Raw genomic sequence first — 54,079 nt, 5'->3', positions numbered from 1 at the left:
GGATGCGCCTGGCGAACTCTATGCCCTTCTCTCGGCTCGGCTTGGCGACTACCCGCCCGACACGCCGCTCCATCGCGGTGATCCAAGGGGTCTGACGCCGGAGCAACGCGCCGAGAACCTAGCCCAGTTTCTCGCCCGCGACCCCAATCGGATCGCCGTCCTCGTCTCTTGGCTTGCCCGAGAAGGGCTCGACGGAGCGGCGGTGCTGAAGGGCGACGAAGCGGCGCTGGCGGAGGGTCGACGGATCGATGCGTGGCTTGCCGGCTGGGTCCCGCACCGCCCCTTCGATCCCGTTCTGGGCGATAGCGAGGTCGGTCCGCCGCGCGCCCGCTGGTTTGCGAGCGACCGCGCGGGTGCGGATCTCGTGTTCAGCTTCGTCTCCGATCTGGCACGGCTCAACGCCGCGGCCATCGCTGCAGCTGATCCGTTGTTCTCTTGGGCGGTTGTAGAGGATGCGCTCGAGGCTGCGGCCACCGCCGACCCGGTCGACAACCCCCATGGGGAGCCGAGTGACCGGCGTTACCACCTCTGTCTTGTCAGGGACACTCACGACGGCTCGATGCCGATTGTCCTCGACGTACCGCTCGCGATGCTCTGCCTGGTGCATGGGCGCATGTCGCCGCTCGGCCTACCGGTACCGGCGGAGTTCCCGATCGGGCTGCATGCGATCCGGTCGGGCGCCTATGCTTGACAGCCTTCTTCGCGAGCGATCGCAAGCTGCAAGAGCTGCTCGGGGTGGAAGGCGGCTTGTCCGCTTCCAAAGAGCAGCGGCATCGAAGCGGCCGTAATTGCCTCCTCGCCCAAAAATATTACACCAAACAGGGCGGTCGAAATTGTGTTGTCGAGATTTTCCGGGTGCGCCTATCAATCCAAATCAAAAAAACAAGTAGCTCGCCTTATCATGATTAACGTTCAGAGCGGGCGAATGTTGGCGCTTCGATGGCCTTCAAACAGCAGAACGCGCCCGATTTTGCCAGCTCGTTCAGGGCGCACCGGTCGAGCGTGGGTGTCCGCACATCTCAAATTGATGATGTGGGCGCTAACAGCTACTGGAATAGAGCCTTTGACCGATCTTTTGCTTCGGTATTTAGCTGCCCCGATCCAGCGCACCACCCAGTGCTCTCGCCCTCGGCGCAAGGCCGGGGGCTGCTCCAACTTGACTATACGCCAAGTCAGACGTCTACCATCGCGCTTGGCTGAAGACATGAGTGTGGCCCCCGATGACTTCTGATACGAGGGTCAGTCAGTTGCGCTCTTTCCTTTGACGGACTTTGATCTTCATCAAACCACGCGAGGTCCATAGCGCGTGAACCATGTCCTCCCTATCAGGCGTCGCCTATCAGCCTGTTCAGTGGGGCGGTGGGGCCCACGTACCCCGAGACTGGGAGGCGCGCCGGCTGGATGAGGCGGGCAGCAACCAGACCGCCAAGCGATCGAACGGCTGCTTACAGGCAACGCGCCAGCTGCCATGAATGGAGAGGTTGGGTCGGTAGCTGGCCGTCCGCTCGGGGTGGAAAGCTTCCGGTCTGCTCATCGATTGGCAGCCCGGGAAGCTGCCGTCGCCCCAGCCATGGTCGTGTTTGGAAGGGGCTCAGGCTTTCGCGACGACGGGAAGCCGGAAGGGCGCTCCGAGTCGATTAAATGCGTTCATCGCCGCGATGGCGATCGTGAGGTCCACGAGATCCTTTGCCGTGAAAGCCGCGCTCGCGGCCGCATAGGCTTCGTCGGAAGCGTGCGTCTCGCTGACCAGTGTGACTTCCTCCGCCCACGCGAGCGCAGCTCGGTATTGGTCGGAGAACAGGTGGGGCACCTCGGCCCAGACTGGAACCAGGGCGACCTTCTCGAACGGCATCGTCTTGAGGAGATCACGGGAATGTAGGTCGATGCAATGCGCGCAGCCATTGATCTGCGACACGCGCAAGAAGACGAGGTGGATCAGTTCGTGGGGAAGGTCGGTGCCCGTGGTGATGTAGTGGTGGATGCCGAAGAACGCCCTCGCGCCCTCCGGCGCCACCTCAGTCCAGACTAGCCGCTTGTTCTGACTCATGACGGATCCCGGTGCTCGGAACGCCGGAGATCGACGTTCGAAGCTACGACGAGCTGGCCCGCAAAGATGTGACATGCCACGCCACATTCCTGCTCGACAGGCGGACACGTGGCTCGTTCACGCTCGGACGTCCGCTTCGAAGCAGTCTCTCCGAGGCATCCGCCGACCGGATTGGGGCGACCGCGGAAAGTCCCTTTGCGAGGGATCGGTCAACCTCCGCATCCCGCCCTCAGCGACATCTCCGCAGCCGCCGCTCCGAGGATTTTGAAAGCGGCCACTTCGAGGCCCGCTCAGCGGGGCTATCGCGCGTGAGGGATCGTCACGGCTAGGCAGTTTGGGTTAAAGCAGCATCCGGTTGGGCGTCCGATAGAAGGCGCCTGGGAGTTTGTAGGGAGCCAACTTGGCCGACGACGCCACGCTGCGCCGACTGCTCGCTGGTATCGCCCGGGGAGAGGCAAATCGGCTGGCCGAACTCTACGATCTCACGAGCCCGAAACTTTACGGCCTGATCCTGCGTATCCAGCGTGACCGTGGCTTGGCCGAGGACGTGCTTCAGGACGTCTACATGCGCATCTGGCAGGCCGCGGGCAGCTACAAGCCCGAGGCCGGGCCGCCGCTGCCGTGGCTCTGCACCGTCGCCCGCAATCGCGCCATCGACAGCGTACGGCGGAAGGTCGAGCATCAGGGCCCGGAATTGGATACCGGCGAGGATTGGGTGGCGCGGCTGATCGATCCGCACGATGGGGCGGCAGATTTCATGGACCGGAGCGCCCTCCTGGCCTGCCTCGGCCGTCTCGACCCCAAGCACCGGGACTGCGTCGTGCTGGCCTATTGCGAAGGGCAATCTCGGGAGGATTTGGCGCGGCACTTCGACCGGCCGGTCAACACCATCAAGACTTGGCTGCACCGGTCACTCGCAGGCCTCAAGTCCTGCCTGGAGGCTGTCTCGTGAGCGGCAGCGGCCAGCCCGGCATGGACCCGACGTCCGAGCATGACATGCGCGCGGCCGAGTACGCCCTCGGGACACTCGACGCGCGGGAGCGGGCGGCGCTGGAGCGCGAGGCGAGCCAAGACCCCGGCACGGCCAGCCGCATCCGCGAGTGGGAGCGGCGCCTGGCGCCGCTGATGGAGGCCGTGCCGCCCGTGGCGCCGCCGCCGCGGGTCCGCGAAGCGCTGCTGCGCGCGCTGCCAGACGCGACCGACGTAGCGCGAGGTGAGCTTCGCCACCTGCGGCGGCAGGTGAGGCGCTGGCGGATCGCCGCGGCAGGGTCAGGCCTGCTCGCCGCGGGCCTCGCGCTGTTCGTGGCAGTCGGGCCGTCACGAACCCCGGCGGGAGGGCGCTATCTGGCTGTCGTGCAGGGAGGCGGGGCGCTGCCGGCGCTGATCGTGCGTGTCGACACGCAGACCGGCCTCGCAGAAGTCAGGCCCGTCGGTGCCGACGCGCCCGCCGGGCGGAGTCTGGAATTGTGGTACGTCGGCGCAGGAGGGGCAAAGCCACTCGGCCTCGTCGGAGCGGCGCCAAGTCAGGTGAGGCTACCGCAGGACACCGCACCGGACGGGGTAATCGCGGTCTCGGTCGAGCCGCCCGGAGGCTCACCGAGCGGCCAACCCACGGGTCCGGTGATCTACACCGGCAAGCTCATCGCCGAATGACCGGGCGCGGCGGGCACGCCTGCCGGCGCTCGCGTGATCTGAAAGGCCACGCGCTGTCGAGGCCCGCAGCCCTCACGGGCCGCGGGCACTGCGCGTTACGGCATCAGCACGGCGTTGATGACGTGGATGACGCCGTTCGACTGCATGACGTTCGGGATGGTCACCGTCGCGGTGTTGCCCTTCTGGTCGGTGACGAGAACCTTCTTGCCCTGCACCTCGACGGCGAGTGGTTCGCCCTCGACGGTGGTCAGCACGCCCTGTCCACCCCCCTTCTTGGCCAGCGCCATCAGGTCCTTGGCGGTGTAGACACCCGGGACCACGTGGTAGGTCAGGATCTTCGTCAGCGTCGCCTTGTTCTGCGGCTGCACGAGGCTTTCCACCGTGCCCGGCGGCAGCTTGGCGAAGGCGGCGTTGGTCGGCGCGAACACCGTGAACGGGCCCGGGCCGTTCAGCGTATCGACGAGGCCCGCGGCCTTCACGGCAGCGACGAGGGTGGTGTGATCCTTCGAATTGACCGCGTTCTCGACGATGGTCTTCTGGGCGTACATCGGCGCGCCGCCGACCATCGGGTTCTTGGCGTAGGCCGCGCCGCTGGCTCCGAGGCTGAGCGCGAGGGTCAGGGCGAGCGCCTGGGCCGTGCGGCGGCCGGTGTTCTGAGTGAGCATCGTGTTTCCTTCAGTCCGAACCCCGATGAACGGGGCAGCGTGGGCCCTTACGAGGCCATCGGAGAGAAAGTTTCGCGGGATGAATGCAAACGGCCGGGAGGCGATCGCCTCTGCTCCCATCCCGTCTGAACGAACCTGAAATCGCCACAGACGGCGATTTTCAGCATCCAGGGTGACGATGGTGGCGCCGGAGCCGGGCCGGAACGCCTGCGTCAGGAGCCCGTCGAAGGACAGGGCCGAGGTCGAGCGGTCGACGGTTCCGAGCGCCGCGGCGGTCTGGGTGCCCGCGGCCGTGGCGGTGATCAGGACCGAGGTGATCGTGGTGATGGCGCCCAGCACCTCGGCGCCGGCCGGGCCCCAGAACCACGCGTAGCCGAGCGCGCCGGGCACCGGGTCGACCGAGGCCGCGATCGACCCGGTGGCGCCGGTGGTCGCGACCGTGGCGGCGGCCGAGCGGGCCGCAGCACCGCCGCCGAACACGTCGGTCGAGCCGTCCGCGTTGGTCCGGGTGATGGTCGACTGGATGCCGTCGGCGACGGTGCCGTTGATCACGCCGTCGAGCGCCAGCGCCACGGCGATCACCGACCAGGTCTGGGCGGCGAGCGCGCCGCCGGTGGCCGCGCCGGACAGAGTCGGGGTCGGCGTGGTGCCGAGCGCGAGCGAGGTGTTGCCGCCGAGCAGCATCGCCTCCTCGCCGAGCATCAGGCTCTGGAGCCCGGTACGGGCGGCGATGGCGCGCACGTCGTCGAAGCCCTGCGCGGCGTACTGGGCCTCGAACTCGACATGCGACTCGATGCCGATGCCCTTGTAGCTGGCGGTGTAGTCGGCGGTAGCGACGACCTGCACGCCGCCGCGGTTGCCGCCGAGACGTCGATGCGCATCCCGGAGACGTTGATGTCGGTGATCGCCCGCCACGCGGCCTGGATGCCGCCCTTGCCCGAGACGCGCGGGATCGCGTTTCGCAGGGGCGTGAGCACCGGGTAGAGCGACTTCGCGCCGAGTTCGAGGTCGTAGCAGGTCAGGCCGGAGGTGGGCGAGCTGGCCTGCGCGAAGGTCGACTTCTGCAGATCGATCCCGAGCTGCGCCAGGATCGGGTCGGTGAGCGGCTTGGCCTGCGCCTCCTTGAGGAGGGCGAGGACGTCGACGTGCTGGGTCATGGGGCGTGATCCTGTGCGGATGCACGGCCGCGCCGGCGCTGACCCGTCCCCGGGGCGCGGGACATCGGACGTAGAGGGGGCATGGGCCCTGCGGCCCGTCGGGGGACGCGCGCGATCCGTCCCCGGACCGACGGCGCGTCGAGAGTGGTCGATGTGCGGTGTGTCGGACGGTACGCGTCAGACTGACGGTTTCGACACCGACGGTCTGCCTGGGTGGAATTCTGCCGGTCCCCTTTCGGGCGGCCGTGTCTATCGACGGATCGCAACTCCGTGATCATGCGAGCGATACGCACATGGTTGCAGCATATTATATACAATACGAGTCCGGACCTTCATTCCTCGCCACCGGGTGGTGTCGGGGGCGCCTAGGCCTCAAATGCAACCGCTTTTTTCGACAGAAAAGATCCACCCTCGGAACGCGTTCCGCCAGTGGCGCGAAATGGTCTGTGAACAGCTGGTCCCGGTGGAGTTGAAGACCGTCGACGAGGCCCAGTTCAAGGGCAGCATAGCCGCTACGAATATCGGCGCCGTGCCGATTTCACACTTCGCACACACGGCCATGCGCAGCGAAACGACGGCCGACGCGGCCCGGCGCGACGACCGGTCCGATCGGGCCTACGCGGTCCTGATGCTCTCCGGCCGGGCTATCGCCCGACAGGGCGACCAGGAGGCGGAATGTCGGATGGGCGACCTTTTCGTCCTCGACGCACGCCCGGCCGTCGTCCAGACGGAGACGAGCAGTACCCTGATCCTGGATCTGCCGCGCGATCGTCTGGAAACCGCACTGGGCCCGTCCCGGCTGTTCAGCGCCCTCAGGGTCGGCGCGGACCACGCCTCCACGACCTTGGCGCGGACGTACATCCAGGATTTGGTTGCGGTCGCCGATCGGCTCGGCCCCGACGCGGCCGCCCGCTTGGCGTCGATCGGGATCGACCTAATCGTAGCCAGCCTCGCCGAACGGATGGCGCAGGAGGTACCGCGTTCCATACACGGCAACGTCACGGTCCAGCGTGCCAAGGCCTATGTTGAGACCCATCTGGGCGATCCGAGTTTGGATCCACCACAGCTCGCCGCCGCAATGGGGCTGTCGCTACGCCGGCTGCAGGAGCTGTTCCACGAGCGCGGCCGGCACATCTCCGACTACATCTGGGAACGCCGCTTGGAGGTGGCAGCCAAGCGCCTGACCGACCCGGCCTGTGCACACCTGTCCGTCGGCATGCTGGCCTACGCCTGTGGCTTCAGCAGCCAGGCGCATTTCGCCCGCCGCTTCAAGGATCGCTACGACGTGAGCCCCCGTGAATACCGGCAGGCGCACACGCAGGACCTGCGGTCGGTTGCGACCGCTCTCGGGCTGTCGCCCTAGCGGCTGAGTGACGGAAGCGGGTCGCTATCGGACTGTCTGCTCGGTGTGGAAGGGAGATGGGCCGCTTCGGAGCTGCGGATACATCGGAGCAGACATGGCCGGTGAAGCCGCTCAGGCCGCTCGATGCAGGGACGAGGGTTCGCTCTCAGGCGTTTGCTGAAACGCTGTAAAAGTGAGGGCATGAAATACATCCACTCCCACCTCTGGCCAGGGGTGCCGTTGGCCCTCGTTTCGGCCGTCTTGTTCGGTGCCTCCGCTCCGTTCGCGAAGCTTCTGCTCGGCACCGTCTCGCCGCAACTGCTTGCTGGGCTTCTCTACCTCGGCGCGGGCATCGGCCTGGCAATCGTGCATGTCAGCCGAGCTACCTTTGGCGTTCCAGCCCAGGAAGCTCCGCTCCGCCGGCATGATCTGCCGTGGCTGGCAGCAGTCGTGCTGTTCGGTGGGTTGGCCGGGCCGCTTCTGCTGATGCTGGGTCTGTCGCACACCTCTGCCGCGTCTGGCTCGCTGTTGCTCAACCTCGAAGGCTTGGCGACTATGCTCATCGCGTGGGTGGTGTTCCGGGAGAACGTTGATCGCCGTCTGATACTGGGTGCGTTCGCCATCCTCGTGGGCGCGGTCGTGTTGTCGTGGAACGGTGAGGGTGTGCGCCTCGATGCGGGCGCGGCGTTGATCGCCGCCGCCTGTCTGGCCTGGGGCATCGACAACAACCTGACCCGCAAGCTCTCCTCGTCCGATCCGGTTGTCACGGCCACGATTAAGGGGGTGGTTGCGGGCAGCGTCAACGTGGCTCTGGCGCTGATGTTGGGCGCGGCAATGCCATCCTTGGCAATGATCGGCGCAGCGGCGGTGGTCGGCTTCCTCGGTGTCGGGGTGAGCCTCGTCCTATTCATGCTGGCCTTGCGCCACCTCGGTGCAGCGCGCACTGGGGCCTACTTCTCACTTGCGCCTTTCATCGGCGCGGTGATTGCCGTCGGGCTGCTAGGCGAGCCGGTGACGGTGCAGCTCGTCGTGGCCGGCGCGCTGATGGGTATGGGTCTGTGGCTGCACCTCGCAGAGCGCCACGAGCACGCGCACCTCCATGAGACGATGGAGCACGAGCATGCCCACGTCCACGATGAGCACCACCAGCATCATCACGATGGGCCGGTGACGGAGCCACACTCCCATTGGCACCGCCATGAGCCGCTACGGCACACCCATCCTCACTACCCCGACCTCCACCATCAGCACGGTCATGTTTGATGGGGCTGGAAGCGGCTGCTTTCGGGATGCGGCGATAGCCGCCGTCGTGGCTGGGTCGGGTCGCGATCGGTCGCAAGTGATCGTACGCAGGCACCGGATCTGAGCGCCTCAGCGGGCGAGCGCGAGCTGCTGCGGGTTCTGGTGCGAGACCTTGATCAGCCGACCCGCGCGCGCCTCCGCGCTCATCTTGGCTGGGTGGTCGCGGATCGCGTCCACGGACGGAATGTCAGATGAACCGGAATCACCCGCGCTGCCCTTCGTGACCGCGCGGCCCACGAGATGGCGCGGCACGGGTTGATCTCCCACCATCTTCGCGAGTGCCGCGATCTGCGGCAGCACCTCGTCGGTCAGCGTCTTCTGCAGTGCGTCGCGCTGGCCGGTCATCTTGGCGAGTTCGACCCGAACCGCTTCGACCGCATCGCTGCCCTTGGTCGGGTCGGCGCCGGCACCCTTCTCGGCCGACTCACAGGTTGCCCCGAGGCCCCAGGCGTCGTCATGCATGCGCTGATCCGCTCCTGGTGCGCCCGGCTGTTACGCGCCCCGATCTTGGCGAGCGCCCGTCCGGCGGGGCTATCGGGCGCGACCGCCTTCACCAGCGCATCGTAGGCGGCGTCCGAGAGCGGGCCAGCGGCCAGCGCCATCGCGGCGTCGGTCGGCGCATCGTCCATCAGGTCCGCGATCTCAGCCGCCACCAGGGCCTGCAGGAGGGGCACGCCCTGCGTGGCCCCGGCCTCCATCTGCCGGGGCAGGGACGCGTCGCCGTCGGCGTAAACCACGTCGAGCACCGCCGACCCGCGTCGAGCCGCGCGGCGTGCGTCGCGCGAACTCGGTGTACCCGTCGCGCCGGCTCGTCAGCCCCGCCCGCACCTGCACCGGAACGTCAGGCGCCGGCGAGCCTTGGGGGATCGCGCGATCGGGGGAGGCCGCGAAGCGGGGGAACCAGGGACCTGCATGCGGCTTGGCTCGGCATGCCCGGAAAGACGCCCGCCAAGAAGAAGCCGCCGAAGGTCGTGGTCGACGGGAAGCCGCCCCGCAAAGTGGGGCTGCCGACGCAACTGGCCGCGATCCAGACGCGGTACCGCAGCGCGCTGCTCGACGCGGCCGACCTGCCCTACGCCGAGCAGGGCGACCGCATCCGATCCGCGTTGGCGACGCTCCTTGCCGAGAAGGCCGCTCTCGGCGTGACGGACGGCGAGGACGCTGCGGAAGGGGAGTAGGCCTACCGCCCCATGCCGCGCGCGGGGGAAGCCCGGGCCGTCGGAATCCGGGCCCGGTCAGCGCGTCGGCGCAGGCGTCGCCCCGGCTTCCCAGCCTAGGGGCGGGATCCGGAGCGGGAGCGCTCGCACAGCGACGTGTCTCGGGAACGGTGCGGAAGAGTCCGCGCATTGGGAGAGGGCGGCCTGGTCCCGCTCGCCCCGCCGCCGCGCGATGATCTCGGGCGGCCGGCCCCGCTCGCGGAAGGCTCGACGGCCCGCGGCAGGTCGCCCGCATTGGCTAACGCACGAAGCTGGATCGCGCGGTTCGGCCGGCCGACGTGAAGACGGCCGAGGCCGCCCGATGCCCGGCCGCCGCTACATCGACGGCCGCGCCGGCTCGTCGAGCACCACCCCGAGATTGCCTGCCGAGCGCCAGACCACGCGCGCGCTGATGCGCTCCTCGGTCTGCGGGATCTCGAGCATGAAGGTCTCGGGGAGACCGAAGACGCTGTTCACGCGGAGCTGCGCTCCGCCCGGCGATCGATCCAGGACCCTGCAGCCCACTGGCCGGCCGAAATTCGGCACGATGCGCCCGGTCAGATCCGTCTCGGCTCTCGGGCGGGCGCGTCTCTCGATGGGCATTTCAGGGCACTCAACTCTCTAATCCGCCCCAGATTATCGCCCCTGTCTCTGCTGAAAGTCTTGAATCGCACATTTGGCGACGGGTCGCACTTCACGCGTGCCGCGGCCTGCCTTCCGGGGCCTCCCCGCGCGAGCGGCGAAGGGACGGCATGGGCGCGCTCATGGTCGTGCTACCAGCGACCCGCTGTCGGCTCATCCAGGGCAGGCTTGTCGTCCGGAACGAGGCGCCGCAGGGGGGCATCGGACCAGTTCTGGCCCGGCTGCGGCATAGCCCAAGCCAGGGCCGCGATGGCGGCAAGGCTGAAGCCGGCACAGAGCAGCGCCGCCGCGATATGACGGCCCGGCGCGTGCTGACGCCACGCGCGTTCCACCAGCACGTAACCGGCGCTCCAGGTCAGAACGACCAGCAGCGGGAAGAGGCCGAGCAGCATCGAATTCATCGGCGGCCCCTCCTAGCGACTGGCTATCTGGGCGACGATGCCGAAACCGAGCCCGTCCGGCCTCGGCTGTGCGTGCTCAGTTTCGCCGCGGGGGTCTGCATCGATCGCGGATGCTTGGCGCGCGGGCGAGCTTTCCCACGCCTTCACGGTGCTCGCTGTCCCGAGGAAGGCGAGCCCGAGGCAGCCGACCCCGAGGAGCCTCATGCCGCGACGAGGCTTCTGATCCGCGCGTTCATGAGCCAGAACGTCGTGCACGGCGGCACGCCTGGCGGCACAGTCATTGAGCATGATGTCCTCCGTCCTCCGCGAGATATCGCGGGCTTGGACTGAGGGATAAGAGTCGCGATTTACGGGGCGATGTCGTGTTTGTTGCGGACGAAATCTTGGCTACTCGAGTTCCACACCGTCACGGTCCGTCGCGCGAGCGGTCTCGAGCGGGGGAGCGGTGTGGCGGCCCGAGCTCGGCGCGCCCGTCCAGCGTGTGGAGGTGATCGGGCCGAGGCTGCGCAGCCTCGCGCCAGAAGAAGTCGGCCTGGTCGCGATCGAGGCACCCATCCGGCGCGCCCGCGCGCTCGGATGTCTCGGTCGCGACCCGCGCGATGGCGGCCCGATCGCTCAGGACGACGTCGCGCGGGCCGCGCGCGAGGTCGTCCGGGTGAGACAGGTCGCGCAGCACGTCGGCCGGGACCCGGCACGGAACGACTCGGCCGCCGAGCAATCCGAGGCGGACGTGATCGAGCGTCTCCGGATCGATGGGAGACACGCGCCTCGCGGCTGCGGGACCGACGCAGCCTGACCGAGGGCGGCTCAGACGGTGATGTCCACCACGCGCTCCTGCAAAGCGGGCAGCTCGCGGCCGTCCGCCGGCGCTCGGGAGTCGGTGGACGCCGGCACCGGCATCGTGACGGTATGCAGCCCCGCCCTGTGCGCGATGGCGGCTTCGGCACGCGCCGACTGGATCATCTCCGTCGCCTTCACGGGGCCGACGGCGTTGATCGAGGTGGTGATGGTCATGGCTCCGACCTCCTCACCGAGGATCAGAGCACACGATCCGTGATCGAACGATTTCGGCGATCCGTTCAACTCGACGCATCGCCGCCGGTCCGCGTCGCGCGGACCTCACCCTTCCGCCCTGTCGCCCTGACCCTGCTTGGCCCCGCCATTCGGGTCCGTGCTGTCCTCGCCACTCCCGGAGCCGCTCCCGTGACCCTGCGGGGTGAGGCGCGGGCGATCAGGGGTGAGATCCTCGGGCTTCGTGCCTTTCGCTTCGTCGGGCATGGGCGTCCTCCTTCCCGGCGAACCCCAGGCGCGACCGAAAGTTTCGGCGGCAGGCCTGGGTCCGGCTGTCCGGCCGTGCCGTGCGCGTCGGCGAGCACAGCGTCAGCCCGGGTTCGCGCTCGGGCCGGACCGCGCCCTCCAGGGTCACGCCGACACGCCGCCGGCCGTCGGCTGCAGGACATCGCGCGAGGCGCCGCCCGGGCGGAGCGCCATCAGCCCTATGCTGGCCGATACGACCGCGAGCATGAGCAGCAGGAGCAGGGCTTCTCGCAGCTCGGGCCCGTGCCCCTCGGTGTGACGGAGCGCGAACGCGCCGGCGGCGAGAACCGCGATCAGCGCGACCGGGACGACGAGTATCACGGGCATCGGGCGCTCCTGGCGAGCACACAACGTTCGCTCAAACCAGAAGTTGCTGCGCGGGGCGCCTGCCGAGGCTCGAGCTGTGCGCTCCGGCGGGTCCGGCCTCAGTGGCCCGAGCGGCGGATCAGGCTCTTGAGGCGCTGATCGGCGGTGTCGAGGCGATCGGCGATCCCCCGCCGGATGCACTTGCCGACGGAATCGCCGGCGTAGAACCCGACCGTCTGGTCCTGGTTGCGGCAGGACTGGACCGGCGGCCACGCCACCACCCCCGCCACGACCAGGAGCACGACGAGGCTGTCGACGACGAGCCAGCCCTTCCAGCCGAGCCGGAAGCCGCGCCGCCGCTCGGGCGCCCGGCTCCGGCGCTGGGGGCGGTTCGCGCCGTCCGGGCCGACCCGCGCCATGCGGGCGCGGAACTGGGCCTCCTCGACGGCGTCGGAGGCGCGGGTTGACGAGGCCGGCAGGAGCGGGCGGGTGGACATGGCGGCCTCACGGAGGTCGGTTCGGGGCGGATCGGGGGCGCGGCGCGGAAGGGTCTGCGGCGGTCGCTCAGTTGATGAGCCGCTTCAGGAGCGCGAGGTTGTCCTGGATCGACAGGACGTTGCCGAGCATCTCGGTGCGGGCGCAGGCCCCGGCCCCGACGAGCCCCAGCCAGCCCGCCGCCGGACGGGCGCTGCAATCCGCGAAGCTGCCGTACAGGAACAGCCCGGCCGGCACCGCGAGGAGGGCGAGCTTCGTCAGCGAGAAGAACCGCCCGAGGCCCCCGCGCGGACGCCGGGCGTCGCGGTCGTCGTCCCAGTCCCGGTCGTCCGGCTCCCAGCCGTAGCGGTCCGCCCGATACGCCGCCGCGTCGATGTCCCGGTCCCGGCGATACATGGCGTTCCGTGCTCGGTCTGATCCAGTCGGACCGAAGGTGCCACGCTTTCGTGAAGCTCAACCTAAGAGCAATGTTTAAGTTCTTCCGAACCGGTCCCGCCCAGGTCAGGCGGCGAGCGCCCGCTTCACGGTGGCGCGGAGATCCGCCAGGGAGAAGGGCTTGGTCAGCACGTCGGTGACGATGGCGTCGAGCCCGCGCGCGCGCTCGCGCTGGTCGGCGAAGCCGGTCATGAGCAGGATGGTCAGGTCGGGGAAGTCGCGCTTGGCGGCGAGGGCCAGCGCGATGCCGTCCATGAGCGGCATGCGGATGTCGGTGAGCATCAGATCGAAGCCGCCGTCGGCCTCGTTGAGGCGGTCGAGTCCGTCGCTGCCGTCGTTGGCCGTGACGACCGCGTGCCCGTCGATCTCGAGCCCCCGCTTGAGGAAGCCCCGGACGGTCTCTTCGTCATCCACCAGGAGGATGCGCGCCATGTGGTCCCGTAACCGTCCCCGAAATCCGCGCGCGACCCGTCGCGACGGCGCGCGCGCCCAAACGCCGACAGACACAGACGAATTCCCCGTCTGTCAAGTCGTCGCAGGCCGAATTGTCCTTCGGGTCGCGGCGCGCGGCGAAAATGCCGCGCTGCGGGAGCGGTCAAGCGTCGAACAGGTCCGGGTCGCCGTCGCCGTAATCGACCACGCCCACGAAGGGCAGCTGGCGGAAGGCGTGGGCGGCGTCCATCCCGTAGCCGACGACGAACACGTCGGGACAGGTGAAGCCGACGAAATCCGCGTCGATCGTCACGGCGCGCTTGCCGGGCTTCTCCAGCAGCACCGCGGTGAGGACCCGCCGGGCGCCGCGGGCCATCAGCAGGTCCTTGGCGAAGACGACGGTCCGGCCCGATTCCAGGATGTCGTCCACGAGCAGCACGTCCCGCCCGCGCACCTCGCTCTGCACGTCGCGCAGGATCTCGACCTGCCCGCTGGAGACGGTCCCGGTGCGGTAGCTCGACAGGTGCACGAACTCGACCTGCGGGGCGAGCCCGACCCGGTGCAGCGACCGGAGCAGGTCGGCCGCGAACATGAAGCTGCCCTTGAGCACTGCCACGACGAGGAGGTTCTCGGGCCGCGCGGCGAGGATCTCCCGGGCGAGCTCGTCGTTGCGCTTGGCGATGGCCGCCTCGTCGAACAGGGTCCGGACGCGCCGTTCAGGGATGCTCATCTCTCGTGTCCCGAAGCCCGTTGGCGCGGCGGGATCCGACGCCGCGCTCGAAGACGGTCTTAGCGTCCCGGGCGCGCGCGGGGAACTCCGGATCCGCCAAGACGGTCCCGCGCCGTTGCGGCAGGCGGCCGAGAGCCGCCGTCGACGCGGCTCAGGCTTCGGCCGCCTGCCGGAACGGGCGGAGCAGGCGGGTGAGCCCGCGCCGGCGCGCCGGCCGGGCCGGACGCCGCGCCCCGGCCAAGTCCACCTCCGGCCCCGGCTGCGCTTCGATCCCGTCCGCCTCGTCCCCGTCGTCGGGCTCGACGTGACGGACCTCCTCCAGGACATCCGTCACGATGCGCGGGATGGGCCGCGCGTGCTCCTCCAGGAGCAGCGAGGCGGTCCAGAGGCGGCTCGCATTCGCGAGGGGCAGCTTTCCCTGCGTCAGACGCTCCATCAGCATCCGGTCCGCGAGCGAGGCCGCGAGGGCGCTCACGATCTCGAGCTGATCCTGCTGTGTCGTGCTCTTCATGGCAGTCTTCACGCTAACGATAATAGTCTTCTCCCAGCCATGACTGTATGCGAGCAAATTTGGCGATTCTATAACATGCGCGGGCGCTGAAGTGGCCGCCTGTGTACAGGCCGGCTCCCGCGCGAGGACCGGTCCGGTCGACTCCGATCGGGTCGGGGTGTGGGTCCGGGCCGGCCCAGATCCGGCGCGGCGCCGTCCGCGCACAAGCAAAAGGGGCTGGCGATCCGCCAACCCCTCGCGCTGTCGAGCTGAATGGATGGTACCACCGCCCCGGCTCGAACGGGGGACCCCCAGATCCACAATCTGGTGCTCTAACCAACTGAGCTACGGCGGCACTGGCGCGGGGTGTATCGTGGGCCGCGGCAGTTTTCAAGGCGATGTGTGCACGGGATTTCGACTTCGTGGATAGCGCCGTCCGGGTCCCCCGCGCCGGGGCCGGTCGCGCCCCCGCCACACCGCCCGTTTGCAACGGGATCGGACCCGGCTGTAACTGCGACGGCGGGGTCGACGCGGCGGCGGCGCCGATCGGACGGACCGGAGGCGAGGGGCGGACCGTGAGCGCGCGACAGCCAGCGGCCGCCGCCGGCGGGAACAGGGCGCCCGGCAACGGATCGGCCGACGTGCCGGCCCGATCGGCCGCCGGGCCGGGCCGGCGGCCGCGCCGGCGCTGGGCGGGGGCTGGCCTCGTCCAGGCCCCCGGACGGCTCCGCAGCCTTGTCCGCCGGAGCGAGGGCGGCCTCGTCGCCCTCGCGACCCTGGTGGGCTGCGTCGCCGGCGTGGCGGTCTCGGCCATGACCTGGATCACCCAGACCCTGCGCGAGCTGCTCTACCAGCTGCCCGCGGGCGCGCGCCTCAGCGCCGTCGACGCCGTGTCGCCGGCGCTCCTGCTCGTGGGCCCGTGCCTCGGCGGCGCCGTCCTCGGCCTGCTGATCGTCGTCGCCAACTACGTCCGCGGCCCGCGCAGGCGCCCGGCCATCGATCCCATCGAGGCCAACGCCCTGCACGGCGGCCGCATGTCCCTGCGCGACAGCCTCTACCTCGCCCTCCAGAACGTCATCTCGAACGGGTCCGGCGCCTCGGTGGGACTCGAAGCCGGCTACACACAGATCGCCTCCGGCCTCGCCTCGCGGCTAGGCATCGCCTTCGAGGTGCGGCGCAGCGACCTGCGCACCCTGGTGGGCTGCGGCGCGGCCGGGGCGATCGCGGCCGGCTTCGGGGCGCCGCTCGCCGGCGCGTTCTACGCCTTCGAGCTGATCATCGGCACCTACTCGATCGCCACGCTGACGCCCGTGGTCGTCGCGGCGCTCTGCGGCAACCTGATCTCGCGCGCCCTGATCGAGGCGCAGCCGCTCGTCGATCTCGGCGACATGCAGGCGGTCACGACCTCGCACGTCACCAGCCTGGAGATCCTGCCGAGCCTCGCCCTCGGGCTGTTCTGCGCGGGCCTCGGCATCCTGATCATGCGCGGCGTCACCCTGGTCGAGCGCCTCGTCCAGGCGTCCGGCGTGCCGCGGGTGGCGGCGCCCGCCTTCGGCGGCCTGTGCGTCGGCGCGCTGGCGCTGCTGGCGACGCCGCAGGTGCTGTCGGGCGGCCACGGCGCCCTGCACATGCACTTCGCCGCCGAGGGGCAGGGGCACGGCATCGCGGTCCTGGCCGCGCTGTTCGCCGCCAAGGCCACGGCCTCGGCGATCTCGATCGGCTCGGGCTTCCGCGGCGGCCTGTTCTTCGCGTCCCTGTTCCTCGGGGCCATCGCCGGCAAGCTGTTCGCCGCCCTTGCCCCGGTGCTGGTGCCGCCGCTGGCGGATTTCGGCCTGACGCCGCTCGCCTACGCGGTGATCGGCATGAGCGCCCTCGCGGTGGCGGTCATCGGCGGCCCGCTCACCATGACGTTCCTGGCGCTGGAGGTCACCGGCAGCCTGCCGATCACCGGCGTCGTCCTGGCGGCTGTGATCGCGTCCTCCCTCACCGTGCGCAAGACCTTCGGCTACTCCTTCGCCACCTGGCGCTTCCACCTGCGCGGCGAGAGCATCCGCAGCCCCCACGACGTCGGCTGGATCCGCTCGCTGACCGTCGGCCGGCTGATGCGCCGCAATCCCGGCACCGTGGCGCTGGACACGCCGCTGCCCACCTTCCTGCGCGCCCATCCCCTCGGCTCGCCCTCCCGGGTGATCGCCGTGGACGGGGGCGGGCGCTACGCCGGCATCCTGAACGTGCCCGAGGCGCACGCGGCCGTCCGGGATGCCGGCGCCGACGCGCAGCCGGTCCTCGCCGACCTGCTCCTGCACGCGGACGATTTCCTCACGCCGGGCATGAACGCCAAGGACGCCGCCGCCGCCTTCGACAGGACCGAGAGCGAGGCGCTCGCGGTCGTCGAGAGCGCCGAGAGCCGGAAGGTGCTGGGCCTGCTCACCGAGAGCCACACGCTCAAGCGCTACAGCGAGGAGCTCGACCGCCAGCGCCGGGCGATGGCGGGTGAAACCGACTGATTGTCAGGCTGTGGTGTTGACCCGGTGCCGGCGCGGACCAATCACCTGACGCCGGCGACCCGGGCTCCGCACGGGGCCGCCCTCGAGACGCGTGGAGGATTCATGGCCACTCCGGAGAACAGCCAGCAGCGCCGCTACCGCATCGCGGTGATCCCCGGCGACGGCATCGGCAAGGAGGTGGTGCCGGAGGGCGTGCGCGTGCTGGAGCAGGCCGCCAAGCGGCACGGCTTCAGCCTCCAGCTCGACTGGTTCGATTTCGCCAGCTGCGACTACTACGAGCGGCACGGCCGGATGATGCCGGAGGACTGGAAGGCGCGGATCGAGACCCACGACGCGATCTTTTTCGGCGCCGTCGGCATGCCGGAGCGGGTGCCCGACCACGTCTCCCTCTGGGGCTCGCTGATCCTGTTCCGGCGGGAATTCGACCAGTACGCCAACCTGCGTCCGGTGCGGCTGATGCCGGGGGTGAAGTGCCCGCTCGCCGACCGGGAGCCCGGCGACATCGACTTCTGGGTGGTCCGGGAGAACACCGAGGGCGAGTACTCGAACGCGGGCGGCCGGATGTTCGCCGGCACGGAGCGGGAATTCGCCCTGCAGGAGACGATCATGACCCGCCACGGGACCGACCGGATCCTCAGGTTCGCCTTCGAGCTGGCCCAGAAGCGCCCGAAGAAGCACCTGACCTCGGCCACGAAGTCGAACGGCATCTCGATCACCATGCCGTACTGGGACGAGCGGGTGAGGGCGGTGGCCGGGGCCTATCCGGACGTGCGGTGGGACCAGTACCACATCGACATCCTGACCGCGCATTTCGTCCTCAACCCGGACCGGTTCGACGTGGTGGTCGCCTCCAACCTGTTCGGCGACATCCTGTCGGATCTGGGGCCGGCCTGCACGGGCACGATCGGCATCGCGCCGTCCGGCAACATCAACCCGGAGCGGGTGCATCCTTCCGTGTTCGAGCCGGTCCACGGCTCGGCGCCGGACATCGCCGGGCAGGGGATCGCCAACCCGATCGGCCAGATCTGGTCGGGGGCGATGATGCTGGAGCATCTCGGCGAGCACGCGGCGGCGGCCGAGATCGTCAGCGGGATCGAGCGGGTGCTGTCCGAGCGGACGCTGCGCACCCGCGACCTCGGCGGCAACGCCGACACGGAGGCCTGCGGCAGGGCGGTGGCGCAGGCGCTGGGGTAGGGCAATCACCCCGGGCCCCCTTCCACGCCCTCATCCTGAGGTGCCCGCGCCGGCGGACCTCGGAGGAGCATTCCAGGGATCGCGAGACCTCTGGACGGCTCCTTCGAGGGCTACGCTGCGCTCCGCCGCCTCAGGTTGCGGTGCGTGGTCGGGAGACCCGTAGCGGACCGTGGCGTCAGCGCGGGCGGCGGCGCACGCTCACGACGTTGCTCGCCGGCTCGGCCTTGGCGGTCTCTGCCGGCAGTGTGTCGAGGGCGGTCCGGACGATGGTTTTGGCGTCGAGGCCTGCCTCTGCGTACATCTTCTCCGGGCTGTCGTGGTCCTGGTAGGCGTCCGGCAGCGTCATGGTCCGCACCCGCACGCCGCCCGCGTCCAGCGCGCCGCGCTCGGCCAGCAGGTGCAGCACCATCGCGCCGAACCCGCCCCGCGAGCCCTCCTCCACCGTGATCAGCACCTCGTGGTCGCGCGCCAGATCCAGGATCAGCGCCTCGTCCAGCGGCTTGGCGAACCGCGCGTCCGCCACCGTCACCGCCACGCCCTGCTCGGCCAGCGCGTCCGCCGCCTTCAAGGCCTCCGCCAGGCGCGTGCCGAGCGACAGGAGCGCCACCCGCGCCTCCGCGTCCCGGCGCACCACCCGGCCCTTGCCGATCGCCAGGACCTCGCCCCGCTCCGGAAGCTCGACGCCCACCCCTCGCCGCGCGGGTAGCGCAGCGCGATCGGGCCCGTGTCGTGGGCGTGGGCGGTCGCCACCATGTGCACCAGCTCGGCCTCGTCGGCCGCCGCCATCACGGTCATGTTCGGCAGGCAGCACAGGTACGCCAGGTCGAACGCGCCCGCGTGCGTCGCCCCGTCCGCGCCGACCAGGCCCGCCCGGTCCAGGCAGAACCGCACGGGCAGGTTCTGCAGCGCCACGTCGTGCACCACCTGGTCGTAGGCCCGCTGCAGGAAGGTCGAGTAGATCGCCACGAACGGCCGGTAGCCCTCGGTCGCCAGGCCGCCCGCGAACGTCACCGCGTGCTGCTCGGCGATGCCCACGTCGAAGGTCTTGTCCGGGTGCGCCTTGCCGAACAGGTCGATGCCGGTCCCGCCCGGCATGGCGGCGGTGATCGCCACGACCTTGTCGTCGGCGTCGGCCGCCTTGATCAGGCTCTCGCCGAACACCCGCGTGTAGGCCGGCGCGTTCGGCTTGGCCTTGGCCTGGATCCCTGAGACCACGTCGAACTTGACCACGCCGTGGTAGCGGTCGGCCGAGGCCTCGGCCGGCGCGTAGCCCTTGCCCTTCTGGGTGACGACGTGGAGCAGGATCGGGCCGTGCTCGGCGTCGCGGACGTTCTTGAGCACCGGCAGCAGGTGGTCGAGGTTGTGCCCGTCGACGGGGCCGACGTAGTGGAAGCCCATCTCCTCGAACATGGTGCCGCCGCCGACCACCAGCGAGCGGGCGTACTCCTCGGCCGCGGCGGCGCGCTGGTAGAGCGCCTTGGGCAGGAGCTTGCCGAGCTGCTTGGCGGTCTCGCGCAGGGACTGGTAGGCGCCGCCCGACGCCAGCCTTGCGAGGTAGGCCGACATGGCACCGACGGGGGGCGCGATCGACATGTCGTTGTCGTTGAGGATGACGATCAGGCGCGAGTGCAGGGCGCCGGCGTTGTTGAGGGCCTCGTAGGCCATGCCGGCCGACATCGAGCCGTCGCCGATCACCGCGATGGCGTTGCGGCGCTTCTGCGCGCCGCCCTTCTGCTTGGCGGTGGCGTTGTCGAGGTCGCGGGCGACCGCCATGCCCAGCGCGGCCGAGATCGAGGTCGAGGAGTGGGCGGCGCCGAAGGGATCGTAGACGCTCTCGCTCCGCTTGGTGAAGCCCGACAGGCCGCCGCCCTGGCGCAGCGTGCGGATCCGGTCGCGGCGCTCGGTGAGGATCTTGTGCGGGTAGCACTGGTGGCCGACGTCCCAGACGATGCGGTCGTCGGGGGTGTCGAACACGTGGTGCAGCGCCACCGTCAGCTCGACCACGCCCAGCCCCGAGCCGAGATGGCCGCCGGTGATCGAGACCGCGTCGATCATCTCGGCGCGCACCGCGTCCGCCACCGCCTGAAGCTCCGACTCCGGAAGACGCCGAAGCGCCGATGGAGACGGAACGCGGTCGAGAAGTGCATTCTGCTCGGGGGTAATCGCCACGGCATCAACCTCTAACGGATGGGATCGGTTCGACCGCCGAGCCTCAGGACATGTCGAGTGGGGCGACGCCCTCGGGCCGCCCGTCGGAGCCCAGCGTGATCCGCTGGATCCGCGCCTCGGCCCGCTTCAGCAGCGCCTCGCAATGCTTCTTCAGCACCTCGCCGCGCTCGTAGATCGCGACCGATTCGTCGAGCGGCACGTCGCCGCGCTCGAGCCGGCGCACGATTTCCTCGAGCTGTTCCAGCGCCTTCTCGAAGGGCAGGTCGCCGGCGGCGGGGGCCACCTCGGGTCTGCTCGCACTCATCCCAGATACTTCCTTTGGGGGTGGTTGTACGGCGCGATCCCCAATGCCCACAACCCAGGGGGACCGTCCGCCGGCCGGGTCCTGACCGTTTTGGACGCGGGCGGCGGCGTTTGCGCCACACTTGGCGTCCGACGGTTCACGCCAGCGCGAGGGTGAACGGCGTGCCCTCGAAGGCGTCGGCGCCGCGACCGATGCGCGCGATCGCCGCGACCATGCGGCCGTCGCGGTCGAGCATCCGGTCGGCGATCGCCACGAACAGGGGGTTGGGCGTGGCCGAGGGCGAGGCGGCCCGCAGGGCGTCGGCGATCGCCGCCTCGTCGCGCTCCGGCGCCAGCGCGCAGGCCGCGATGTAGGCCGCCGCCGTCGAGCGGCTGATCCCGGCGTAGCAGTGGATCACCAGCGGCTTCTCCCGCGGCCAGGTCCGGACGAAGTCGAGGACCCGGGCCACGTGTTCTTCAGCCGGCAAAACGTGTCCGTCGCGCGCCGCCGCGATGTCGCTGACCCCGATGACGGCGTGGTTCTCGGCGTCGATCACGGCCGGCCGCTCCAGCGGCGTGCCGACATTGATCAGCGTGAGCACGTGGCTCGCGCCGGTGGCGGCGACGGTCTCGGGCAGGCGCGAGAGCGGACAGACGTGGAGGGTCGGCATGGTGGGGCGCCAGTGACCTGCGATCGTGACGGATCGAGGGCGGAGATCCGTCAGGGCGGAGACAGGGCGGTGAAGCGCGCGAGGAACCGCGCCTCGGCCTCGGCGGTCGGCCACGGCTCGGCCAGGGCCGGCACCGGGGCGGGCAGGGCGACCGAGGGGCCGAAATAGCGCTCGGCCTCCTCGCGGGCGAAGCCCGCGAGGCGCACCGCCTCGACGTGGGCGGCGATCCGGTCGGCCCGCTTCACGAGGCCGGCGAGCGCGGCCGACGGGGCGGCGAGGCCGAAGCGGCGGCGCACCGCGTCGAGCAGGCGCAGCTCGACGCCGCGATAGGCGTCGCCGATGGCGGCCTTGAGCGGCGAGATGATGTCGCCGACCACGTATTCCGGCGCGTCGTGCAGGAGCAGCTCGAGCCCGTCCCGGTCGGTGCAGCCGGGATCGAGGTGGCGGCCCACGGCCTCGACCAGCAGGCTGTGCTGGGCCACCGAGAAGACGTGCGGCCCGCGGGTCTGGCCGTTCCAGCGCGCGACCCGGGCGAGGCCGTGGGCGATGTCGGCGATCTCGATGTCCCCGGGCGCCGGGTCGAGGAGGTCGAGGCGCCGGCCGGAGAGCATGCGCTGCCACGCGCGCGGCGGCGCGCTCACCGGATCCGGCCCAGTTCGGCGCAGGGCCCGTGCCGGTGGCAGCCGACGAGGTGGTCGTTGACCATGCCCACCGCCTGCATGAAGGCGTGCACGATCGTCGGCCCGCAGAAGGAGAAGCCCTCCGCCTTCAGGGCCTTCCCGATCGCCCGGGAGACCGGCGTCTCGGTGGCGATCTCCGCGCGGGTCCGGGCGGTGCCCTGGACCGGCCGGCCGTCGACGAAGTCCCACAGGAAGCGCGCGAAGCCGGGGCCGCGCTCCTCGATCCGCAGCCAGGCCCGGGCGCCCGCGACGGTGCCCTGGATCTTGGCGCGGTTGCGGATGATGCGGGTGTCGGCCATCAGCCGCGCGACGTCCGCCTCGGTGAAGCGGGCGATCCGCTCCGGATCGAACCCGGCGAAGGCGTCGCGGAACCCGTCCCGGCGGCGCAGGATGGTGATCCACGACAGGCCGGCCTGGAAGCCGTCGAGGATCAGCTTCTCGTAGAGGGCGCGGCCGTCATGCTCGGGCACGCCCCACTCGGTGTCGTGATAGGCGACGTAGAGCGGGTCGAGGCCGGCCCACCAGCAGCGCGGGCAGCCGTCGGGATGATCGATGAGGCTGGTCTCGGACATGCGGCGACGGTAACGAGAACAGGAGCGGAACGCCACCGCCGGGGCGGGCACCGGCTTCCGCGGCCGCTTCGGCGCGCCGGGACGAGCCGCTGCCCCCGCTCCGAGCCCGTGCGCCGCCTCGCGGTCCTACTCGGCCGCGCTCGTCGCCGCGTCCGGCATGGCGAAGGTCGCGCAGGCCGGGCGCTCCAGCGTCACGGGGCGGTCGCCCGCGCGCGGGGTCTCGCCGGCGGCCAGCGCGTCGCCCAGGCGGTCGAGGCGGATCGTGGCGAGGCCGCGGTTCCCGGCCGCGCTGCCCGCGGTGCCGAGCACCTTGCCGCCCGCCGTGATCTCGGTGCCGGGCGCGGGCGCCGCGTCCGGGTAGGCTGCGGCCAGGATGCGGGTCCGGGCCGTGCCCCGGTGCTGCATCCGCGAGACCACCTCCTGGCCGACATAGCAGCCCTTGCGGAAGTCGACGCCGCCGAGCTGATCCATCAGCGCCTCGTGCGGGAAGGCGTCGCCGAAGGCGAAGTCGCGCCCGCCCTCGGGCACGCCGAGGGCGATCCGGTGCGCGTGGTAGTCGGCCTCGGCGGCGTCCGCCGAGAAGGCGCCCGCGGCGGCGTAGAGGCGGGCGCCGAGATCGACGGCGCGGGTATCGGCCACGGCCTCCGCGGCGGGCGGGGTGGCGCCGGCCCAGGCCGCCGCGACCGCGACGGTCGGGTCGGCCGCGATGGTCGCCTGCGCGCGCAGGCGGTAGAGCGTCAGGCGCTTGGCGAGGTCCGCGGCCCTGTCGGCCAGCACGTCGAACCGGAAGCCGTCCGGGATCCGCGAGATCAGGAAATCGAACAGGATCTTGCCCTGCGGCGTCAGCAGGGCGCCGAGGCGCGCCTCACCGGGCCGGAGCGTCTCGACGTTGCAGGTCAGGACGCCCTGGAGCAGCGTCGTGGCGTCCGGCCCGGTGACGGTGACCAGGGCGCGATCCGGCAGCAGGGCGACGGGCATGGGCGGCGATTCCTCGGGGAGCGGGCGGTCCGGCAGGCCGGACCGCGGATCCGGGACGTAGTCGCTGACCGCCCGCGCCTCAACCGTCCGCGCTCACGCGCGCGATGCGGCTCAATGCTGGAGCGTCGTGGTGAAGGCCCCCCCGCGGATGCGCTCGGGGAAGCCCTCCGCGTAGCGGGCCGTGGCCTCCTCGCCGTACGTCGTCACCAGTTCCTGAAAGGCCGCGAACAGGGCGGCTTGAGCCATGCAGTCACCGTCGAGTCCATCGAGGCAGCCTTCCGCGAACGCTTCCGAGACGTAACTCAGCGCGACGCGTTTCTCCTCGACATCGACCTCGATGGGGGCGGTGTGAGAGCTGTGCTGCATGGCCCGATACTTCCATTGCGCCGGACACGGGGCCCGGCGGACACAATGGATGATAAGCAGGTCCCGGCGGCTCGGCCAGCCGAGAATTTCGGATCGGTTAACACGGACGCTCAAATCCGGTGTTTCGCCGGCATCGGCGCCCCGTGTGTTGCGCCTGCATCACCCCCCGAAACGCCCGGCCAGGGCGTGCGACAGCCGGTCGCCCTCGGCGACGTACCGGGCGGCCGCCTCGTGGGCCGCGGGCGTGCAAACCCGGTAGGTCAGCGCGTAGCCGCGGTAGCCCCGGTTGTAGGCACCGGCCAGCCGGTCGCGGCGGGCCGGGGTCACGCCCTCGGAGTCGATCAGCGCCTTCATGCGGGCCGGCCAGTCGGCCGCGTCCGGGGCCGCGCAGAGGTTCCGCAGGAACGCCAGGGCACCGATGATCTCGGACATGCGCAGCAGGTCGCGGTCGTAGGGCGCCGGCACGTCCGCGGGGGCGGTCGCGTCCTTGGACGCGTCCTTGGGCGCCTCCTTCGCGGCCTCCCTGGCGGGCGCGCCGCTCCGGCCGGAGCGCTGCTGCGCCTGGGCCGGCGCGGCGACCGGACCGGCCAGGAGCGCCAGCAAGTACGGGAGCGCCAGCAGGCACAGGAGGGTCGCGGGGCGCCTCACGCCGTCGCCTCCCCGCCCCGCATCCCCGCGCTCCCGTCTTCGCCCCGGGCCGCCACCCGCGCGAAGGCCTCGCGCAGGGTGTCGGCCAGGCCGGGCGTGGTCGGGAGGGTCGCCACCTCCGCGAGCGTCGCCCACCGGGTGCCCAGGGCCTCGGGCCCGGCCACGGGCTCGCCGCCGCGCCACAGGGCGGCGTGCGGGTGGACGACGTAGTGATGCCGGGCCCGGCCGGCCTCGTCCCGGACGATGATCTCGGTGGGCGAGAGCACGCCGACCACCTCCGCCGGCAGGCCGACCTCCTCGGACAGCTCCCGCAGGGCCGCCTCGGCCAGGGATTCGCCCGCCTCCACGAGGCCGCCCGGCAGGGTCCAGACGCCGCGCATCGGCTCGTTGGCCCGCGCCGCCAGCAGGACCCGGTCGCCGCGGATCACCGCGATCGACGCGCCCACGAAGGGCCGGGCCGGGAACAGGCGGCTGTCGGGATCCGGTGCGCCCGCGGTCACGGCTTGCCCCCGTCGGTTGCCACGACGGCCACCCGGCCGTCGGCGAGGCCGACGAGCAGCCGCGCCGTCGCGCCCGCGCCGAGGACGACGATGCCGGTCTCGGCGGGGGCGGGCAGGGGCACGCGCGCCCGCTCGTGCAGGCCGCCCCTGGCCGCCACGAAGGCGATCTCCGGCCGGCCCGCCACCGGCAGGACGAGCTCGGGGCTGCCGCCGGCCGGATCGGTCACGGCGAGATCCGAATCGCCGTCGCCGGCCGCGTAGCCCGCGGCCTCGCCGGCGGGCTCGATCGCGTCGGGGCGCAGCGTCCAGAGCTGGAGCCTGCCCCTGGCGCTGACCGTCGCGGCCTGGGGGGCGCCGGACCCGGAGAAGTCCGCGATGCCGGCGATCTTCAGCGGCGGTCCCGGCTGGGCGGGCGTGCGGGCAGCGACGGCCCAGGCCGCGCCCGGATCGCCGGCGGGCCGGTCGATCAGCGCGAGGCCGCCGGTATCCGCGCCGGACAGCGTCGCCGCCAGCAGCGCCGGGCGGCCTCCGAGGCGCAGCAGGCGCGGCCGCAGGGGCGCGAACACGGCCTCGCCCCCCGCCGGCACCGTCGCGGTCGCCACGGGAACGGGCTTCGGATCGGTGCTCACCGCCATCGGCTGGCGCTCGCGGATCGTCAGGACCGCGGCGGCCGCGCCGCCGTCGGGGGCGCGGGTGCGCCCGGTGAGGTAGGCGCTCAGGGGGCCCGAGAGGGCGCGGCGCGAGCCCGGCAGGGCCCCGCGCGGCGTCTCGGCGGCGGTCAATCCCTCGACTGCATCCCTGCCGATCGGCCGCACGGTGACGGTGCCCTCCGCCAGGGCGAGCACGGCGCCGCCGTCGTCGCCCCAGACCACGGCGATCGGCGCGCTCTCCTCGTCGCCGGCCTGCTGGGCGCCGGTCTGCGCGCCGGTCTGCGCGCCGGACTTGCCGCCGGTGATCGGCAGCAGCCCGGAGGTCGCGACCGAGACCGCGGCCTCGCTGCGCGAGCCGCGCAGCGCCCGCACCTTGAAGGGCAGGTCGAGGATCCGGATCCCGGGCTCGGCCCGGGCGACCGCGACCGGCGCGACGCACGCGAGCAGGCTGAGGGCGAGCGCGCGCCGCCCGCGGCGCGCCGCCGGGTTCCGGCGCGCGGACGCCGCGCCCGAGGAAGCGTCCGATCTGGTCAAACGTGCTGGCCGCCGTTGATGTGGAGTTCGGCCCCGTTCACGTAGGACGAGGCCTCGGTGCACAGGAAGTAGATCGCCTTGGCGACCTCGTCCGGCGTGCCGAGCCGGCGCTGCGGGATCTGCTCGACGAGCTTCTCGGTGCCGGGCGACAGGATCGACGTGTCGATCTCGCCCGGCGAGATCGCGTTCACCCGCACGCCGAGCGGCCCGAAATCGGCGGCCATCTCGCGGGTCAGGCCCGCCAAAGCCGCCTTGGAGGTGCCGTAGGCTGCCCCCGCGAAGGGGTGGACGCGCGAGCCGGCGATCGACGTCACGTTGACGACCGAGCCCTTCGCCCGGGCCAGTTCCTCGCGCAGGCCCCGGGCCAGCAGGATCGTGGCGAAGAGGTTGACCTGGAACACCCGCTGCCACGTGTCGAACTCGGTGGCCAGCGCGCCGAGGCGCTCGCCCTCCGGCCCCTTCGGCGAGATGCCGGCATTGTTGACCAGCGCGTGCAGCACCCCGCCCTCGGCGGCGAGCCGGCCCCGCACCTCCTCGACGGCGCGGACCGTGTCCTGCGCGTCGGCGAGGTCGACCTGCAGGTGGTCCTCGGGCCCCATCTCCCAGGGGCAGTTCTCCGGGAAGGCGTGGCGCGAGCAGGTGATCACCCGCCAGCCCGCGGCCGAGAAGCGCTTGACGGTGGCGTGGCCGATGCCCCGGCTCGCGCCCGTGAGCAGCATGATGCGCCGGCGTTCGTTGACGGGGAGGGCCAAAGCCGTAAGCCTCGCTGGCGTTCAGGGATCGCGGCCCGGTCGGGCGCGGTGCGTGCCGGTGAGCCCCAATGGTCTAGGCGCACGGAGACCGGAAATCCAGAGCGGGCCGCGCGTCGGTGCCGGAGCACGGAGGGGAAACGCATGACCACCGGTCAGACCAGCGCGGAGCGCATGCCGGAGATCCCGGACGGCAGCCTGTCCCCGGCGCAGGCCGAAGCGGCGGCCGCGTTCCGGGCCGAGCGCGGCGTCCCGGTCTTCGGACCGTTCGTGCCGCTCCTGCGCAGCCCCGAGCTGATGCTCTGCGCGAGCCGGATGGGCCAGTACCTGCGCTACGGCAGCGTCCTGCCGCTGCGCATCAGCGAGTTCGCGATCCTGGTGGTCGCGCGGGAGTGGAGCCAGCCGGTCGAGTGGGCGATCCACCACCCGATCGCCCTGAAGGCCGGGGTCGCCCCCGAGACCGCGCAGGCGCTGGCCGAGGGGCGCCGCCCCGACACGATGAGCGCCGACGAGGCCCTGGCCTACGCGTTCTCGACCGAGCTGACGCGCAACCGCGCGGTGAGCGACGCGACCTACGCGGCCCTGGTCGCGCGCTTCGGCGAGCAGGGGGCGATCGATCTGACCGGCATCAACGGCTACTACGCGCTGCTCGCCATGACGATGAACGTCGCCCGCACGGCCCCGCCGGAGGGCGGCCCCGCGGCCCCGCCGCTGCCGCCACTGGTGGGGTAGGGCGCGCCGCGGCCGTGGTGCGGGGGCCGGGGCCTGGTCCCGCGCCGCTTGTGGCGCCGGCCGCTTCGGTCTAACCGTCCTCCCCCGTGCGGGTGCCCGACGTGCCGCCCGCCCATTCCCGAAAACCCGGCCGGACGAGAGCCATGGTCGCCCATACCCGCGCCGATTCGGCGCCCAAGCCCACCGACCCGGCGCTCGCCGGCGCCCGGATCCTCGTGGTCGAGGCGCGCTACTACGACGCGATCGCCGACGAACTCCTCGCCGGCGCCCTGGCGGCGATCGAGGCCGCCGACGCCCGGGCCACCGTGGTGACCGTGCCGGGAGCCCTGGAGATCCCCGCCGCCGCGGCGATCCTGCTCGACACGGGGGCCTACGACGCCGTGGTGGCGCTGGGCTGCGTCATCCGCGGCGAGACCGGCCACTACGACATCGTCGCCGGCGAGAGCGCCCGGGCGCTCATGGACCTGTCGGTGCAGCGCCGGGTGCCTCTGGGCAACGGCATCCTCACGGTCGAGACCGAGGCGCAGGCCCTCGCCCGCGCCCGGGTCGCCGAGATGAACAAGGGCGGCGGTGCCGCCGAGGCGGCGCTCGGCGTGCTCGCCCTGAAGCGTATGGCCGACGGCGCGCGCCCGCGATGACGGATACACCCATGACCGGGACCCCCGACACCCATCCGGAGACCGGCACCGACACTGCCGGCGCTCCCGCCAAGATCAGCCCGCGCAGCGGCGCGCGCCTCGCCGTCGTGCAGGCGCTCTACGAGATGGACATCTCCGGCAAGGGCGTGCTCGACGCCCTCGCCGAGTTCGAGGCCTTCTGGATCGGCCAGGAGGTCGACGGGATCGCCCATCCCCCGGCCGAGACCGCCTTCTTCCGCGACCTGCTGCGCGGCACGGTCGAGGAGCAGCGCGCCATCGACCCGAAGCTCGACCAGGCCCTCGCCCAGGGCTGGCCGCTGCGGCGCATCGAGATCGTGCTCCGGGCGATCCTGCGGGCGGGCGCCTACGAGCTGATGTTCCGCCGCGACGTGCCGGCGGCCGCGGCGATCTCGGAATACGTCGACGTGGCCCACAGCTTCTACACGGCCGATGAGCCGGGCCTCGTCAACGCCGTCCTCGACCGGGTCGCCCGCGAGGTCCGGCCGGGCGAGGTCGGGGCCCCGAAGGCCTCCGGCAAGCCGGGCTCGTCCAAGCCGCTCCCCGGCAAAGCTGCGGCTGGGAAACCGTCGGCCGGGAAGGCCTGAAGCCTTGGCCGGGCCGGCCCGCGCCTCCGAGGAGGGGCTGATCGCCCGCTACTTCGCCCCGCTCGCCGGGCCGGGCGCCGACGGGCTCCGGGACGACGCCGCCGCGCTGACGCCCGCGCCGGGCCACGACCTCGTCCTCACCGTCGACGCCGTGGTGGCGGGGATCCACTACTTCGCGGAGGATCCGCCGGCCTCGATCGCCCGCAAGGCCCTCGGCGTGAACCTCTCCGACATCGCCGCCAAGGGCGCGGTCCCGCGCGGCTTCCTGCTGACCCTGGCGCTCCCCGACGACTGGACGGAGGCCTGGCTCGACGGCTTCGCGCAGGGGCTCGGCGCGGCGGCCGCGGCGGCCGGCTGCCCGCTGCTGGGCGGCGACACGGTGCGCTCCGGTGGGCCGGCGCTGATCTCGGTGAGCGCGTTCGGCGAGGTGCCGACCGGCACCATCGTGCGGCGCACCACCGCGCGGGCCGGCGACCGGATCTGCGTCACCGGCACGATCGGCGACGCCGCCCTCGGCCTGCGGATGCGCCTGGAGCCCGACGCCCCCTGGGCGTCAGGCCTCGACCCGGCGCAGCGGGCCGAACTCGCCGACCGCTACCTGCACCCGCGCCCGCGGCTCGCCGCCGCGCCGGCGGTCCGCCGCCACGCCACCGCCGCCATGGACGTCTCCGACGGCCTCGCGGGGGATCTCGCCAAGATGCTGGGGGCGGGCCGCACCGCCCGGGTGGCGGTGGCCGACGTGCCGCTCTCGGGGGCCGCCCAGAGCGCCTGCGCGGCGGAGCCCGCCCTGATCGAGGCGGTCCTGACCGGCGGCGACGATTACGAGATCCTCTGCACCGTCGCGCCGGAGCGCCTGGAGGATCTCCGGGCCGAGGCCGCGGCCGCCGGGATCGCCGTCGCCGCCATCGGCACCGTCACCTCAGGCGACGGCCCGCCGCGCTTCGAAATGCGCGATGGCGCCGAGCGCGTGTTCGCGGCCGGGGCCTTCAGCCACTTCTGACGCCCGGATCGCGTCCGGTCGGGCGGTCATCGGGCCGGCGGCGGCCCCGGCCGGGTGGCCGATCTGGCCCCGGACCTCCCCGATCATCTCGGCGGCGACCACCGGGATCCAGCGGCCGACCGGGTCCTCGCCCGCGCCGGGCGCCCGGGACAGGGCGCGCTGCAGCACGGACAGCAGGTCGTCCTGGATCGCGAGCGGCTGCGCCGCGACCCGTTCGGCGATCAGGAACCCGACCGCGCCGCTCAACACCTCGATCGTCGCCGCCAGCTTGGCGGCCTGGTCGCTGCTCATGGCGAACCCCCGTCAGAATACAACCAAAAATAGAATATCGGTTGGTTAAGGCAGGGTTAACGGCCGCGGGGACCGTTCCCGATCCTGCTGCAACGGCCGGAAAGGACAGCGAACCCGGTCCCGGCACCCGCGCCTCGTTCGGCACGGGCCCGGGCATCGCCGCCGTCCCGGATCGATCGGGAACGGCTCTGACCCGTCGCGCGGTGCCCGCGAGAGCGGGCCGGCGGCGGCCGGCCGGGAACGGCATTTGCATCATAATGCAGTTTTTCGAGTCCGGGACGCGTCGGCGCGCCGCGCCACGGGACTCGATCCCGGCGCCGTCCGCCCACGCGGCGTTTGCGCTCACCGGCGAAGTTTGGCAATCAAGGCATTGTTCTGGGAAGGAAAGCCCCGGATCCGAGCACCGCGTCCCATGGCCGTCGTCCGGCGGCCAAGCTCGACAATCACAAGCCCACGCCAGGCACGATAATAACAAGGACGGTCGAATGATTCCCTTGGTCCTGATCATCGCGGGCGGGCTCTGCGCCGTCGCCTACGGCATCGTCACGATCCTCGACGTGATGCGGCGCGACGCCGGCACGCAGCGCATGCAGGAGATCGCCGCCGCCATCGCCGAGGGCGCGCAGGCCTATCTCCGCCGGCAGTACACGACGATCGGCCTCGTCGGCGTCGTCCTGTTCGTCCTCCTCGCCGTCTTCCTCGGGATCAAGGTCGCGGTCGGCTTCCTGATCGGCGCCGTGCTGTCGGGCGCGGCCGGCTTCATCGGCATGAACGTCTCGGTGCGGGCCAATGTCCGCACCGCCCAGGCCGCCTCGACCTCGCTGGGCGGCGGCCTCGACGTCGCCTTCAAGTCGGGGGCGGTGACCGGCATGCTGGTCGCGGGCCTCGCGCTCCTCGGCGTCGCCCTCTACTACCTGTTCCTCACCCGCGCGGCCCATCTCGAGCCGTCGAGCCGCGAGGTGATCGACGCCCTCGTGGCGCTGGGCTTCGGCGCCTCGCTGATCTCGATCTTCGCCCGCCTCGGCGGCGGCATCTTCACCAAGGGGGCCGATGTCGGCGGCGACCTCGTCGGCAAGGTCGAGGCCGGCATCCCGGAGGACGATCCGCGCAACCCCGCCACCATCGCCGACAACGTCGGTGACAATGTCGGCGACTGCGCCGGCATGGCGGCCGACCTGTTCGAGACCTACGCGGTGACGGTCGTCGCCACGATGGTGCTGGCCGCGATCTTCTTCTCGGGCGCGGGCGGCAGTGACCGAAACGTCCTCGAGCCGATGATGCTGTACCCGCTCGCCATCGGCTCGGCCTGCATCCTCACCTCCATCGCCGGCACCTACGCGGTGCGACTCGGCGCCAACCAGTCGATCATGGGCGCCCTCTACAAGGGGCTGATCGCCGCCGGCGTGCTCTCCATCGCGGCGATCGCGGCGGTCAACATGACCCTGTTCGGCGGCTTCTCGACGAGCTTCACCACCTCCACCGGCCTGACCTTCACGTCGGGCGCCCTGTTCGGCTGCGCGGTGATCGGGCTCGCCATCACGGCGCTGATCGTGGTGATCACCGAGTACTACACGGGCACCAACTTCCGCCCGGTGAAGTCGATCGCCGACGCCTCGGTGACCGGGCACGGCACCAACGTGATCCAGGGGCTGGCGATCTCGCTCGAATCGACCGCGCTCCCGGCCATCGTGATCGTGGCCGGCATCATCAGCACCTACGCGCTCGCCGGCCTGTTCGGCATCGCCATCGCGGTCACCGCCATGCTGGCGCTGGCCGGCTTCATCGTCGCCCTCGACGCGTTCGGACCCGTCACCGACAATGCCGGCGGCATCGCCGAGATGGCGGGCCTGCCCGCCGAGGTGCGCAAGTCGACTGACGCCCTCGACGCGGTCGGCAACACCACCAAGGCGGTGACCAAGGGCTACGCGATCGGCTCGGCGGGCCTCGGCGCGCTGGTGCTGTTCGCCGCCTACACGTCGGACCTGAACTACTTCATCGCCCATGCGAGCCCGACGCAGTACCGCTTCTTCCAGGGGGTCAGCGTCGATTTCTCGCTCTCCAACCCGTACGTGGTGGTCGGGCTGCTGCTCGGCGGCCTGATCCCGTTCCTGTTCGCCGGCATCGCCATGACGGCGGTCGGGCGCGCGGCGGGCGCGGTGGTCGAGGAGGTCCGGCGCCAGTTCCGGGCCAAGCCCGGGATCATGCAGGGGACCGACCGGCCGGATTACGGGCGGGCAGTGGACATGCTGACCCGCGCGGCGATCAAGGAGATGATCGTCCCCTCGCTGCTGCCGGTCCTGTCGCCGGTGGTGCTGTTCTTCGTGATCCAGTTCATCGCCGGGAAGAGCCAGGCCTTCGCGACCGTGGGCGCGAGCCTGCTCGGCGTGATCCTCACCGGGCTCTACGTGGCGATCTCGATGACCTCGGGCGGCGGCGCCTGGGACAACGCCAAGAAGTACATCGAGGACGGCCACCACGGCGGCAAGGGGTCCGAGGCCCACAAGGCGGCGGTGACCGGCGACACGGTCGGCGACCCCTACAAGGACACCGCCGGTCCGGCGGTGAACCCGGCGATCAAGATCACCAACATCATCGCCCTCCTGCTGCTCGCCGTGCTGGCGCATAGCTGAGTTCCGCGGGGCTGGGGCGCGTCGACGGGGCCGGGCTCTTCGCAGAGCCCGGCCCTTCCCGTCTCGCCGTGTGCGTACCCGCACGCGACGGTCAGTCCTGCGGCGCAACACCTTGGCATCGCGGCGCCGCAGCGCCACCTCGGCGCCGGATTAAACCCGGACGCGGCCCCCGCCGCGCCAGCACGAGGTAACCCATGCCGTCCCTGCTCGACCCGATCCGCATCGGCGCCATCGAGGCGAAGAACCGGATCTTCATGGCTCCGCTGACCCGCGGCCGCGGCACCCGCGAGCACGTTCCGACCCCGATCATGGCCGAGTACTACGCGCAGCGCGCCGGTGCCGGCCTGATCCTCACCGAGGCCACCGGCATCAGCCAGGAGGGCCTCGGCTGGCCCTACGCGCCGGGCATCTGGTCCGACGCCCAGGTCGACGCGTGGCGGCCGATCGTGAAGGCCGTTCACGACCGGGGCGGCAAGATCGTCTGCCAGATCTGGCACATGGGGCGGATGGTCCATTCGGACTTCCTCGGCGGCGCCAAGCCGGTCTCGTCCTCGCCCACGACGGCCCCCGACCAGGCCCACACCTATTCCGGCAAGAAGCCCTACAGCGAGGCCCGCGCCTTGGAGGTGTCCGAGATCCCGCGCCTGCTCGCCGATTACGAGCGGGCCACCGCCAACGCCCTGGCGGCCGGGTTCGACGGGGTGCAGATCCACGCCGCGAACGGCTACCTGATCGACGAGTTCCTCCGCGACGGCACCAACCACCGCACCGACCAGTACGGCGGCTCCATCGAGAACCGCGTGCGACTCCTGCGCGAGGTCACCGAGGCGGTGGCGAAGGTCGCCGGGCCGGAGCGCACGGGCGTGCGCCTCTCGCCGAACGGCGCGATCCAGGGCTGCAACGACTCGAACCCGGAGCCGCTGTTCGTCGCCGCCGCCCAGGCGCTCGCCGATGCCGGGATCGCCTTCCTGGAGATGCGCGAGCCGGGACCGAACGGCACCTTCGGCAAGGCCGACCACCCGCCGATCGCCCCGGCGATGCGGCGCGTGTTCCGCAACCCGATGATCCTGAACGCCGACTATGACGGGATCAGCGGCCAGAAGGCCCTGGATGCCGGCGAGGCCGACGCCATCGCGTTCGGCCGGACCTTCATCGCCAATCCGGACCTCGTCGAGCGCATCGCCAAGGGCGCGCCGCTCAACAAGGACGACGCCGCGACGTGGTACAGCCAGGGGCCCGAGGGCTACGTCGACTATCCGACGCTGACCGAGTCACGCGCCGCCTGACGCGCCGTCTTCGGGACCCCTGCCGCATCCGCGCGGGTGCGGCAGGGGTGCGGCAGGAAAGCGCGGCGGTTCCTTGGCAGCGGACCGTCGCGCACCTATGTGATGGCAGGACCATGGATGTGCCTGCACCTCACGCGCTCGCGGAAGCCGGACCGACCGACGGGCGCTGGAGCGCCGCGGCCCGGATCGCGGAGTTGCGCGACCTCGCGATCCTCGATTCCGAGCCGGAGCCGCTCTACGACGATCTCGTGCGGGTCGCCGCCTATGTCTGCCGGGCCCCGGTCGCGCTCGTCAGCCTCGTCGACGCCGAGCGCCAATGGTTCAAGTCGGAGTTTGGCCTCGGCAAGCGCGAGCTGCCGATCAACTGCTCGGTCTGCGCCCACACGATCGAGGCCGGTGACCTTCTCATCATCCCGGACCTGACCGCCGACCCGCGGACCACCGAGAACCCCCTCGTCACCGGGGCGCCGGCCTACCGCTTCTACGCGGGCGCGGTGATCCGCGGCGGCCACGGCATCCCCCTCGGCGCGCTGTGCGTGCTGGACCGGGCCCCGCGGCCGGGCGGCCTCGATTCGGAGCAGACCGCGACCCTGCTGGCACTGGCGCGCCAGATCTCCAGCCTGCTGGAGCACCGCCGGACGCTGGCGCAGGTCGCCGCCCGCGAGGCGGAGATCGCCGCCAGCGAGCGCCGCTTCCGCGTGATGACCTCGGCGATGCCCCAGATGGTCTGGACCACGCGGCCGGACGGGTTCCACGACTACTACAACGACCGCTGGTACGAGTTCACCGGCGTCCCCCACGGCTCCACCGACGGCGAGGCCTGGAACGGGATGTTCCATCCCGAGGACCAGGACCGGGCCTGGGCGCGCTGGCGCCACTCGCTGGCCACTGGCGAGCCCTACGAGATCGAGTACCGCCTGCGCCACAACAGCGGCGACTACCGCTGGACCCTGGGGCGCGCCATGCCGATCCGGGACGCCGAGGGGCGGATCGAGCGCTGGTTCGGGACCTGCACCGACATCGACGACCTGAAGCGCGCCGAGGCCGAGGCCCGCAAGCTCGCGGCGATCGTCGAGACCTCCAAGGACTTCATCGGGCTCTGCACCCTCGAGGGCGCGATCACCCACCTCAACGAGGCGGCCCTGGCCCTGGTCGGTCTGCCCGACCTCGCGGCCGCCCGCGCCAAGACGGTGCCCGACTTCTTCACCGACGACAGCCGCCGGATCCTGGCCGAGACCGTCATGCCGGCGGTGCGCCGGGACGGGTTCTGGGAGGGCGAGCTCGCCTTCCGGCACTTCGTCACCGGCGAGCCGCTGGCGGTGCTCTACAACATCTTCCCGGTGCGCGACCCGACCGGGGCGGAGATCGGCTACGCCACCGTCACCCGCGACCTGCGCGAGGCCAAGCGCGCCGAGGAGGCCCGCGACCTGCTGATCCGCGAGCTGTCGCACCGGATCAAGAACATCTTCGCGGTGGTCGGCGGCCTCGCCGCCCTGACCGCTCGGACCGACCCCGCGGCCAAGCCGTTCGTGGCCGCGTTCCGCGAGCGGCTCGGCGCCCTGGCCCGGGCCCACGAGTACGTGCGCCCGCATTCCCCCGACAGCGCCCCGCCGGTCGCCGGCCAGACGGTGCTCGGGCTGATGCGCCTGATCATGGCCGCCTACGAGGAGAGCGGGCGGGCGCGCGTGGTGATCTCCGGGGACGATGCCGAGATCGGCGAGCGCACCGCCACGGCCCTCGCGCTGATCATGCACGAGCAGGCCACCAACGCGGTCAAGTACGGCGGTCTCTCGACCCGGGAGGGCGCCGTCTCGCTCAGCGGGATCCGTGAGGCGGGCCGCTACACGCTGACCTGGCGCGAGGAGGGCGGCCCGCAGGTCGCCGGCGCGCCGTCCCGGAAGGGGTTCGGCACGGTGCTGGCGGAGCGCAGCGTCGCCGGCCAGCTCGACGGGGTGCTGGAGCACGATTGGGCGCCGGGCGGTCTCCTGATGCGGCTCAGCGTCCCGCTCGAGAACCTGCGGACCTGACATGACCCGGATGCCGGCCCGGAGGCCGGCCGCGCCCGGGCCGGGTCTCATCGTCCTCGACTTCGACGGCACGCTGGCCGACAGCTTCGCGTGGTTCTGCTCGGTGCTGAACGGCGTCGCCGACCGCTACCGGTTCCGGCGGGTCGAGGCCCACGAGGTGGAGGAGCTCCGGCTCCAGGGCGCCCGGGCGATCGTCGCCCATCTCGGCATCCCGCGCTGGAAGCTGCCGCTCATCGCCCGCCACATGCACGCGCTGGCCGCGCGCGACGCCGGGCAGATCGCCCTGTTTCCCGGCGTCCCGGCGATGCTGGACGCGGTCGCGGAGGCGGGCGTGCCGCTGGCGATCCTGTCGTCGAATCGCGCCGACACGGTGCGGCGGGTGCTCGGGCCGGACAGTGCCGCCCGCATCGGCACCTACGCCTGCGGGGCGTCGATCTTCGGGAAGGCGCGCCGGCTGTGGGCGCTGCTCGCGCGGACCGGCGTGCCGCCGCACCGGGCCCTCTGCATCGGCGACGAGATCCGCGACCTCGAGGCGGCGCGCGCTCTCGGCTGCCCGTTCGGGGCCGTGGCCTGGGGCTACACCGACCCGCGGGCCCTCGCGTCCCTCGGCCCCGAGCACCTGTTCTCGGAGCCGGGAGAGATCGCCCGCCTCGCGGCGGGCGGGGCCGGTCACATGCCGCGATTGGCGCCCGGCACGATGCTGGTGCCGCTGCCGCTGCCGAACGGCTCGTAGCGGGTCAGGCCGCGGAACAGCTGGCTGAGGAAGGCGCGGTCGGCGCCGCTCGTCGGCGTCGTGCGCTCGATGAAGTCGAAGATCCGGCCGTCCTGCAGGCCGTAGAGCGCCACGCGCTCGACCTTGAAGGCGGGGGTGAAGTACACGGCCGTGACCTTCTGGTCCTCGACCTGCTCGCCCAGGAACATGATCGTTCGGCGGGTGTTCTGCGAGATGTAGTACCAGGACTTGTTGCCGACCGTCGACACGGTCGAGGGCGTGCCGAGGATCTGCAGCACCTGCTCCGGGCCCATGCCGGGCTTGATCGTGGCGAGCGCCGCCTGATCGACCTGGTAGCCGTGGCGCAGCTCCTCGCCGATGCAGCCGGACAGGCCGCCTGCCGCGAGGCCGAGCAGGGCGAGGCGCGCGAAGGACTGGACGAAACGGCGCCGCATCGGGCCCCCAGAGAGCGTGTTGACGGACGGGGCGCGACCGTCGCCGCCGGCACGGGGCTCCGACGGCGCTTGCGCCCTGGGCGTGGGTTGCCGTACCGCGGGGTTATGGCTTTGACAAGGCAAGCTTGGCCACAGAGGGCCGGGGTTCCGCACCGATGATCGCCGGGTTGTTCCGCCGCGCGGGCGCGCGCCGCCGCGCCGTCGAGGGGCTGCACGTCGCCCTGAGCCAGGCCGCGCGCCGGCCGGGCCTCTACACGGATCTCGGCGTGCCCGACACCGTGGAGGGCCGGTTCGAGTCCCTGTGCCTGCACGCCATCCTGGTCCTGCGCCGGCTGAACCGGCTGCCGCCCCCGGCCGCCGAGGTGGCGCAGGATCTGGTGAACTCCGTCTTCACCCAGCTCGACGCCTCGCTGCGCGAGCTGGGCGTCGGCGACATGGGCGTGTCCAAGCGGATGAAGAAGCTCGGCGCCGCCTTCTACGGCCGGGCCGAGGGCTACGACGCCGCCCTGGAGGCCGGCGACGCCGCGGCCCTGGAGGCGGCCCTCGTCCGCAACGTGCTCGGCGGCGAGGGTGACGGGCGCGGCCTCACCGCCTACGTGCGGGCGGCCGACGCGGCGCTGGCCGGGGCTGATCTCGACGGCCTCCTCGGGGCCGGGCCGCCCTTCCCGGAGCCCGCGGGCTTCGCGCCGGCACCGGCCGGCCCTGATCACGGAGGACGCGCATGAGCCGCGATGCCAGCAGCCGCGATGCCAGACAGGACGCTTTCCCGCTCGCGCGCTGGGTCAATGTCGAGCGCCTGCCCCAGGGACGCGGCGCCGTCACCGTGGAGGCGACCCCGGCCGAGTGCGCGGCGCTCGCCGCCGATTTCGGGATCCCCGGGATCCGCGACCTCGTCGGGCGCTTCGCCATCGAGGGGGCGACCAGCCGCCTCACCGTGACCGGAGCCGTGGAGGCCCTGGTGACCCAGGTCTGCACCGTCAGCCTCGAACCCTTCGAGGCGCCGGTCCGGGAACCCGTCGAGGTGGTGTTCACCGACACGGACCGGCTCGCCGGCACCGACGCCGAGGACGCCGACATCCCCGACCCCCTGGTGGGCGGCCGCATCGATTTCGGCGCGCTCACCGCCGAGTTCCTGGCGCTGGGCCTCGACCCGTACCCGCGCAAGCCCGGCATCGCCTTCGAGCCGGTCGTGGCGGGCGACGAGGCGGGGCCCCTGGACGGCCTGCGCAAGCTCCGCGACCGCGACGGCTGAGGCCGTCGCGTCCGGCCGGAACCGCCCGCCGGCCGATTTCATTTGCCCGCCGGGCCGGTATCGCTATGGTCCGCCGCGCCCGGCGGGCCCCGTCCCGCCGCCGTCCGAACCCCTTTCCCGCCGAGACCCGCGACCCGCTACCGACATGTCCCAACGCGTGTGCATCTCGCTCGACGCCATGGGTGGCGACCACGGGCCCACCACGGTCGTGCCCGGCGCGGCGCTGGCCCGGGAGCGCCATCCCGGCACCACCTTCCTGATGTTCGGCGACGAGGCGGTGATCGCGCCCCTGGTCGCCAAGGAGGCCCGGCTCAAGGACTGCGTCGAGATCCGCCACACCAGCGTGGCCGTGGCCATGGACGACAAGCCGAGCCAGGCGGTGCGCCAGGGCCGGGGCAAGTCGTCCATGTGGCAGGCGATCCAGGCGGTCCGCGACGGACAGGCCGACGCCTGCGTGTCGGCCGGCAACACCGGCGCGCTGATGGCGATGTCGAAGATCTGCCTGAAGACCATGTCGGGCATCGAGCGGCCCGCCATCGCCTGCCTGTGGCCGACCGTGCGCGGCGAGAGCGTCGTGCTCGACGTCGGCGCCACCATCGGCACGGATGCCGAGCACCTCGTCGAGATGGCCGTGATGGGCTCGGCCATGGCGCGCATCGTGTTCGACCTCGACCGCCCCACCGTCGGCCTGCTCAACGTCGGCACCGAGGAGATGAAGGGCAACGAGGCGGTCAAGGAGGCCGCCCGGATCCTGCGCGAGATGGAGAGCCCCGGCCTCACCTATCACGGCTTCGTCGAGGGCACCGACCTCGGCCGCGGCACGGTCGACGTGGTGGTGACCGAGGGATTCACCGGCAACATCGCCCTCAAGACCGCCGAGGGCACCGCCAAGCAGATCGGCACGTATCTCCGCGCCGCCATGACCCGGACGCTGTCGGCCAAGATCGGGGCGCTGTTCGCCCGGCAGGCCTTCAAGGCCCTCAAGGACAAGATGAACCCGAGCCGGGCCAATGGCGGGGTGTTCCTCGGCCTCGAGGGCATCGTGATCAAGAGCCACGGCTCGGAGAACGCGCAGGGCTTCGCCGCGGCGATCGATCTGGCGCACGACATGGCGCGGCACGACATGATCCGCACGATCCGCGAGATGCTCGACCAGACGGCGGCGCTGGCGCCGGCCTGACGCCGGCCCGGGCCTCCGTCGACGGACGGGATGGAAAACGGACGACACCAGCTTCACAACCGAAGATTGTGAAGCTGGTGTCGTCCGGGAAGGACAATGATGGCAACCCTCCGCACTGACCCCGGGCAGCACCGGCGCGTCCCCCCTCTGCGCTCGGTGGTGGTCGGGACCGGATCGAGCCTGCCCGCGCGGGTGGTGACGAACGCCGACCTGGCCGAGCGGGTGGACACCTCCGACGAGTGGATCGTCCAGCGCACCGGCATCCGCCAGCGCCACCTCGCGGGTCCCGACGAGACCACCTCGGTCCTCGGCACGCGCGCGGCCAGGGCCGCCCTGGACGATGCCGGGCTGACCGCGGACGACATCGACCTCGTGATCTGCGCCACCTCGACGCCGGATCACACCTTCCCGGCGACCGCGACCCAGATCCAGGCGGCGCTGGGCATCCATCAGGGCGCGGCCTTCGACCTGCAGGCGGTCTGCGCCGGCTTCGTCTTCGCGGTCTCGACCGCCGACAAGTTCCTGACCACGGGGGCCGCCCGGCGGGCCCTCGTGATCGGCGCCGAGACCTTCTCGCGGATCGTCGACTGGGAGGACCGCACGACCTGCGTGCTGTTCGGCGACGGCGCCGGCGCCGTCGTGCTGGAGGCGCAGGAGGGGGCCGGGGACCGCGGCGTCCTCAGCGCGAGCCTGCGGTCGGACGGCCGCCACCGGGAGAAGCTCTACGTCGACGGCGGCCCGGGCTCCACCGGCACCACCGGCCACCTGCGCATGGAGGGCCGCGACGTGTTCCGCTTCGCCGTCGGGCAGGTCACCGACGTGATCGTCGAGGCCTTCGCGCAGGCGGGCATCACCGCGGAGGAACTCGATTGGTTCGTGCCGCATCAGGCCAATCGCCGGATCATCGAGGCCTCGGCCGACAAGCTCGGGGTCGCCCGGGACAAGATCGTCCTGACGGTGGATCGCCACGGCAACACCTCGGCGGCCTCGATCCCCCTGGCCCTCGACGTGGCGCGGCGGGACGGCCGCATCCGGGCGGGCGACCTCGTGATGATCGAGGCGATCGGCGGCGGGTTCAGCTGGGGCGCGGCGCTGATCCGCTGGTGAGGCCTCCGGCGGCGCGCGCGAAACGATTCGCTGCCCCGGCGCGGTTGACCGGGGGCGGAGCGCCGATTAGCGTGCCGGATCATAGGGATACGCCTTCAGCGTTCGGCGCGGCCAAGGGTGCCGCGTCGTGCGTCATGGGGCGAGGGATGCGGGCGAGGGGGCACGGCATGGCAGGCAAGACGGTGACGCGCGCCGACTTGAGCGAGGCCGTCTACCATCAGGTGGGCCTGTCGCGGACCGAGTCGGCCGCCCTCGTCGAGACCGTGCTGTCCGAGATCTGCAGCTGCCTCGCGAGCGGCGAGACGGTGAAGCTGTCCTCGTTCGGCTCCTTCGTGGTGCGCAGCAAGGGCAAGCGCGTCGGTCGGAATCCCAAGACCGGGGTCGAGGTCGCGATCGAGCCGCGGCAGGTGATGGTGTTCAAGCCCTCCAACGTGCTCAAGGCCAAGATCAACGGCCTGAACGGCGCGGGTGAGCACGACGACGATTGACCGCGCGGGCGTCACCGTCCGGGAGCGCGGCCGGATCGGCCGGACTCCAGGCTTGAGTGCGGCCCTGCGAGCCGGCAAGATCGCGCTGCTTCGCCCCGCTCCGTAAGTTGCCCATGCCGCCAGCCCTCGCCGCCGCATCCACCGACGACCCGCCGACCGGGAGCGGCGAGAAGAGCGCCCACGCGTTCCGGACGATCAGCGAGGTGGCCGAGGAACTCGACGTGCCCCAGCACGTGCTGCGGTTCTGGGAGACCCGCTTCGGCCAGATCCGACCCGTGAAGCGGGCGGGCGGGCGGCGCTATTACCGGCCCCAGGACATCGAGCTCGTCGCCGGCATCCGCCACCTCCTGCACGTGCAGCGCTACACCATCGCGGGGGCGCAGCGGGTCCTCAAGGAGAACGGCGTCCGCTTCGTGCAGGCCGTCGGTCGCGGCGAGGCCGTGGCGGCCGAGCCCCTGCTTCAGGAGGTCGAGGCCGAGGCCGCGAGCCGGGCCGGAACGCGGGCCGGGACGCTCGAGGCCTCGGACCGGGCGGCCCTGGCCGAGGCCCTGGACGAGCTGCGGGCCTGCCGCGCCCTGCTCGACGAGCTGCGCGAGCTGCCCGACGCGGAGGCCTGAGGGCCCCGCCGGACTCGACGGGCCCGGGCCCCACACGCGGCAGGCGAACTTTCCGGCAACAACTCGCGTTGTCGCCCGCATGGCCGCGCCCAAATCCAAGCTGACGCCCAGCCAGGAGCTGATGGCCCGCATCATGCGGATCGTCCGCACCTGCCCGGAGGCGGCGTCCGAAGTCCTGGAGTTGATGTTCCTGGTCAGCCAGATCGAGGCGGCCACCGGCGTCGACCGGGAGTACCGCGACGCCAAGCGGGTGATCAGCCGCCTGCGCAATCCGCTCTGGGAGATGGGTCCCACCGACCGGGAGAAACTCCTGGCGGCGGCCGAGACGATCCGCCGGGTCTGCCGCCTGGCCGAGGACGAGATTCCCCCCGTCCCGGTGGCCGATGCCGGGGAGCGGGCGCGGGTCGAGGGGCGGCTCGCCGCCGCGCTGGCCGGCGAGTTCGACGCCGCGCAGATCGCCCGCATCACCGGGATCGTCGCGGCGGCCCTCCAGAATTAAGCCGCCGCCCGGGCCCTCGACGCCCGTGCGGGGCGTCCCCACATGGTCTGGACCGATGAACGGGGCATCCGGACACGTGTCCGGGGAGAGGCCCCGGGTCGGCTTTGGAGAGACGCTGCCATGATCGCCCTACGTCCGCTCGCCGCGCTGCTCGCAGGGAGCATGGCACTGGCCGGGCCCGCCCTGGCCCAGGCGCCGACCAGCCGAACCAAGACGGTGGCGCCCGGCAAGACGGTCCGCATCGAGATCGCGCCGAACCTCAAGAAGGATTGTTCTCCTGGGCCGATGCCCGAGTTCAAGGTCTCGGGACCGCCCAAGAACGGGTCGGTGATCACCAAGGTCGGCAAGCTGAAGACGCCGGCGAGCTACCGCTGTCCCAACAAGGAGGCGGCCGTCCAGGCGCTGTTCTACCAGCCCAACAACGGCTTCACCGGCACCGACGAGGTGACGTTCGAGGTCAAGAGTTCCGACGGGCAAGTCCAGACGCAGACCGTCAAGATCACGGTCGGGGGCGCGGGTACCAAATCGGGAGACGACGGCAAGAAAGAGGGCACGGATTTGTGAGCAGGCTCCGGCCGCCCCGGTCTCTGAGCAGTTCTGCCGCCCCGGCAGCCGTCCGGGGGCGGCACGGAGTCTCGTCCGTGCCGCCTTCAGCGCTGCGGAGTGTTGCATGCAATCGACATGCCGGGCGCCACGCTCGCCGCACTGCGACAAAAGCGGGCCTGTCGGTTGCATCCGAGCCGAGACAGGATGAAGCTGTCACGGTCTGAGAGGGTTATCGAATGCCGATGCATGCGACGAACGACCTTTTCCAGAGCTTCGCCCGAGGGTACGAGGCCCGCCGCGACACGGAGATGACGCTCTCCGAGTATCTCGAGGCCTGTCGCGACGAGCCCCTGATGTACGCCTCGGCCGCCGAGCGCATCCTCGCGGCGATCGGCGAACCGGAATTCGTGGACACCGCCAAGGATTCGCGCCTCGGCCGGATCTTCATGAACCGGACGATCCGGACCTACCCGGCCTTCCGCGAATTCTACGGCATGGAGGAGACGATCGAGCGGATCGTCTCGTTCTTCCGCCACGCCGCGCAGGGGCTGGAGGAGCGCAAGCAGATCCTCTACCTGCTCGGTCCGGTGGGCGGCGGTAAGTCGTCGCTGGCCGAGCGGCTGAAGCTCTTGATGGAGGTTCACCCCGTCTACGTACTCAAAGCCGGGGACGAGGTCTCGCCGGTCTTCGAGAGCCCGCTGGGCCTGTTCGACCCCGAGACGATGGGCGAGGAGATCCAGCGCCGCTACGGCATCCCGCGCCGGCGGCTGACCGGCCTGATGAGTCCCTGGGCACTGAAGCGCCTCGACGAGTTCAACGGCGACATCTCGCGCTTCAAGGTGATCAAGGTCCGGCCCTCGCGCCTGCGCCAGATCGCCATCGCCAAGACCGAGCCGGGCGACGAGAACAACCAGGACATCTCGTCGCTCGTCGGCAAGGTCGACATCCGGCGGCTCGAGACCCTGTCGCAGGCCGATCCCGACGCCTACTCGTACTCGGGCGGCCTGAACCGGGCGAACCAGGGCATCCTCGAGTTCGTCGAGATGTTCAAGGCGCCGATCAAGATGCTGCACCCGCTGCTCACGGCGACGCAGGAGGGCAACTACGTCGGCACCGAGAATATCGGCGCGATCCCCTTCACCGGCGTGATCCTGGCGCACTCGAACGAGGCCGAGTGGCAGACCTTCAAGACCAACAAGAACAACGAGGCCTTCATCGACCGGATCTACGTGATCAAGGTCCCGTACTGCCTGCGCGTCACCGAGGAGCAGCGGATCTACGAGAAGCTGATCTCCGGCTCGGAGCTGTCGGACGCGGCCTGCGCGCCCGGCACGCTGGAGATGCTGGCGCGGTTCTCGGTGCTGTCGCGGCTGCGCGAGCACGCCAATTCCAACGTCTTCTCGAAGATGCGGGTCTATGACGGCGAGTCGCTCCGCGAGGTCGACCCGCGCGCCCGCTCGATGCAGGAGTACAAGGACACGGCCGGCGTCGACGAGGGCATGGACGGGATCTCGACCCGCTTCGCCTTCAAGGTGCTGGCCGCGACCTTCAACCACGACACCACCGAGGTCTCGGCCGACCCGGTGCACCTGATGTACGTGCTGGAGCAGTCGCTGCGCCGCGAGCAGCTCCCGCCCGAGACCGAGAAGAAGTACCTGGAATTCATCAAGACCGAGCTGGCCCCGCGCTACGCGGAGTTCATCGGCCACGAGATCCAGAAGGCCTACCTCGAATCGTACCACGATTACGGGCAGAACCTGTTCGACCGGTACATCGACTACGCCGATGCCTGGATCGAGGACCAGGACTTCAAGGACGCCGAGACCGGCCAGCTGATGAACCGCGAGCTCCTGAACCAGGAGCTGACCAAGATCGAGAAGCCCGCCGGGATCGCCAACCCGAAGGACTTCCGCAACGAGGTCGTGAAGTTCGCCCTGCGCTCCCGGGCGCAGCACGGCGGCCGCAACCCGAGCTGGACCTCCTACGAGAAGCTGCGCGAGGTGATCGAGCGGCGGATGTTCTCCCAGGTGGAGGAGCTGCTGCCGGTGATCTCCTTCGGCTCGAAGAAGGACGGCGAGACCGAGAAGAAGCACGGTGAGTTCGTCGAGCGCATGGTCGCGCGCGGCTACACCGAGCGGCAGGTCCGCCGCTTGGTGGAGTGGTACATGCGGGTGAAGCAGGCCGGCTGAGGGGCGACGGGGCTCGACCGGTCCGCCGGGTCGGCCGGGCCCCGTTCCGACCCTCCGCCGCCACAGTTTCGGACGACCGGCCGGCGAAGATCTCGGCCCTGCTGCGAAAGAGGGATCCATTCCTCCGGTGGCAGCATGGTACGACAAGGGTCCGGACCCGGCCGGAGCACGCGGACGAGGGTTTTCGCAGCGGATGCACATCGTCGACCGACGTTTGAACCCGGGCGGCAAGAGCCTCCCGAACCGCCAGCGCTTCCTGCGGCGCGTGAAGGACGTGGCCCAGCGCGCGGTGCGGGAATCCGCCCGCGAGAAGGACATCAAGGATCTCGGCAAGGACGGCCGCGTCACCGTTCCGGCGGACGGCGTCCGCGAGCCCCGGTTCTCGCGCCAGCCCGGCACGGGCCTGCAGGACCACATCCTGCCCGGCAACAAGACCTACGTGGAGGGCGACACGATCGAGCGCCCCCCGGGCAGCGGCGGCGGTCGCGGTGCCGGCGAGGGCGGGGAGGGCGGCGAGAACAGCGAGGACGCGTTCCGCTTCGTGCTCACCCGCGAGGAGTTCCTGGAGCTGTTCCTCGAGGATCTGGAACTGCCGGACCTCGCCAAGCGGCGGCTGGCCGTGGTCGAGACGGAAGGCTTGCGTCGGGCGGGCTACACGGTGACCGGCTCGCCCGCCAACCTCGCGCTCACCCGCACCCTGCGGAACTCGATGTCGCGGCGGATCGCCCTCAAGCGCCCGAAGCCCGACGAGGTCGCGGCCCTGGAAGCCCGGCTCGACGCCCTTCCCGAGGGGCACCCCGAGCGGGCCGACCTGGAGCAGGCGCTGTTCCGGCTGCGCGAGCGCGCGAAGCGCATCCCCTACGTCGATCCGATCGACCTGCGCTTCCGCCGGTTCGAGCCCTATCCGCGGCCGATCGCGCAGGCGGTGATGTTCTGCCTCATGGACGTGTCCGGCTCGATGACCGAGCACATGAAGGACCTCGCCAAACGGTTCTACATCCTGCTGCACATCTTCCTGACGCGGCGCTACCGGCACGTCGAGATCGTGTTCATCCGCCACACCGACCGGGCGACCGAGGTGGACGAGGAGACCTTCTTCGGCTCGCGCGAGACGGGCGGCACCCTGGTCTCCTCCGCGCTGGTGGAGATGAAGCGCGTCATCGCCGAGCGCTACGACCCGAACGACTGGAACATCTACGCCGCCCAGGCATCGGACGGCGACAACGTCTCCTCCGACGGGCCGACCTCCACGGAGCTGCTGCGGTCGCACATCCTGCCGGCCTGCCAGCACTTCGCCTATCTGGAGGTCGGCGACGAGAACGGCCCGCGCGCCGGCTTCGTCGAGCACCGCACCACCCTGTGGCGGACCTACGAGGCGATCGCCAAGGCCGGCGGGCCGATCGCCATGCGCAAGGTCAACCACCGCCGGGAGATCTACCCGGTCTTCCGCGAGCTGTTCGGCCGCAAGGAAGGCCGCGCCGAGGCGGAGGCGTGATGGCGGCGCGCGCATCAACCGATCGGGAGGCCGCATGACGCTCGTCAAGGCACGCACGCCCCAGATCATCGCGGGCAACCAGAAACCCCTGTTCACCGGCAACGACTGGGATTTCGACACGATCCGGCGGATCCACGACGCCTGCGAGGCGGTGGCCGGGCCGCAGCTCGGCCTGTCCTGGTACCCGAACCAGATCGAGATCATCACGGCCGAGCAGATGCTCGACGCCTACGCGTCGATCGGCATGCCGCTGTTCTACAAGCACTGGTCCTTCGGCAAGCACTTCGCCCAGCACGAGTCGGGGTATCGCCGCGGCCTGATGGGGCTCGCCTACGAGATCGTCATCAACTCGGACCCCTGCATCTCCTACGTCATGGAGGAGAACACGGCGACGATGCAGACGCTCGTCATCGCGCACGCCGCCTTCGGCCACAACCACTTCTTCAAGAACAATTATCTGTTCCGGCAATGGACCGACGCTGAAGGTATTCTGGACTACCTGGATTTCGCGAAAGGCTTCATCGCCCGCTGCGAGGAGCGCTACGGCCACCAGGCGGTGGAGCAGGTGCTCGACGCCGCCCACGCGCTGATGAGCCAGGGCGTCCACCGCTACCCGCGCAAGAAGCGGCCGGACCTCGCCTCCGAGCAGCGGCGGGAGCGCGAGCGGATCGAGCACGGCGAGCAGATCTACAACGACCTCTGGCGGACCCTGCCGCAGAAGACGGGCGCCGTCCGCTCCGACCTGGCGGCGGAGCGGCGCAAGGCGCTGCTGGAGCTGCCGCAGGAGAACATCCTCTACTTCCTGGAGAAGGTCGCCCCGCGCCTGCGGCCGTGGCAGCGCGAGATCCTGCGCATCGTGCGCTTGGTCGCCCAGTACTTCTACCCGCAGCGCCAGACCAAGGTGATGAACGAGGGCTGCGCCACCTACTGCCACTACCGGATCATGAACGCCCTGTCGGAATCCGGGCAGATCACCGAGGCGGCCTATCTCGAGTTCCTGCAGTCGCACACCAACGTCATCCGGCAGCCGACCTACGACGATCGTTCCTACGGCGGCCACAACCCCTACGCGATCGGCTTCGCGATGATGCAGGACATCGCCCGCATTGCCGAGCAGCCGACCGAGGAGGACCGGGCGTGGTTCCCCGACATCGCCGGGGCCGGCGACGCCATGGCGGTCCTGCGCGATTGCTGGGAGAATTACCGGGACGAGAGCTTCATCCAGCAGTTCCTGTCGCCGAAGCTGATGCGCGACCTGCGCCTGTTCCACGTGGTCGACGATCCGGAGGAGCCGGAGCTGCGGGTGGAGGCGATCCACGACGAGCGCGGCTACCGCAAGCTGCGCCGGGCCTTCGCGCGCCAGTACGACGTGGCGTGGCTCGACCCCGACATCGAGGTGGTGGACGTGGACCTGGAGGGCGACCGGCGCCTGATCCTGCACCACAAGGCGATCAACAAGATCACCCTGCAGAAGGACGACGCCAAGCGCGTGCTGCAGCACCTCGCCGACCTCTGGGGCTACGACGTGGTGCTGAAGGAGGTCGAGCCGGCCACCGGCGCCGTGCTAAGCGAGATCACCGCCAGCGCGCGGCCGATCTTCTTCTGATCGGGGCGGCGGGACGGTTCTCCCGCCCGCGTCCCCATCCTGATGTGGCGTCCGGCCGAAGCCCTCGATGGAGGCAGCCCTCCGTCATCCCGCGCGCAGCGAAGTGACCCAGGGTGGCGCGACATCCGTGAATGGAGCGCCGACTGGGTCGCTTCGCTGCGCTCGCGAAGACGACACCGCGGATCGACCGGGCTCTTCCGATGAGGAAGGCCGCTCCAGAGGCCTGGTGATTGCCCTGGCGGTACCGCCGTGCTGCAAGGGCCCATGACCGCCACGATCCTCACCCTCGCCGAGACGCAGGACTTCCTCGACCGCGAGTTCCCGCAGATGCAGGCGGGCGGCCGGGCCTACCATCTCGAGGCGGTGGGACCCCTCGCGGCGCGGATGCGGCTGGAGGCCCACGAGCGCTTCCTCCGGCCCGGCGCGACCGTCTCCGGGCCGGCCATGATGGCGCTCGCCGACTACGCCCTCTACGCGGCGATCCTCGCCAATATCGGTCCCGTTGCGCTCGCGGTGACGACCAGTCTGAACTTCAACTTCCTGCGCAAACCCGCCACGGGGGATCTCGTGGCCGAGTGCCGGCTGCTCAAGCTCGGCCGGCGCCTCGCCGTCGGCGAGGTGTCGATCACCGCCGTCGGCAGCCCGGAGCTCGTCTGCCACGCCACCGGCACCTACTCGATCCCGCCGCGCTGAGGGGCCCAGGCCGTCGTTGCGGGCGGAGCGAAGCAACTCAGGGCCGCGCGACGCCCGGCGATGTGGCGCTGTGGGTCTGCTTCGCTCCGCTGGCGAAGACGCGTACCCTGCTCAGCCGGCCCGCGCCTCGGTCAGCCGGGCGGCGTAGCGGGCGATCAGGTCGACCTCCAAGTTGAGCCGGTCACCCTGCCGCCGCTCGCCCCAGGTAGTGACCTGGAGCGTGTGCGGGATCAGCAGCACCGAGAACAGGTCGCCCTGGACCGCGTTCACCGTGAGCGAGGTGCCGTCGAGGCAGACCGAGCCCTTCTCGGCGATGAACTTCGCCAGGGGCGCCGGCGCCCGGAGGGTGAACCGCTCGCTGGCGCCCCAGGCACCGGCCGTGACGGTCTCGCGTTCCACGATCTCGGCGACGCCGTCGACGTGGCCGGTGACGAGGTGCCCGCCGAGCTCGTCGCCGATCTTCAGGGAGCGTTCGAGGTTGATCCGCGTGCCCGCCACCCAGGCGCCCACGGTGGTGCGCGCCAGCGTCTCGGCGGCGGCGTCGACCGCGAAGACGCAGCCGCCCGCGGTCGGCTCCACCGACACGGCGGTCAGGCACGGACCGGCGCAGGCGATCGATGCGCCGAGCGCGATCGTCGCCGGGTCGTAGGAGGCGCGGATCGCGATCCGGCGCAGGTCGCCGTCGCCCGTGACCGAGGCGACCGTGCCGACATCGCTGACCAAGCCGGTGAACATCGCTTACGTCCTGTTGCGCTCGTAGGTCACGGCCGCGTCGGGCCCGAGCTGCAGCCGCTCGGCCTCGCGGAACCGATCGCCCGAAAGGGCCTCCGCCAGGGCCGGGCCCAGGGCCCGCAGCCCGCCCGCCGGTCCCAGCGCCATCGGCCCGGTGACGAGGGTGCAGGCATCGATCAGATCGGCCCGCGCGAGCGCCTCCGCAAGGCGGGGGCCGCCCTCGCTGCACAGGCGGGTCAGGCCGCGCTCGCCGAGATGCGCCAGGGCCGCCGGCAGATCGATCCCGCCGGCCGGGTCCGCCGGCACGGTCGCGACCGCGACGCCGAGCGCCTCCAGGGCCCGCCGCGCGTGGGCCGGGGCCGAGCGGGTCGTGAGCACCAGGGTCGGCGTGTCGCGGGCGGTCCGGGCGAGCACGCTCGCCGGGGAGAGCCGCAGGTGCGTATCGAGCACGACCCGCAGGGGCGAGCGCGCCCCTAGGCCCGGCAGCCGCACCGTCAGCGACGGGTCGTCGGCCCGGGCGGTGCCGATGCCGATCAGGATCGCGTCGGCGTGGGCCCGCCAGAGGTGGACCGCCCCGTCCGCCACCGGCCCGGTGATCCGCAGGCGCTCCGGCCCCGCGGCGGCGCAGAAGCCGTCGCGGGTGCGGGCGAGCTTGAGGTGCAGGGCCGGGCGGCCGCGCGTCACCCGGGTGACGTGGCCGACATGGTCGCGCGCCGCCTCGTCCCGCATCAGGCCGGTCTCGACCGCGACGCCGCCCCGCCGCAGGAGGTCGTGGCCGCGCCCCGCCACCCGCGGGTCGGGATCCTCCAGGGCGCTGACCACCCGGGCGATCCCGGCGGCCAGGATCGCGTCGGTGCAGGGTGGCGTGCGGCCGTGATGGGAGCAGGGCTCCAGGGTGACGTAGAGGGTCGCGCCGCGGGCGGCCTCTCCGGCGGCGGCGAGCGCCACGGGCTCCCCGTGCGGGCGCCCGCCCGGCGCCGTGGCCGCCGTCCCGAGGATCCGGCCGGTCCCGGGCTCGACCACGACGGCGCCGACCGACGGGTTCGGCCAGGTGGTGCCGAGCCCGCGGCGGCCCAGCGCCAGGGCGAGGCGCATGAAGTTCGCGTCGCCGCTCATGGACGCCCGGCGCGGCGGCGCCCCGACGCCTCCGGTTCCGGGTCGCCCTCCGGCTCCGGCGCGGCCGCCGGCACCGGCATGCCGTCGCTCAGCGTGCCGAGCAGCTCCTCGAAGTCCCGGGCCTCGCGGAAATTCTTGTAGACCGAGGCGAAGCGCACGTAGGCGACGTCGTCGAGGCCCTTCAGCCCCGCCATCACCAGCTCGCCGATCGTCTCGGACGTCACCTCGGGCTCGCCGGCGCTCTCGAGCTGCCGGGTGATGCCGCTGACCAGCCGCTCGATCCGCTCCGGATCGACGGCGCGCTTGCGGAGCGCCACGTCGATGGAGCGCTGGAGCTTGTCGCGGTCGAACGGCACGCGCTTGCCCGAGCGCTTGAGCACCACGACCTCGCGGAGCTGCACGCGCTCGAAGGTGGTGAAGCGGCCGGCGCAGTCCGGGCAGACCCGGCGGCGCCGGATCGCGGCGCCGTCCTCGGAGGGCCGCGAGTCCTTCACCTGGGTCTCGGAGCCGCCGCAGTAGGGACAGCGCATGGATCTCGATGCTCGGGCATGGGAACGGCCGCGGACCGGTCGGATCCGCGGCCGTTTCCTAATCCACCGCGGGCCGGCCCGGAAGACCGGCCCCGCTCAAGCGGCTCTCTCGCCTCAGCCGTAGATCGGGAACCGGTCCGTCAGCGCGTGGACGCGGGTCTTGACGTCGGCCTCGACCGCGCTGTCGCCGGCCTCACCCTTGGCGGCGAGCCCGTCCAGCACCTCGACGATGAAGCCGCCGATCTGCTTGAACTCGGCGACGCCGAAGCCGCGCGAGGTGCCGGCCGGGGTGCCGAGCCGGATGCCCGACGTGATGGTCGGCTTCTGCGTGTCGAAGGGGACGCCGTTCTTGTTGCAGGTGATGTGCGCCCGCGACAGGGCCGCCTCGGCGGCCTTGCCGGTGAGGCCCTTCCGCTGGAGGTCGACCAGCATCAGGTGGTTGTCGGTACCGCCCGAGGTGATGTCGTAGCCGCCCGAGATCAGCGTGTCGGCGAGCGCCCGGGCGTTCTCCACCACCTGGCGGGCGTAGATCTTGAACTCGGGCTTCAGCGCCTCGCCGAAGGCCACCGCCTTGCCGGCGATGACGTGCATCAGCGGGCCGCCCTGGAGGCCGGGGAAGATCGCCGAGTTGAACTTCTTGGCGAGCGCCTCGTCGTTCGTCAGGATCATGCCGCCGCGCGGGCCGCGGAGCGTCTTGTGGGTCGTCGTGGTGGCGACGTGGGCGTGCGGGAACGGCGACGGGTGGACGCCGGCCGCCACGAGGCCCGCGAAATGGGCCATGTCGACCATGAAGTAGGCGCCGACCGAGTCGGCGATCTCGCGGAACTTCGCGAAGTCCCAGTGGCGCGGGTAGCCCGAGCCGCCGGCGATGATCACCTTCGGCTTGTGCTCCTGGGCGAGCTGGGCGACCTGCTCCATGTCGATCCGCTGGTCCTCGCGGCGCACCGTGTAGGAGACCGGCTTGAACCACTTGCCCGAGACGTTCGGCGGGGCGCCGTGGGTGAGGTGGCCGCCGGCCGCGAGGTCGAGGCCCAGGAACGTGTCGCCGGGCTGCATCAGGGCCAGGAACACGCCCTGGTTGGCCTGCGAGCCGGAATTCGGCTGCACGTTGGCGAAGCCGCAATCGAACAGGCGCTTGGCGCGCTCGATGGCGAGGTCCTCGGCGATGTCCACGAACTGGCAGCCGCCGTAGTAGCGCCGGCCCGGATAGCCCTCGGCGTACTTGTTGGTGAGCACCGACCCCTGAGCCTCCAGCACGGCGCGGGAGACGATGTTCTCCGAGGCGATCAGCTCGATCTCGTGCTGCTGGCGGCCGAGCTCCTTGGCCACCGCCTCGGCGATCTCGGGATCGGCTTCCGTCAGCGGGGCGGCGAAGAAGCTGTTGGAGAAGTGCTTGTCGGCGGCGGTACCGGCGCTCATGATCTGCCTCTGTTCTGGTAGGGGCGATGCCCGGCCTTTCGTCGGCGTGCACGGGCGGGCGTTGAAGGTGGGATTCCTACACGCGCCGAGGGCTCAGGCCAAGCACAGGCATTTTACTCGCGCGCCAAGAATAATTTGTCGCAGACCGCCGCGTTCCCGTCGCGGCGGGTGCCGGCATATTTTCCCTTTCAGCCACGCATCAGCGGCAAAAAGGAGAAGAGTCATGGAATGAAGCATGAACGCCTCGAGGATCAGAGACGCGATGCGGTGCTGTCGTCTGCCGGATGTCCTGGATCATCACATCGCTGAGCTTCGGCTCGGACTAGCCGTCATCGCTCTCGACTTGCTGGAGATTGAGGCCGGCTTTCGACGGGATCTGCCGCGCGGCTGCGACCGCCGGTGCGGTGGGAGCGGTTCGCTCGTCGTCGCGCCGAAGGACCGGACGCGGGATCCCCGGATCGATGGCAAAACCGACGTGACCGTCGATGTCTCGCGTGAGGTCGTCCAGACCCGGGATCCTGGACAGGGTCCGCTGTACGGCATCGTAGGTCCACACGAAGTTCGCGGCACGGATGCGGGAGCCCGACCTGCCCGGCATCGGACGGCACGGGATCGAGCAGAGTCTCGGCGCCGGTGATCCGGTGCTCGACGGATCGGACGGCAGCATACGGACGGACGTGATCCTCCGCGACGGCAGGACCGGCGCTGCCCCGGTTCGAGCGATCTGAAACGCGACGCCGCGCGCATACCGCCGGCCGCGCAGAGGCACCTGTCCGCGACGTGGCGGCGCCGCGAGGCCGGCTTCGAGTGCCAGATCATCCCGCTGTCGGATCTGACGGACACCTAGACAGACATCGACTTCGGCGGCCCGTGGACGTGGGTCTGCGCCGTGTACGTCGCCACGCTCCCGGCTTGGGCCGGAGCGTCGATGGCTGTCGCGGCCTGCGCGGCCCGGTCGGACGGTATCGTCCTCGATCCGCAAGAGGGGTGGCTGCTACCGCCGAGGAGGCGATCCGCTACGCTCACGACACGGTGGCGCGCATCGCCGGTCTGGACCCGCAGTTCGACACCTCCGCGGACGGCTGAGGGCGGACGGCGTGCGGCGCCGTCAGGCCGGCGGCGCG

General features: G+C 71.3%; 60 protein-coding genes, 1 tRNA gene and 1 pseudogene (2 of these 62 only partly in view). 28 read left to right on the top strand and 34 right to left on the bottom strand.

Features of this window, described 5'->3' with window-relative positions; genetic code table 11:
* Positions 1-691, top strand: the 3' portion of a protein-coding gene (locus BKE41_RS21145; RefSeq protein WP_024829019.1) for a hypothetical protein. It extends 89 nt beyond the left edge of the window; only the last 691 of its 780 coding nucleotides appear in the window; its start codon lies beyond the left edge, outside the window; its stop codon occupies positions 689-691.
* A gap of 900 nt (positions 692-1,591) precedes the next feature.
* Here the strand turns inward: BKE41_RS21145 and BKE41_RS21140 are convergent.
* Positions 1,592-2,047, bottom strand: a complete 456-nt coding sequence (locus BKE41_RS21140; RefSeq protein WP_024829020.1) for a carboxymuconolactone decarboxylase family protein — start codon at positions 2,045-2,047, stop codon at positions 1,592-1,594.
* Between the two features lie 400 nt (positions 2,048-2,447).
* On the opposite strand from BKE41_RS21140, the gene BKE41_RS21135 reads away from it, so the two are divergent.
* Both BKE41_RS21135 and BKE41_RS21130 read left to right on the top strand, forming a co-directional pair.
* Positions 2,448-2,999 carry a sigma-70 family RNA polymerase sigma factor gene (locus BKE41_RS21135; protein WP_012320942.1) on the top strand — a complete coding sequence of 184 codons (552 nt, stop codon included), beginning with the start codon at positions 2,448-2,450 and terminating at the stop codon, positions 2,997-2,999.
* Positions 2,996-3,700: an anti-sigma factor gene (locus BKE41_RS21130; RefSeq protein WP_012320941.1), complete on the top strand. Its 705-nt coding sequence runs from the start codon at positions 2,996-2,998 to the stop codon at positions 3,698-3,700. Before BKE41_RS21135 ends, BKE41_RS21130 begins: the two co-directional genes overlap by 4 nt.
* A 95-nt stretch (positions 3,701-3,795) precedes the next feature.
* Here BKE41_RS21130 and BKE41_RS21125 read toward each other — a convergent pair whose 3' ends face one another.
* A complete protein-coding gene (locus BKE41_RS21125) occupies positions 3,796-4,365 on the bottom strand; it encodes a fasciclin domain-containing protein (protein ID WP_024831186.1) in 570 nt (189 codons plus the stop codon).
* 701 nt (positions 4,366-5,066) lie between these two features.
* A complete protein-coding gene (locus BKE41_RS31250) occupies positions 5,067-5,522 on the bottom strand; it encodes a hypothetical protein (RefSeq protein WP_159392765.1) in 456 nt (151 codons plus the stop codon).
* Positions 5,523-5,898: 376 nt separating this feature from the next.
* Here BKE41_RS31250 and BKE41_RS21120 point away from each other — a divergent pair, with 376 nt between their 5' ends.
* On the top strand, positions 5,899-6,885 hold the full coding sequence (locus tag BKE41_RS21120; protein WP_024829021.1) for a helix-turn-helix domain-containing protein: 987 nt from the start codon (positions 5,899-5,901) through the stop codon (positions 6,883-6,885).
* Between the two features lie 180 nt (positions 6,886-7,065).
* Entirely contained in the window at positions 7,066-8,127 is a 1,062-nt protein-coding gene (locus BKE41_RS21115) for a DMT family transporter (protein WP_024829022.1), read from the top strand.
* A 108-nt stretch (positions 8,128-8,235) separates the two neighbouring features.
* Here BKE41_RS21115 and BKE41_RS21110 read toward each other — a convergent pair whose 3' ends face one another.
* Positions 8,236-8,628, bottom strand: a complete 393-nt coding sequence (locus BKE41_RS21110; RefSeq protein ID WP_127992517.1) for a hypothetical protein — start codon at positions 8,626-8,628, stop codon at positions 8,236-8,238.
* Between the two features lie 467 nt (positions 8,629-9,095).
* On the opposite strand from BKE41_RS21110, the gene BKE41_RS21100 reads away from it, so the two are divergent.
* A complete protein-coding gene (locus BKE41_RS21100) occupies positions 9,096-9,344 on the top strand; it encodes a hypothetical protein (RefSeq protein ID WP_012320937.1) in 249 nt (82 codons plus the stop codon).
* A gap of 354 nt (positions 9,345-9,698) precedes the next feature.
* On the opposite strand, the gene BKE41_RS21095 is transcribed toward BKE41_RS21100, so the two are convergent.
* The 11 genes from BKE41_RS21095 to BKE41_RS21040 all read right to left on the bottom strand — a co-directional run bounded on the left by BKE41_RS21095 (position 9,699) and on the right by BKE41_RS21040 (position 14,965).
* The gene (locus BKE41_RS21095) at positions 9,699-9,965 is read right to left on the bottom strand and encodes a PilZ domain-containing protein (protein ID WP_012320936.1); all 267 of its coding nucleotides are present in this window, start codon (positions 9,963-9,965) and stop codon (positions 9,699-9,701) included.
* Positions 9,966-10,135: 170 nt separating this feature from the next.
* Positions 10,136-10,405, bottom strand: a complete 270-nt coding sequence (locus BKE41_RS21090) for a hypothetical protein (protein WP_012320935.1) — start codon at positions 10,403-10,405, stop codon at positions 10,136-10,138.
* 406 nt (positions 10,406-10,811) lie between these two features.
* Positions 10,812-11,168 (bottom strand): hypothetical protein, encoded by a 357-nt coding sequence (locus BKE41_RS30425; RefSeq protein WP_199825805.1) that lies wholly within the window; start codon positions 11,166-11,168, stop codon positions 10,812-10,814.
* Positions 11,169-11,212: 44 nt separating this feature from the next.
* Positions 11,213-11,419 (bottom strand): hypothetical protein, encoded by a 207-nt coding sequence (locus BKE41_RS21075; protein ID WP_012320932.1) that lies wholly within the window; start codon positions 11,417-11,419, stop codon positions 11,213-11,215.
* Positions 11,420-11,827: 408 nt separating this feature from the next.
* Entirely contained in the window at positions 11,828-12,049 is a 222-nt protein-coding gene (locus tag BKE41_RS30875) for a hypothetical protein (RefSeq protein ID WP_012320930.1), read from the bottom strand.
* Positions 12,050-12,147: 98 nt separating this feature from the next.
* Positions 12,148-12,525 carry a hypothetical protein gene (locus tag BKE41_RS21065; protein WP_012320929.1) on the bottom strand — a complete coding sequence of 126 codons (378 nt, stop codon included), beginning with the start codon at positions 12,523-12,525 and terminating at the stop codon, positions 12,148-12,150.
* A gap of 67 nt (positions 12,526-12,592) precedes the next feature.
* Positions 12,593-12,919, bottom strand: coding sequence for a hypothetical protein (locus tag BKE41_RS21060; RefSeq protein ID WP_012320928.1), 327 nt, complete (start codon positions 12,917-12,919; stop codon positions 12,593-12,595).
* Positions 12,920-13,024: 105 nt separating this feature from the next.
* Positions 13,025-13,390 (bottom strand): response regulator, encoded by a 366-nt coding sequence (locus tag BKE41_RS21055; protein ID WP_010687322.1) that lies wholly within the window; start codon positions 13,388-13,390, stop codon positions 13,025-13,027.
* 163 nt (positions 13,391-13,553) lie between these two features.
* Positions 13,554-14,120 carry a hypoxanthine phosphoribosyltransferase gene (hpt, locus tag BKE41_RS21050; protein ID WP_012320927.1) on the bottom strand — a complete coding sequence of 189 codons (567 nt, stop codon included), beginning with the start codon at positions 14,118-14,120 and terminating at the stop codon, positions 13,554-13,556.
* Between the two features lie 151 nt (positions 14,121-14,271).
* A complete protein-coding gene (locus BKE41_RS21045) occupies positions 14,272-14,631 on the bottom strand; it encodes a hypothetical protein (protein ID WP_012320926.1) in 360 nt (119 codons plus the stop codon).
* Between the two features lie 257 nt (positions 14,632-14,888).
* Positions 14,889-14,965 (bottom strand) — tRNA-His (locus tag BKE41_RS21040).
* A 457-nt stretch (positions 14,966-15,422) separates the two neighbouring features.
* Here BKE41_RS21040 and BKE41_RS21035 point away from each other — a divergent pair.
* A complete protein-coding gene (locus tag BKE41_RS21035; protein ID WP_234742127.1) occupies positions 15,423-17,117 on the top strand; it encodes a chloride channel protein in 1,695 nt (564 codons plus the stop codon).
* Positions 17,118-17,219: 102 nt separating this feature from the next.
* Positions 17,220-18,311, top strand: coding sequence for a tartrate dehydrogenase (locus tag BKE41_RS21030; RefSeq protein ID WP_071000055.1), 1,092 nt, complete (start codon positions 17,220-17,222; stop codon positions 18,309-18,311).
* 175 nt (positions 18,312-18,486) lie between these two features.
* On the opposite strand, the pseudogene dxs reads toward BKE41_RS21030, so the two are convergent.
* The 11 genes and pseudogenes from dxs to BKE41_RS20975 form a co-directional block, all read right to left on the bottom strand.
* A pseudogene (gene dxs / locus BKE41_RS21025) lies at positions 18,487-20,480 on the bottom strand (1-deoxy-D-xylulose-5-phosphate synthase).
* A 43-nt stretch (positions 20,481-20,523) separates the two neighbouring features.
* Complete coding sequence (locus BKE41_RS21020) at positions 20,524-20,784, bottom strand: exodeoxyribonuclease VII small subunit (protein WP_012320922.1); 261 nt, start codon at positions 20,782-20,784, stop codon at positions 20,524-20,526.
* 136 nt (positions 20,785-20,920) lie between these two features.
* Positions 20,921-21,433, bottom strand: coding sequence for a protein-tyrosine phosphatase family protein (locus BKE41_RS21015; RefSeq protein WP_043074346.1), 513 nt, complete (start codon positions 21,431-21,433; stop codon positions 20,921-20,923).
* Positions 21,434-21,483: 50 nt separating this feature from the next.
* Positions 21,484-22,044, bottom strand: coding sequence for a hydrolase (locus tag BKE41_RS21010; RefSeq protein ID WP_012320920.1), 561 nt, complete (start codon positions 22,042-22,044; stop codon positions 21,484-21,486).
* A gap of 26 nt (positions 22,045-22,070) precedes the next feature.
* Positions 22,071-22,685: a DNA-3-methyladenine glycosylase I gene (locus tag BKE41_RS21005; protein WP_071000054.1), complete on the bottom strand. Its 615-nt coding sequence runs from the start codon at positions 22,683-22,685 to the stop codon at positions 22,071-22,073.
* A 126-nt stretch (positions 22,686-22,811) separates the two neighbouring features.
* A complete protein-coding gene (locus BKE41_RS21000; protein ID WP_012320918.1) occupies positions 22,812-23,663 on the bottom strand; it encodes a folate-binding protein YgfZ in 852 nt (283 codons plus the stop codon).
* Positions 23,664-23,774: 111 nt separating this feature from the next.
* The gene (locus tag BKE41_RS20995) at positions 23,775-24,029 is read right to left on the bottom strand and encodes a hypothetical protein (RefSeq protein ID WP_012320917.1); all 255 of its coding nucleotides are present in this window, start codon (positions 24,027-24,029) and stop codon (positions 23,775-23,777) included.
* Positions 24,030-24,188: 159 nt separating this feature from the next.
* Positions 24,189-24,677 (bottom strand): TIGR02301 family protein, encoded by a 489-nt coding sequence (locus tag BKE41_RS20990; protein ID WP_012320916.1) that lies wholly within the window; start codon positions 24,675-24,677, stop codon positions 24,189-24,191.
* Complete coding sequence (locus BKE41_RS20985) at positions 24,674-25,177, bottom strand: NUDIX hydrolase (protein WP_012320915.1); 504 nt, start codon at positions 25,175-25,177, stop codon at positions 24,674-24,676. The genes BKE41_RS20990 and BKE41_RS20985 overlap by 4 nt, the downstream gene beginning before the upstream one ends.
* The gene (locus tag BKE41_RS20980; RefSeq protein ID WP_083374390.1) at positions 25,174-26,361 is read right to left on the bottom strand and encodes a hypothetical protein; all 1,188 of its coding nucleotides are present in this window, start codon (positions 26,359-26,361) and stop codon (positions 25,174-25,176) included. The genes BKE41_RS20985 and BKE41_RS20980 overlap by 4 nt, the downstream gene beginning before the upstream one ends.
* Entirely contained in the window at positions 26,358-27,080 is a 723-nt protein-coding gene (locus BKE41_RS20975) for an SDR family oxidoreductase (RefSeq protein ID WP_041372745.1), read from the bottom strand. Before BKE41_RS20975 ends, BKE41_RS20980 begins: the two co-directional genes overlap by 4 nt.
* Before the next feature lie 174 nt (positions 27,081-27,254).
* Between BKE41_RS20975 and BKE41_RS32475 the strand changes: the two genes are divergently transcribed.
* From BKE41_RS32475 to thiL, 4 genes are all read left to right on the top strand, one after another.
* Positions 27,255-27,842 (top strand): hypothetical protein, encoded by a 588-nt coding sequence (locus tag BKE41_RS32475; RefSeq protein ID WP_012320912.1) that lies wholly within the window; start codon positions 27,255-27,257, stop codon positions 27,840-27,842.
* 143 nt (positions 27,843-27,985) lie between these two features.
* Positions 27,986-28,480, top strand: coding sequence for a 6,7-dimethyl-8-ribityllumazine synthase (ribH, locus tag BKE41_RS20965; protein WP_012320911.1), 495 nt, complete (start codon positions 27,986-27,988; stop codon positions 28,478-28,480).
* 125 nt (positions 28,481-28,605) lie between these two features.
* Complete coding sequence (nusB, locus tag BKE41_RS20960; RefSeq protein ID WP_234742125.1) at positions 28,606-29,085, top strand: transcription antitermination factor NusB; 480 nt, start codon at positions 28,606-28,608, stop codon at positions 29,083-29,085.
* A gap of 4 nt (positions 29,086-29,089) precedes the next feature.
* Positions 29,090-30,085, top strand: a complete 996-nt coding sequence (gene thiL, locus BKE41_RS20955; protein ID WP_063111085.1) for a thiamine-phosphate kinase — start codon at positions 29,090-29,092, stop codon at positions 30,083-30,085.
* Here the strand turns inward: thiL and BKE41_RS20950 are convergent.
* Positions 30,005-30,376, bottom strand: a complete 372-nt coding sequence (locus BKE41_RS20950) for a hypothetical protein (protein ID WP_071000053.1) — start codon at positions 30,374-30,376, stop codon at positions 30,005-30,007. The genes thiL and BKE41_RS20950 overlap by 81 nt on opposite strands.
* A 485-nt stretch (positions 30,377-30,861) precedes the next feature.
* On the opposite strand from BKE41_RS20950, the gene BKE41_RS20945 reads away from it, so the two are divergent.
* The 4 genes from BKE41_RS20945 (at position 30,862) to BKE41_RS20930 (ending at position 37,052) form a co-directional block, all read left to right on the top strand.
* On the top strand, positions 30,862-33,006 hold the full coding sequence (locus BKE41_RS20945) for a sodium-translocating pyrophosphatase (protein WP_012320907.1): 2,145 nt from the start codon (positions 30,862-30,864) through the stop codon (positions 33,004-33,006).
* Between the two features lie 194 nt (positions 33,007-33,200).
* Positions 33,201-34,292 (top strand): alkene reductase, encoded by a 1,092-nt coding sequence (locus BKE41_RS20940; protein WP_063111086.1) that lies wholly within the window; start codon positions 33,201-33,203, stop codon positions 34,290-34,292.
* A gap of 113 nt (positions 34,293-34,405) precedes the next feature.
* The gene (locus BKE41_RS20935) at positions 34,406-36,319 is read left to right on the top strand and encodes a PAS domain S-box protein (protein ID WP_071000052.1); all 1,914 of its coding nucleotides are present in this window, start codon (positions 34,406-34,408) and stop codon (positions 36,317-36,319) included.
* Between the two features lies 1 nt (position 36,320).
* A complete protein-coding gene (locus tag BKE41_RS20930) occupies positions 36,321-37,052 on the top strand; it encodes an HAD hydrolase-like protein (RefSeq protein ID WP_071000051.1) in 732 nt (243 codons plus the stop codon).
* Here the strand turns inward: BKE41_RS20930 and bamE are convergent.
* Positions 36,989-37,486 (bottom strand): outer membrane protein assembly factor BamE, encoded by a 498-nt coding sequence (bamE, locus tag BKE41_RS20925; RefSeq protein ID WP_012320903.1) that lies wholly within the window; start codon positions 37,484-37,486, stop codon positions 36,989-36,991. The genes BKE41_RS20930 and bamE overlap by 64 nt on opposite strands.
* A gap of 155 nt (positions 37,487-37,641) precedes the next feature.
* Between bamE and BKE41_RS20920 the strand changes: the two genes are divergently transcribed.
* From BKE41_RS20920 to BKE41_RS20865, 12 genes are all read left to right on the top strand, one after another.
* Positions 37,642-38,211, top strand: coding sequence for a ubiquinol-cytochrome C chaperone family protein (locus tag BKE41_RS20920; RefSeq protein ID WP_012320902.1), 570 nt, complete (start codon positions 37,642-37,644; stop codon positions 38,209-38,211).
* Positions 38,208-38,738 (top strand): DUF177 domain-containing protein, encoded by a 531-nt coding sequence (locus tag BKE41_RS20915; protein ID WP_029359110.1) that lies wholly within the window; start codon positions 38,208-38,210, stop codon positions 38,736-38,738. Before BKE41_RS20920 ends, BKE41_RS20915 begins: the two co-directional genes overlap by 4 nt.
* 145 nt (positions 38,739-38,883) lie before the next feature.
* Positions 38,884-39,918, top strand: coding sequence for a phosphate acyltransferase PlsX (plsX, locus tag BKE41_RS20910; protein WP_029359109.1), 1,035 nt, complete (start codon positions 38,884-38,886; stop codon positions 39,916-39,918).
* Positions 39,919-40,017: 99 nt separating this feature from the next.
* On the top strand, positions 40,018-41,025 hold the full coding sequence (locus tag BKE41_RS20905; protein WP_012320899.1) for a beta-ketoacyl-ACP synthase III: 1,008 nt from the start codon (positions 40,018-40,020) through the stop codon (positions 41,023-41,025).
* 167 nt (positions 41,026-41,192) lie between these two features.
* Positions 41,193-41,513 carry an integration host factor subunit alpha gene (locus BKE41_RS20900; protein ID WP_012320898.1) on the top strand — a complete coding sequence of 107 codons (321 nt, stop codon included), beginning with the start codon at positions 41,193-41,195 and terminating at the stop codon, positions 41,511-41,513.
* A gap of 113 nt (positions 41,514-41,626) precedes the next feature.
* Positions 41,627-42,130, top strand: coding sequence for a MerR family transcriptional regulator (locus BKE41_RS20895; RefSeq protein WP_071000050.1), 504 nt, complete (start codon positions 41,627-41,629; stop codon positions 42,128-42,130).
* Positions 42,131-42,209: 79 nt separating this feature from the next.
* A complete protein-coding gene (locus tag BKE41_RS20890; RefSeq protein WP_012320896.1) occupies positions 42,210-42,629 on the top strand; it encodes a hypothetical protein in 420 nt (139 codons plus the stop codon).
* Positions 42,630-42,749: 120 nt separating this feature from the next.
* Positions 42,750-43,193 (top strand): hypothetical protein, encoded by a 444-nt coding sequence (locus tag BKE41_RS20885; RefSeq protein WP_012320895.1) that lies wholly within the window; start codon positions 42,750-42,752, stop codon positions 43,191-43,193.
* Between the two features lie 218 nt (positions 43,194-43,411).
* Positions 43,412-45,364, top strand: a complete 1,953-nt coding sequence (locus tag BKE41_RS20880; RefSeq protein WP_012320894.1) for a PrkA family serine protein kinase — start codon at positions 43,412-43,414, stop codon at positions 45,362-45,364.
* Between the two features lie 193 nt (positions 45,365-45,557).
* Positions 45,558-46,859 (top strand): YeaH/YhbH family protein, encoded by a 1,302-nt coding sequence (locus BKE41_RS20875; protein ID WP_012320893.1) that lies wholly within the window; start codon positions 45,558-45,560, stop codon positions 46,857-46,859.
* A 34-nt stretch (positions 46,860-46,893) separates the two neighbouring features.
* On the top strand, positions 46,894-48,465 hold the full coding sequence (locus BKE41_RS20870) for a SpoVR family protein (RefSeq protein ID WP_071000049.1): 1,572 nt from the start codon (positions 46,894-46,896) through the stop codon (positions 48,463-48,465).
* A gap of 264 nt (positions 48,466-48,729) precedes the next feature.
* A complete protein-coding gene (locus BKE41_RS20865) occupies positions 48,730-49,158 on the top strand; it encodes a PaaI family thioesterase (protein ID WP_012320891.1) in 429 nt (142 codons plus the stop codon).
* Positions 49,159-49,269: 111 nt separating this feature from the next.
* Here BKE41_RS20865 and BKE41_RS20860 read toward each other — a convergent pair whose 3' ends face one another.
* From BKE41_RS20860 to BKE41_RS20835, 6 genes are all read right to left on the bottom strand, one after another.
* Positions 49,270-49,893 (bottom strand): riboflavin synthase, encoded by a 624-nt coding sequence (locus BKE41_RS20860; RefSeq protein ID WP_071000048.1) that lies wholly within the window; start codon positions 49,891-49,893, stop codon positions 49,270-49,272.
* A gap of 3 nt (positions 49,894-49,896) precedes the next feature.
* Positions 49,897-51,006, bottom strand: coding sequence for a bifunctional diaminohydroxyphosphoribosylaminopyrimidine deaminase/5-amino-6-(5-phosphoribosylamino)uracil reductase RibD (gene ribD / locus BKE41_RS20855; RefSeq protein ID WP_071000047.1), 1,110 nt, complete (start codon positions 51,004-51,006; stop codon positions 49,897-49,899).
* Positions 51,003-51,536, bottom strand: coding sequence for a transcriptional regulator NrdR (gene nrdR / locus BKE41_RS20850; protein WP_071000046.1), 534 nt, complete (start codon positions 51,534-51,536; stop codon positions 51,003-51,005). The genes ribD and nrdR overlap by 4 nt, the downstream gene beginning before the upstream one ends.
* Before the next feature lie 114 nt (positions 51,537-51,650).
* Positions 51,651-52,955, bottom strand: a complete 1,305-nt coding sequence (glyA, locus tag BKE41_RS20845; protein WP_012320887.1) for a serine hydroxymethyltransferase — start codon at positions 52,953-52,955, stop codon at positions 51,651-51,653.
* Positions 52,956-53,277: 322 nt separating this feature from the next.
* Positions 53,278-53,622: a hypothetical protein gene (locus tag BKE41_RS20840; RefSeq protein WP_159392764.1), complete on the bottom strand. Its 345-nt coding sequence runs from the start codon at positions 53,620-53,622 to the stop codon at positions 53,278-53,280.
* 441 nt (positions 53,623-54,063) lie between these two features.
* Positions 54,064-54,079: the end of a cupin domain-containing protein gene (locus BKE41_RS20835; protein ID WP_053620832.1), read on the bottom strand. The gene runs 302 nt beyond the window's last position; the window shows 16 of its 318 coding nt (coding positions 303-318); the start codon falls outside the window, past its right edge; its stop codon occupies positions 54,064-54,066.

It is taken from the genome of Methylobacterium sp. C1, from assembly GCF_001854385.1.
Lineage (GTDB): Bacteria > Pseudomonadota > Alphaproteobacteria > Rhizobiales > Beijerinckiaceae > Methylobacterium > Methylobacterium radiotolerans.
This window is presented reverse-complemented; position numbering and strand designations above follow the sequence as displayed.

Bases quoted from the DNA above. Each gene is read 5' to 3' on its own strand.
- BKE41_RS21100 (WP_012320937.1), top strand. From the start codon at position 9,096: ATGCCCGGAAAGACGCCCGCCAAGAAGAAGCCGCCGAAGGTCGTGGTC.
- BKE41_RS20915 (WP_029359110.1), top strand. From the start codon at position 38,208: ATGAGCCGCGATGCCAGCAGCCGCGATGCCAGACAGGACGCTTTCCCG.
- BKE41_RS21075 (WP_012320932.1), bottom strand. From the start codon at position 11,419: ATGACCATCACCACCTCGATCAACGCCGTCGGCCCCGTGAAGGCGACG.
- BKE41_RS20950 (WP_071000053.1), bottom strand. From the start codon at position 30,376: ATGAGCAGCGACCAGGCCGCCAAGCTGGCGGCGACGATCGAGGTGTTG.
- BKE41_RS20975 (WP_041372745.1), bottom strand. From the start codon at position 27,080: ATGCTGCTCACGGGCGCGAGCCGGGGCATCGGCCACGCCACCGTCAAG.
- BKE41_RS21055 (WP_010687322.1), bottom strand. From the start codon at position 13,390: ATGGCGCGCATCCTCCTGGTGGATGACGAAGAGACCGTCCGGGGCTTC.
- BKE41_RS20880 (WP_012320894.1), top strand. From the start codon at position 43,412: ATGCCGATGCATGCGACGAACGACCTTTTCCAGAGCTTCGCCCGAGGG.
- BKE41_RS21065 (WP_012320929.1), bottom strand. From the start codon at position 12,525: ATGTCCACCCGCCCGCTCCTGCCGGCCTCGTCAACCCGCGCCTCCGAC.
- BKE41_RS20905 (WP_012320899.1), top strand. From the start codon at position 40,018: ATGGCAACCCTCCGCACTGACCCCGGGCAGCACCGGCGCGTCCCCCCT.
- ribD (WP_071000047.1), bottom strand. From the start codon at position 51,006: ATGAGCGGCGACGCGAACTTCATGCGCCTCGCCCTGGCGCTGGGCCGC.
- BKE41_RS21120 (WP_024829021.1), top strand. From the start codon at position 5,899: ATGCAACCGCTTTTTTCGACAGAAAAGATCCACCCTCGGAACGCGTTC.
- BKE41_RS20890 (WP_012320896.1), top strand. From the start codon at position 42,210: ATGGCCGCGCCCAAATCCAAGCTGACGCCCAGCCAGGAGCTGATGGCC.
- BKE41_RS20885 (WP_012320895.1), top strand. From the start codon at position 42,750: ATGATCGCCCTACGTCCGCTCGCCGCGCTGCTCGCAGGGAGCATGGCA.
- BKE41_RS21125 (WP_024831186.1), bottom strand. From the start codon at position 4,365: ATGCTCACTCAGAACACCGGCCGCCGCACGGCCCAGGCGCTCGCCCTG.
- BKE41_RS20840 (WP_159392764.1), bottom strand. From the start codon at position 53,622: ATGCTGCCGTCCGATCCGTCGAGCACCGGATCACCGGCGCCGAGACTC.
- BKE41_RS32475 (WP_012320912.1), top strand. From the start codon at position 27,255: ATGACCACCGGTCAGACCAGCGCGGAGCGCATGCCGGAGATCCCGGAC.
- BKE41_RS21095 (WP_012320936.1), bottom strand. From the start codon at position 9,965: ATGCCCATCGAGAGACGCGCCCGCCCGAGAGCCGAGACGGATCTGACC.
- plsX (WP_029359109.1), top strand. From the start codon at position 38,884: ATGTCCCAACGCGTGTGCATCTCGCTCGACGCCATGGGTGGCGACCAC.
- BKE41_RS21090 (WP_012320935.1), bottom strand. From the start codon at position 10,405: ATGAATTCGATGCTGCTCGGCCTCTTCCCGCTGCTGGTCGTTCTGACC.
- BKE41_RS20920 (WP_012320902.1), top strand. From the start codon at position 37,642: ATGATCGCCGGGTTGTTCCGCCGCGCGGGCGCGCGCCGCCGCGCCGTC.
- BKE41_RS21015 (WP_043074346.1), bottom strand. From the start codon at position 21,433: ATGCCGACCCTCCACGTCTGTCCGCTCTCGCGCCTGCCCGAGACCGTC.
- BKE41_RS20995 (WP_012320917.1), bottom strand. From the start codon at position 24,029: ATGCAGCACAGCTCTCACACCGCCCCCATCGAGGTCGATGTCGAGGAG.
- BKE41_RS21000 (WP_012320918.1), bottom strand. From the start codon at position 23,663: ATGCCCGTCGCCCTGCTGCCGGATCGCGCCCTGGTCACCGTCACCGGG.
- BKE41_RS20895 (WP_071000050.1), top strand. From the start codon at position 41,627: ATGCCGCCAGCCCTCGCCGCCGCATCCACCGACGACCCGCCGACCGGG.
- BKE41_RS20870 (WP_071000049.1), top strand. From the start codon at position 46,894: ATGACGCTCGTCAAGGCACGCACGCCCCAGATCATCGCGGGCAACCAG.
- BKE41_RS31250 (WP_159392765.1), bottom strand. From the start codon at position 5,522: ATGACCCAGCACGTCGACGTCCTCGCCCTCCTCAAGGAGGCGCAGGCC.
- BKE41_RS20865 (WP_012320891.1), top strand. From the start codon at position 48,730: ATGACCGCCACGATCCTCACCCTCGCCGAGACGCAGGACTTCCTCGAC.
- BKE41_RS21030 (WP_071000055.1), top strand. From the start codon at position 17,220: ATGGCCACTCCGGAGAACAGCCAGCAGCGCCGCTACCGCATCGCGGTG.
- hpt (WP_012320927.1), bottom strand. From the start codon at position 14,120: ATGAGCATCCCTGAACGGCGCGTCCGGACCCTGTTCGACGAGGCGGCC.
- BKE41_RS20860 (WP_071000048.1), bottom strand. From the start codon at position 49,893: ATGTTCACCGGCTTGGTCAGCGATGTCGGCACGGTCGCCTCGGTCACG.
- BKE41_RS20940 (WP_063111086.1), top strand. From the start codon at position 33,201: ATGCCGTCCCTGCTCGACCCGATCCGCATCGGCGCCATCGAGGCGAAG.
- BKE41_RS21060 (WP_012320928.1), bottom strand. From the start codon at position 12,919: ATGTATCGCCGGGACCGGGACATCGACGCGGCGGCGTATCGGGCGGAC.
- glyA (WP_012320887.1), bottom strand. From the start codon at position 52,955: ATGAGCGCCGGTACCGCCGCCGACAAGCACTTCTCCAACAGCTTCTTC.
- BKE41_RS21110 (WP_127992517.1), bottom strand. From the start codon at position 8,628: ATGCATGACGACGCCTGGGGCCTCGGGGCAACCTGTGAGTCGGCCGAG.
- nusB (WP_234742125.1), top strand. From the start codon at position 28,606: ATGGACATCTCCGGCAAGGGCGTGCTCGACGCCCTCGCCGAGTTCGAG.
- BKE41_RS20875 (WP_012320893.1), top strand. From the start codon at position 45,558: ATGCACATCGTCGACCGACGTTTGAACCCGGGCGGCAAGAGCCTCCCG.
- BKE41_RS21020 (WP_012320922.1), bottom strand. From the start codon at position 20,784: ATGAGTGCGAGCAGACCCGAGGTGGCCCCCGCCGCCGGCGACCTGCCC.
- BKE41_RS21005 (WP_071000054.1), bottom strand. From the start codon at position 22,685: ATGTCCGAGACCAGCCTCATCGATCATCCCGACGGCTGCCCGCGCTGC.
- nrdR (WP_071000046.1), bottom strand. From the start codon at position 51,536: ATGCGCTGTCCCTACTGCGGCGGCTCCGAGACCCAGGTGAAGGACTCG.
- BKE41_RS20930 (WP_071000051.1), top strand. From the start codon at position 36,321: ATGACCCGGATGCCGGCCCGGAGGCCGGCCGCGCCCGGGCCGGGTCTC.
- BKE41_RS21115 (WP_024829022.1), top strand. From the start codon at position 7,066: ATGAAATACATCCACTCCCACCTCTGGCCAGGGGTGCCGTTGGCCCTC.
- BKE41_RS21010 (WP_012320920.1), bottom strand. From the start codon at position 22,044: ATGCTCTCCGGCCGGCGCCTCGACCTCCTCGACCCGGCGCCCGGGGAC.
- BKE41_RS20945 (WP_012320907.1), top strand. From the start codon at position 30,862: ATGATTCCCTTGGTCCTGATCATCGCGGGCGGGCTCTGCGCCGTCGCC.
- bamE (WP_012320903.1), bottom strand. From the start codon at position 37,486: ATGCGGCGCCGTTTCGTCCAGTCCTTCGCGCGCCTCGCCCTGCTCGGC.
- BKE41_RS21035 (WP_234742127.1), top strand. From the start codon at position 15,423: ATGACCTGGATCACCCAGACCCTGCGCGAGCTGCTCTACCAGCTGCCC.
- BKE41_RS21045 (WP_012320926.1), bottom strand. From the start codon at position 14,631: ATGAAGAGCACGACACAGCAGGATCAGCTCGAGATCGTGAGCGCCCTC.
- BKE41_RS20935 (WP_071000052.1), top strand. From the start codon at position 34,406: ATGGATGTGCCTGCACCTCACGCGCTCGCGGAAGCCGGACCGACCGAC.
- BKE41_RS30875 (WP_012320930.1), bottom strand. From the start codon at position 12,049: ATGCCCGTGATACTCGTCGTCCCGGTCGCGCTGATCGCGGTTCTCGCC.
- BKE41_RS20900 (WP_012320898.1), top strand. From the start codon at position 41,193: ATGGCAGGCAAGACGGTGACGCGCGCCGACTTGAGCGAGGCCGTCTAC.
- BKE41_RS21140 (WP_024829020.1), bottom strand. From the start codon at position 2,047: ATGAGTCAGAACAAGCGGCTAGTCTGGACTGAGGTGGCGCCGGAGGGC.
- ribH (WP_012320911.1), top strand. From the start codon at position 27,986: ATGGTCGCCCATACCCGCGCCGATTCGGCGCCCAAGCCCACCGACCCG.